This window comes from Brevibacillus massiliensis, from assembly GCF_000311785.1.
GTDB classification, from domain to species: Bacteria; Bacillota; Bacilli; order Brevibacillales; family Brevibacillaceae; genus Brevibacillus_C; species Brevibacillus_C massiliensis.
This window is the reverse complement of sequence record NZ_HE978535.1, coordinates 228,776-286,446: the sequence shown is the minus strand read 5'-3', so window position 1 is coordinate 286,446 and position 57,671 is coordinate 228,776. Positions and strand designations below refer to the sequence as shown.

Sequence of the window (57,671 nt, the reverse complement as noted above, 5' to 3'; positions counted from 1 at the left end):
GGCGGTGACCTTCCCGCGCCGCTCCAGCACGTCCAATATAACGGTCATGCCCTCCGCATCTGCCTGGTCCATCAAAGAGACCAGCTTCTGTTCCTGACCGGCCGGCAGTATCTCGTCGATCGCGATTGCCAGGCCGAAGGGCTGAGGAATCGGGCGGGGTTCTTTGATCCAGGCCAAGAGATCATCCAGCAGGCGGTCATCGCGGAGGACATGCGAGATTTTCAGCCAAAAGCCCCATTCGTTCCAATGATTCCAATAGTCCGGCGAATTCCCGTCCGGCACGCTCAGATTTGTAAGCGACAGCCCCTCCCGCGCGAGCGGCAGAACGCGATCCTGCTGTTTCTTGAGCAGTGTCAGGGTCGCTTGTGAAAAAGTTTGTTCGTCCTGATATTCGAGCCGTGCCCTGCTGATCACAGAGACAGCTTCTGCCTCATCCTGGGAAGAGACGCTCTGTGCCTTTGCGGCATTGTCCCGGATCAGTCCCGAATCAGCGCAAATGCCAAGGGGGATGACGGCGGCAGCAAGCCAGACAGCCAGCTTGCGGTACTGATGTCTCAAAACGCTTCACCTTCCAACTGGTTATTTCCTCCATTATGACGACCCGGGAGCGGTTGGCGTTTCGGACAGCTCCGACATTTTTGGCGGCAAGCACTGCTTTGACAAAAACCGGAACCCTTCCACAAAAAAGGGAAAGGTTCCTCCGAAAGTTCGTTTCGCTTTTTTAGCGCGCAACCTTGCCTTCCCGGGACAGCTGGGCGATGCCTTCCTCGATGCACGCCAGGACGTAATCGATCTGCTCGTAGGAGATCACGGCCGGCGGTTCGATCCGAATCACTGTCGCGTTGTTCAGGGTGCCGCCAACGAGAATCTTCTTGCCGAAGAGCTGTTTCGCCAGCGTGTAGCCAAGGCTGTTGTCGGCAAACTCCATGCCGATTAAAAGCCCTTTGCCGCGGACGTCGACGAGGACGTCGGGGTGGCGTGACTGAATGTCCTCCAGGTGTTTCAGGATGTAATCCCCCTTCTCCTTCGCCATCTGCGGGATGTTCTCCTCCAAAATCGCATGGATCCCGGCAATCGCACCGGCACAGCAGAGGGGGTTGCCGCCAAAGGTAGAGGAGCCCAGCAGGAAGGGATTTTCCTCCATCTTGCTCCACCATTTGCGCTTCGCCACCATCGCGGCGATCGGCATCACACCGCCGCCAAAAGCCTTGCCGAGCGTCATGATGTCCGGCACGACATCCCAATGGTCGACCCCGAACAGCGTTCCGGTCCGTCCCATTCCGGTCTGAATCTCATCGACGATCAATAGACATTCGTACTTGTCACAGATTTGGCGCAGTCGCGGCAGGTAATCATCCGGCGGGATATTCACTCCGCCTTCTCCCTGGATAGGTTCCACGATGACGCCGGCGACCGTCTCGCCCGTGTTGATCAGCATGCGAATCGCCTGTTCGACCGCGTCGGCATCGCCGAACGGCACGTGCTGGAACCCCGGGACGAGCGGCAGGTACGGCTGGCGGAAGGCCGGTTTGCTGGAAGCGGACAGCGATCCCATCGTCTTGCCGTGGAAGCCCTTTTCCATCGATATAAAGTACTTTTTGCCGGTTGCCAGCCGGGCCAGCTTCAACGCCATTTCGTTGGCCTCCGTACCGCAGTTGACCAGGTAGGAGTGCTGCAAATCGCCCGGAGTGATGTACGCTACCAGCTTGGACAGATAGCCGCGCAGGGGGTCGACCATCTCCTGGCTGTGCAAGGCGTACCGCTTCAGCTGGGCGGAGACAGCCTGCACCACCTTGGGGTGGCGGTGGCCGAGCAGGTAGACGCCGTAACCACCCAGGCAATCGATGTACTCGTCACCCATCGTGTCGCGAAAGACTGCCGCTTCGTCTTCCCATTCCACCACGGAAAAGTCGTGTGAAACCGACTTGCGATGGGCGAGGATCGCCTTCGTGACGTAATTGCTGAAATTCTCAATCGAGTCTGAGACGATCTGCTTCTTCTGCTCTACCGTCAGCGTCTCGCTCTGGATAAATCCCAACACCTCATACGCCAATTGTAACGCTTCTGCTGTCGTCTTCCGTTCCAATCTCATCACCCTTTTCATTTTGTACTTTTCATCAAGTAAGCTAGCAAGTATGATGCCAATGAAAAAGGGGGTGAGAATCGCCCGGAAAACCGGTTTATTCTACATTATGAGAAAGAAACAGTCCAAATTAGAGGTTTTTGCAAACCAAAGCTTATTTGCAATGAGAAAAGTTTATCAAAAATGAGAAGATCCCTTGAAATCGGTCTTGTTCTGTCGTCCCGCTTCAATCGTTTTCTTTCGCAGCAGCAGTACCAAAACCGCTGCAGCCAGGACGCAGCAGGCAAGGAAGAACAGACCCGCCTCTGTCTTCCCGGTCGCCTCTTTCAGGGAGCCGACGACGTAGGGACCGACAAACCCGCCGAGATTCCCGATCGAGTTGATCAGGGCAATTCCGATCGCCGCCGCTCCTTCACTTAAAAACAGCGCCGGCAAAGCCCAAAACGGTCCGAAAAAGCTGTAAATGCCCGCCGTTGCCACAGCCATGAGGGCAACGGACAGAATCGGGTGGGAAGACATGCCGCAGACGATCAGCGCAAGCCCGCCGAGTATGGGAGGCAGAGCGGCGTGAAATTTCCTTTCCCCCGTCCGGTCTGAACGCCGGGCCCAGCCCACCATGGCTAGTCCTGCGACGACGTAGGGAATCATGCTGAGCAAGCCCACCTGCAGGTTGGTGTAGTTTGCCGGAAAGGATTTGATGATCGATGGCATCCAGAAGCCGATGCCGTACAGCCCGATGACCAATGCGAAGTAAATAAAGGCCAGATGCCAGACCGGCCCGTTGGTCAGCACCTCTCTGGTCGTGTACTGCCTCCGTCTGATTTTTTCTTCGTGTTCCCGCTTTAATTCCGCCACCAGCCACGCTTTCTCTTCCGCCGTCAACCACTTTGCCTGTTCGGGGCGATCCGTCATGTAGGTAAATGCAACCACGCCGAAGATGATCGCCGGCAGGCCTTCGATGACAAACATCCACCGCCAGCCAGCCATCCCCGCCCAATCGATATAGGTCATGATCCAGGTGGACAGCGGTGCCCCGATGATGTTGGAAGCCGCGAGGGCCGTCATCAGCAAGGCGACGGCGCGGGCCTGTTCTTTGGCCCGGAACCAATACGTGATGTACAAGATGACTCCCGGAAAGAATCCCGCCTCGGCCAGACCCAGCAAAAACCGCAGGATGTACAGGTGAGCGGCATTCTGCACCCAGCCCGTCAGAATGACGACAATCCCCCAGGTAATCATGATCCGGGCAATCCAGATTCTCGCTCCGATCCGGTGGAGGATCATGTTGCTGGGGATTTCAAACAGGAAATAGCCGATGAAGAAGATCCCCGAGACCAGCCCAAACGTCTGGCTGGAAATGGCCAGCGCCTTGTTCATGTCAAGAGCCGCGTATCCGAGGTTGACCCGATCCAGATAGGCAATGATGTAGAGCAGAAAGAGAAACGGAAGAATCCGCCACTTCACTTTGCGAATGGTTTGTTCGCCTAATGCAGCTCCGGTTTGATTCATCGCTCTGCCTCCTATTTTAGAGATGGAAAGATTTTACCCGGGTTCAAGATCCCGTGAGGATCGATCGCCCGTTTTACCTGGGCCATCACATCTACTGCCTCGCCGTGCTCCTGCCGCAGGTATTTGGCTTTGCCGACCCCGACCCCGTGTTCTCCGGTGCATGTCCCGCCGCGGTCAAGCGCATGCCGAACAATCGCGGCATTGACCGCTTCAGCCCGCTGCAGGTCTTCACGCCGGTCCGGATCGATCATCAACAGGGCATGGAAATTGCCGTCGCCGATATGGCCCAGCACGCCGCCCGCCAAACCGGAACGATCGATCTGCAGCCGGGCGTGCTCGACGGCATCTGCCAATTGGCTGATCGGAACACACACATCGGTCGTCATCATCCGTTTTCCCGGATGCCCGTGCCCAAAAGCGTATGCGAGGTTGTGCCGGGCCTCCCACAGGCGGGTACGTTCCTTCGAATCGATCTCGTGAACAAACCCCAGACATCCCTGATCTGCTGCCAGTTCCTCGGCGAACCGGATATCATGGAGCAGACCGGCCTCGTTGCCGTGGAACTCCATAAACAGCGTCGGCTGCTCCGGGTACGAAGTGCCGCTGTGGCGGTTCAACTGCATCATCGAACCTCCGTCTACCAGTTCCATTCTCGCTACGGGAATACTGGCCGAAAGGATTGCGACAGCCGAATCGACAGCTTGTTTCACAGTGGGAAAAGCGACTCGGGCAGCGATGACGGACTCCGGTATGCCGTGCACCCGCAGAGTCAGTTCGGTAAAGACTCCGAGCGTCCCTTCCGAACCGACAAACAGCCCGGTCAGGTGATACCCTGCGGAGGATTTTGCCGCCAGTCCCCCTGTGCGGATGATCCGCCCGTCCGCCAAGACGACTGTCAAAGCGCGGACCTGATCTCTCATCACGCCGTAGCGAACGGCCGTGGTGCCGCTGGCGTTCGTCGCCGCCATCCCGCCCAGGGTCGCATCCGCACCGGGGTCGACCGAGAAGAACAGTCCGTATTTTTTCAACTCCTTGTTCAATTGTGAACGGGTTACGCCCGGCTGCACCTTGACCAAAAAATCTGCCGGACGCACCTCCAGGATCTGATTCATCCGCTGCATGTCAATTGAAATGCCGCCCTGATACGGGATCACATGGCCTTCCAGGCTGGTGCCAAGCCCAAACGGCACGACCGGCAGCCGATGTGCATGGGCAAAGGCCAGCACGCGGCTTACCTCTTCTGCATTTTGCGGAAAGACAACGACATCCGGCCGATGCGGAGAATGGTACGATTCATCCCGGCTGTGCTGTTCGAGCACAGTCGGGTTAGCCGTCACCTGATCTGCTGACAGTATCGAAGCGAGCTGTGTGTAGAGTTCCATCTTTTTCAATCCCCCTGGTTTGTCTCCTCACTCGGAAAGAAATGCTAGCGCCGACCGAGCGTACAGCTGGGTCGTCTCGACCAATTGGTCGATGTCGACGTATTCATCGGCGTGATGCGGGATGTGGCGGTCACCGGCGCCTGTGGTGATAATCGGCACTCCGGCCAGGTGCAGGTACGTGCCATCCGTCGAACCGGGCACCCCGTTGTAGACCGGCTCCTTGCCGGTAATCGCGCGGTAAGAATCGGCAACAGCCCGGACGACGGTGTCTTCTTTCGATGTCTGGGTCCACGGCCGCTCCACGATAATCTCCAGTTCTGCCTTGAAGTTCTCATCCTCCCGCGACAAGACGGCCAAAATCTCCTCGATTTGCCCTTTCAACACATCGTGATCCTGACCTGGCACGGTGCGGATATCAAGCGTGGTCATGCACTGGTCCGGAACGACGTTGATCTGCGCCTCCCCTTTTACCGGGGCTTGCAGGATCGTCGGCGTGATGCTCGGCCAGCCCAACATCGGGTGTTCACCCAGCCGCTCTTTCTCCCTGCGCTCCAATTCGTCCAAGGCGACGATGGCACGTGCCATCCGGGTATTGGGGTTGATCCCGGTCAGCGGCATGGCGCCGTGGGCCATTTTGCCGAACGTGCGCAGACAAGCCCGAATCGCCCCTTTTTGCGTAATGCAAATCTGGTTCTCCTCCGGTTCGCAGATAATCGCTCCGTCTACGCCATTGGCCCAACCGCGCTGGATAAAATGCCGGATGCCCAGCATCTCTCCCTCTTCGTCACAGGGAATGCAGAGCAATAGTTTTCCATAAAATGGTTCTCCAGAGCGTTGAATCGCCTTTACCGCGCAGACCGCCGCAGCCAGATTTCCCTTGGTGTCACAGGAACCGCGACCGTAAATCCGCCCCCCCGAAATCGCGGCGCCAAACGGGTCGTAACTCCACTTCTGCGCATCGCCTTCGGTGACTACATCGGTATGCCCTTCGAACAAGAGCGTCTTGCCCGGCCTGCCCGAATCGTAAAAAGCGATGACATTGGGTCTGCCCGGCACTACCTCTTCGTAGAAAACGGTCAGCCCCATCTGCCTGAGCTCATCCTCGACAAACCGGGCCACCCGCTGTTCGTTGCCGTCCGCTTCTCCCGGGCGGTAAACACTGGGTATCTGCACCAGTTTTTGAGTGAATTCCACTACTTCCCGCTCATCTACAAACGAGATAACACGATCGATCGACATTCCTCTCCCGCCTTTCTGTTACTGTGAAAAACGTCTTGACGTTTTCATCAAACATGGATGTGACCGCTTGCGGCTGGCACTTTTGTCCTCCGATGAGAGGGGAAAACGGTCATGACCGTATTGTGTCAGTGCTTATGCCCAAGGCAGCAATGCCTCGGGCGTAAGCTCCGCTGCGATACTCTCTACCCGGAGATTCTTGATTTTTTCTTTCCGGCTGAACCGAGCTTCATCCACGCTGCTACGACCGCCAGGGTGATGATAACCGACACGATCGCCTCGGGAATCCCGTTGGCGATGGCGACGGTCACGGCCACTCCCGGCGCAAAATAGCCGCGAACGACGGCCATGAACAGGACGAGAACCGTGTTGGTGATCGAGCCGATAAACCCGGCGGCTCCGATGGCCAGGTACTGGTTGACGTTCTTCAGCCCGACATAGGTCAGGTAGGCCGTGATGCCGATAAACAGCCGCGGCAAAATCGCGACCAAGGGGTCTTTGAACAGCGGGATCGTCGCGTTGAGAAATGAAGATACCCCAAAAATGAGACCGATAACCAGACCGACTCCCCAGCCTCCCATAATCCCCCCGATGACGGTGGGGATATGCATGATCGTCGCGTTCCCTGCCGCCGTCGGCACCGGAATCGAGCCGAGCCTGGTCACGCCAAGCAGAATGGCGATCGCCCCCAGCACGCCGGCGATCACGATCTTGCGTACGGTCAAGCCTTTTTCCATCGTTATTCCTCCTTTTGCCTGATATGTGGAATCCCCCTGCCGGGGGCAACTCCCTGTTACGGGGCTTACAACGGATCAGGCACGATGAGCAGGATCAGTGCAGCCAGGATGCCAACGGCCAGAGCCGCGTAATCACGCGCGGCCGCCCGGTAGTGGTTGTATGCGCTTCGCGCCGCACCGGGGGTATAGCAGCGGGCTTCCATGGCGAGAATCAAATCCTCGGCGCGCGTCATCGCTACGTTGAACAACGGGATGATGATGGGAAACATGTCCTTCGTCCGCTTGACGATCCGCCACCATTCGCCTGTTCCAAATTCCGCCCCTCGCGATGCCTGCGCTTTCATCATTTTTTCCATCTCCATCGCAAATGTCGGGACAAAGCGGACGGCAATGGTGATCACCACCGCGAAAGTGTGAACGGGGAACTTTACTTTTTCCAGCGGGGAGAGCAGACGCTCCATGCCGTGGGTCAGCTGTGTCGTGGACGTGCTCAGCGTCAGCACGCTGGAGATGAAGATAATCTCCACGAAACGGACCGCAGAGACGATCACCAGTTTGATGCTCGCGCTGGTGATTTTGACGAAAGCGTATTCAAAATAAACGGTTCCGCCTGTCGCTATCCCCCCGTAAAACAAAAGCTGCAGCACTCCTAAAATGATGATAAAAGGCACGGCTGGCTTGATCCCGGAGATTCCGTAGTGAATCGGGATCCTGGATTGCCAAAACAGCCACAGACAGAACGCCAGCGCAACCAGGTTGCCGAGATAGGAACTGCACATCGCGATGGCGATGACGATGATCACATAAGCCGCCAGTTTATACCGCGGATCCAGCCGATGGATGACGGAGCCGGTCGGCAAGTACTGCCCGATGGTGATGTTTCTCGTCAATTCGAATTCGCCCGCCACTTTCCTTCACCTCCTGATGCCGGGCAGGACTGAGAGGATCTCCTGCGCGGCTTCCTCGACCAAAAAGGCGTCTGGTTTTACGTCAAAACCGCGATCGTACAGGCGGTACAGGATCTCGACTGTCTCCGGCGCTCCCGCCTGATGCTCCTCGAGGACTGACCGGTTGCCAAAGATCTCGCGCGGAGTACCGGAGCAGACTACACATCCCCCTGCCATCACGTAGACGCGGTCGGCGAGGTAGGCGACTTCCTCCATGTTGTGGGAGACAAAGATGACGGTCAGCTGCTCCTGCCGGTTCAGATACCTGATCCGCTCCAACAATTCCTTGCGTGACTTCGGGTCAAGGCCTGCCGTCGGCTCATCGAGCACGAGGATTTTCGGCCGGAGCGCCAGCACGCCCGCCAGCGCCACCTTGCGCTTCTGGCCGCCGCTGAGGGCATAGGTGGCCCGGTCTTTCATCTCCTCGAAGGACAGGCCGACCAGCTCCATCGCCCATTTGACCTGTTCGACTACCTGCTCGAGCGGCAGTCCCTGCTTGAATGGTCCGTAGGCGACATCGTCGCCCACCAGTTTTTCAAACAACTGGTCTTCCGGGTTTTGAAAGACCAGCCCTACCTTTTTCCGCAGTTCTTTCACGTTCAGCTTTGGCTGCGACAGGTCGACGCCATCGATCACGACCTGGCCGGACTCCGGCAGCTGCAGTCCGTTAAAATGCTGGATTAACGTCGATTTGCCTGACCCGGTGTGGCCGATGATGGCGACGCACTCGCCTTTGTTTGCGTACATGTCGACGCCGTGCAGGGCCGTGTGCTCAAGCGGCGTTCCTCTCATATAGGTGTGTCGCAGGCCTTTGACCTGCAGCAGCGGCTGGCTCACGAACCGCTCACCTCCGCTATTGGCGGCTGCAGCCGTTCTACTTCATCGACGATCTCGTCCTTGTGAATCAGATCGGGCCGAAACCTCTGGTACTGCCGGTTGACCGCCGCCGCAAGCTGGCTTGCCTGCGGGACGTCAAGGTGCAGGGCATGCAGCCGCTCCGCTTGCCGAAACACTTCGCGGGGCGTGCCCTCCAGCACGATTTGCCCCTCCTCCATCACCAGCACCCGGTCGGCATCGGCCGCTTCCGACATGTGGTGAGTGACCGACACAATCGTCATCCCGGCCTTGTTCAGTTTTCCGATCACGCCGAGGATTTCCCTGCGGCCGTGGGAATCCAGCATGCTGGTCGCCTCGTCGAGCACGATACAGTCCGGCTTCATCGCCAGGATGCCGGCGATGGCGATCCGCTGCTTCTGCCCTCCGGACAGATGATGCGGCGGACGCTGGCGAAATGCGCTCATCCCGACCGCTTCCAGCGCCTCATCGACCCGCTGCTTCATCTCATCGGCAGGAACCCCGATATTCTCCAAACCAAAGGCCACATCGTCCTCGACAATGGTCGCGACGAGCTGGTTGTCCGGGTGCTGAAAAACCATCCCCACGCGCCGGCGAATCTCCCGGTGCAGCGACTTTTCTTTTGTATTCAGGCCCTCCACCCAGACATCGCCTGCATCGGGAGTGAGAATGCCGTTTAACATTTTGGCGAGGGTCGACTTACCCGAACCGTTGTGGCCGATCATGGCAAGGTACTCCCCCGGATAAACCTGAAAAGACACGTCGCGCAGGACGGGTATGATGTTTGTTTGGTTGATGGTGTAGGCGAATGAGACGCCTTCCACCCGGATGAGCGCTTCCTTCTTCATGACCTCTCCCCTTTCTTGGCCAATTGTTTCAGCCGTTCTACAATGGCAAGTCAGATCTTGGCGATAGCGGGACATGCCAACAGGCCGATTGATCCAATCAGTACCAGAATATTTGCACAAATCCTGCTATATGCCTCGTCCTCCGTCCACATGAAGGATTTCCCCTGTCACCAGCTTCGCCATGTCGCTGCAAAGGTACAGGGCCGCCTGTGCGACGTCTTCCGGCTGAATCAGCGAGCCGAGCGGGACGCTGCTTAAGAATATCTCTTTTGTCTCCCGTTCGATCTGTTCCTGATCGCCGTTCATAAACCTCGGCAGCATAGGCGTATCCGCCGGGCCGGGATTGATGCCGTTGACCCGGATTTTGTAGGGAGCCAGCTCGATCGCAAGCGCCTTTGTCAGCATGATAACGGCCCCTTTCGAGGCGCAGTAGGCGTTTAGTCCGGGACGGGCCCGCACCCCGGCGATCGAAGCGGTATTGACGATGACGCCGAAGCCCTGCCGCTTCATATGCGGCACGACATACTTGGCAGTCAGGTAGACCGATTTCACATTCACATCCATGATCCTGTTCCACTGTTCGCCGGATACCTCTTCAATCGGCGTAAACGACATCGGCATGCCAGCGTTGTTCACCAGGATATCCACCTTGCCGTACCGCCCGATCACCTGCTCTGTCAGTTCTTTCACCTGCGCTTCCGCCGTTACATCCGTGACCGCCGCGACGGAATCGCCGGTCAGCGCTTCCGCCGTCTGCCGGGCGGCAGCTCCATTCACGTCCGCAACGACGACTTTTGCCCCCTGTGAGTCGAAAAGCCGGGCCATCGCCCGCCCCATCCCGGAGCCACCGCCTGTGATGATCGCCACTTTCTCCTGCAGCAGCATCTTTCTCGCCTCCTTTTTACTCCAACTGCATCAATTTGTCGACAATCGCTGCTCCGAGCTCAGCCGTCGTCGCCGTTCCGCCGATGTCCGGGGTGCGGATGAGCCCCTCTTGCAGCACCGCTTCTATGCTGTCCAGAACGAGCTTGCCCAGTTCCGGATAACCCAGATGATCCAGCATCATGCTGATGCTCCAGATCTGGGCGATCGGATTGGCAATCCCCTGCCCGGCGATATCGGGTGCCGACCCGTGGATCGGTTCAAACATGGACGGAAAGGTTTTTTCCGGATTGATGTTGCCGGAAGGAGACAATCCGAGACCGCCGACAATCGCCGCCCCCAGGTCGGTCAGGATATCGCCGAATAAATTGCTGGCCACTACGACCCCCATGCTCTCCGGCCTGCTGATGAAGTACGAGACCAGTGCATCGATGTGGGTCAGCTGTACCTGCAGCCCGGGGTACCCACGGCCCACTTCCCTGACGACCTCATCCCAGAACGGCATGGAATGGTTGATGCCATTGGATTTCGTCGCGGCCGTCACGCATCCCGCTCCCCGCTGTTCGGCGAGGGAAAAGGCGTAACGGATGACGCGTTCGCAGCCGAACCGGGTAAAGACGTTATTTTGCACCGCCAACTCATAGGGCGTGTTCACATGCAGCCGTCCGCCCATATTGGAGTACTCCCCCTCGGTGTTCTCCCGCACGACCACGAAGTCCAGTTCGGCGTGCTGCTTGTAGCGGAGCGGACTCTCCAATCCCCGGAGCAGCTTGATCGGACGGAGGTTCACATACTGCTGGAACTGCCGACGGATCGGCAGGATCAGCTCCCAGACTGAGATGTGATCGGGGACCATCGGGGAGCCGATCGCCCCGAGCAAAATGGCGTCAAACTCGCGCAGAATCTCCAGCCCGTTCTCCGGCATCATCCTGCCGCACTGCAGATAGCGGCGGCAGTTCCAGTCAAACGCCCGCCGCTCAAACAGCAGCCCGCCGTGAATGCGCTCTACCGCCTGCAACACTTTCAATCCTTCCGCCATCACTTCGGGACCAATCCCGTCCCCAGCAATCACTGCTACAGAATAACGGTTCATCTCTGCTGCCCCTTTGACAAAAAGTGTGATCAACCATGAGGATAGCAATAACCGTGCCACGTCTGACTATTGCGAATACACTGGGTGCAGATCCTCTTTTTCCGGACAAAAGCGTTGCAAAACAGACAGGATAATGTTGCATCTGCAACATTAACGCAACCGGTATTTTTTCATTTTGCGCCAAAGTGTCGTCCGATCCATCCCCAACCGCTTGGCCGTCTCTTGCTTGTTGCCCCGTGTCAGCTGCAAGGTGGAGCTGATGAGCAGCCGCTCCTCCTCTTCCCCCCTCTGCCCGGGCCGCTGCTTGCCTCCCCGCGCTTCCAGCCGCTTGGCGAAAAAGGCGATATCCTCCTCCCCGAGCCTCGTCCCTTTGCCGAGCAGCACCATCCGCTCCACTACGTTGCGCAGTTCCCTGACGTTGCCGGGCCATGCGTACTGCCGGAACAGCTGGTAAACGGAAGCATCCACCCCTTGGATCGGCTTGCCGATTTTTTCGCTCAGTTCGCCAATTATCGATTCCACCAGGTCGGGAATGTCCGCCAGCCGCTCGCGCAAGGGCGGCAATTCCAGCGTCAAGACGTTCAAGCGGTAATACAGATCGGAGCGAAACTGCTTGGTGTGCAAAAGTTCTTCCAGATCGCGGTTGGTCGCGGCCACGATCCGCACGTCGACCGGGACGAATTTCTCGCCCCCGATGCGGCGTACCGTTCTCTCTTGCAGAACCCGCAGCAGCATCGCCTGAATCGGCAGGGACATTTCGCCAATCTCGTCGAGAAACAGCGTCCCGCCGTGAGCCAGTTCAAACAGGCCCGGCTTCCCTCCTTTTCTGGCCCCCGTAAAAGCCCCCTCGTCATACCCGAACAGCTCGCTCTCCAGCAGATTGCCCGGCAGTGCCGCACAGTTGATGGCGACGAACGGGCCTGTCGCGCGCAAACTCGCCAGGTGGATCCCCTGGGCAAACAGTTCCTTGCCCGTCCCTGATTCACCCAGAATCAGGACGGTGGCATCAGTCCTGGCAAACTCTTCGGCTAGCAGCTTTGCTTCCGCGATGGCCGGCGACCTGCCAGCGATGGCCTGCAGCCGGTACTTGGCTTCCAGTCCGTGCTCTGTAAACTGTTTGCGAATCCGCATCTCCATTTTTTGGATATCCGTGATTTCCTTGAAGGTCGAAACGGCGCCGACAGTCTCGCCGTCGATGATGATGGGCAGGCGATTGATCAGGATCTGCCGGTTCAGCACCGTGGCAATGTCGCCCCACTCTCGTTTGCCCGTCGTCAGAATGCGCAGCATATCCGAATTGGGAATGTAATCGGTGATGCGTTCTCCGACAATCCCCTCCGGCAGGCCGAGAATCTCCGTCGCGTTCTTGTTGACCAGAATGATGTTTCCTTCGCGGTCGACGGCGATGATCCCGTCATGGGAAGCGTCAACGATTGCTTGCACAAAGGATTGGTTCAAATTTACAGCCATTTTCTCTCACCAATAGTTAGATTAGGTAGGGAAACCGTGATCTCCTGCCCGTATTCGGAATATTACGCAAATTCAGCGCAAAAAAACTGACGCGAACCATTAGCGAGTCCCGTCAGCTTTTATTTCCATCAACCGATTGGCGAAGTGTTTCTCTCCTTGATCGCGATGTAAATGTCGACTTGCGACCATGACGGATCGGCAGCCCGTTCGTCGTATACTTCAAAATCTGCCGTAAAGGCCCGCCCGCCGCCTTTTGACCACTCCCAGATGGCCTGCCAGGTCTCCACTACTACCTCAGCCAGCGGCCCCTTTCTGGACGTAAACACCGCATATGTCGCGGGCGGAATGACGATCCCCGCCAATTGGCCCCCTTGGCCTTCCGACGAGTCCACAAATGACCCGATCGAGTAGGTGTAAAGTCCTGTCTCATCTGACTCGTACTGCGAATAAAGGGCGATCGTAAGGTTTTCCTCCGTCCGGTTGCAGATCTGCTGCTGAACGCGGCCCTGCCTATATCGTTCCCACAGCGCAGCGATCTTTCCTCGCCCCGACAACTCATGCTCATTGTCTGTCACAACCGATATTCCGGCAAATCTCCGCTCCCCCAGTGTGACGATTCTTGGCTTGTCCATGCAGCTCCCCCTTGGATTACTGCCACCTCTTCAGCTTTGGCAAAAATTCTTGCAGAAGGTGCCTGGCCTGTTTTGCTTCCATCCCGCTCTGTTGCATAAATGGAATACATATCTCTATCATCTGCTCCATGGTAAGCTCGGGCTGTTTAAACGCCCCCTGTTCATAACAATACAGGCAGTACTCTTCGCTTTTGGCTCCGTTCTGCTCCGTCCCTGACAGTTCTTCCGTCAGCGGCATCGCGCAGCTTTGGCACAGTTTTTCACTCATACGTCAATCCCTCCTTTGCCATCTATGGTAAAGGAAGCAACTTGACAACAGTTTGTCAGGTTAAAAAAAGTTTACGAGCCGGGTTCATAAAGTTGGTACACTTTTCTCGCCTGCTCTTTTACCCTTTCCCGCACGTGGGCGGGCTCCAATACCTCGATAAAGGGACCAAAACTGAGCAGAAAACCGCACAGCCAATCATCCAGCGGAAGCGTGATCTCCGCCAGACAGCTATCTGGACCGTCCGATTGGATCTTCTCCGGGCCAAACCACTCTTCTGCCAAGCTCTTTACTTTGGGGTCAATCTTCAACACCAGGTCGACCAGGTTTTCGGGTCGATGCCATTCCTGAACCCAGGGACGTTGTTCCAAAGCGATTTCTCGCCGCTGAAAGGCAGACGGACGGCACTCGAGCTGCTTCATTCGGGAGATTTTGAAGAAGCGAAACTGGTTCTTCTCCGTGCAAAAAGCGTACAGGTACCACTTTTGCTGTTTTTGCACCAACGCGTGCGGTTCTACCGTGCGCCGGGAATGCTCACCGGCTGCGTTTACATAGGCAAATGAAACGTGCTGGCTGCAATCAATCGCCGCCATGATCCGATCAAACTTTTCCTTCAGCGCCGGATCATTTCCCCAGGGAGAAAAGTCGATAAAGATCTTCTCTGCTCTGGCGCGGAACTTCTCTTCTTCATGCTTCGGCACCAAGCGGACTATTTTTTGCAGCGCCGCACTGATATGCTCGTCCTGGATCGATGTGGATAGGCTCTTCAGGGCCGTCGCCACCGTTGCCAGTTCATCGTCCGACAGCCAGTTTTTTTCGAGGCGGTACCCGTCCATGACAGCGATACCGCCATTGGTTCCCTGAGTCGTGATCACCGGTATGCCGGCCAGGCTGATCGTCTCTATATCGCGGTAGATCGTTCTGACGGATACACCGAAAATCTCGGCAAGCTCTTTCGCCTGCATTTTCTTTTCGAGAGAAGCAGCAGGACGATGGCCAACAGCCGGTCTAATTTCATGCGAATGACTCTCCTCTCGCTTCCGCTCGTACGGCCCACTGTATCGGGGCTTTGGCGGAAACAACGGCATGGAAAAAGAGCCCGAACTTTGGCTGTGTTCATGGCTCAGGGCCACGACAGCCAACATGGCTCTTTTAGGAAAATGGTACAGGAATGCCCCGCGGAATACAACTCAAAATGCGGGCACATTCATTATTTAGGGGAAGCTGCCGCCTGTGGCAGTGGCAGAACATCCTGCAATGCATCCTGGAGAAGCAGATGGAAATGGTGCACACATCTCTCGGTTAGCGAAAACCTGCCCTGGGTGTATGCCCCGGTTTCGATCCCTTTTTGCACCAATTCGCAAATATCCCGGTCTTCCTTGCGCAGGACATCGTCGTAGGCAAACAGTTCCTCCGCTTCTTTCCCAATCACCTCATCCCGCAGAAAGGTGGTATACACGTATTTGGTCGTCTTATGGTCAAGCGGGATCGATTGGTGGATCGAAAGGTTGGCGGGTCCCGGGTCGGAGGAAAACCACATATTGGGGAACAGCCAGTAATAACGTCCTCCCTGACCCAAATCAAACGAGTCTCCCTTCAGATGTTTAAGCGGCGCCCCTTGATAGCAGTAATGGTCGAAAATGCTGATCTCGTAATCTTCCATTTCCAGCTTCTGCACGAATGCCTTATGAATGATCGGACAATGATCACACTCCAGGTAGTTGTCGATCCCGATCTTCCAGTTTGAATGGCAGATCGTCTCAACCACCCTGGCTTTTTTGAACTGTTCAAGCTTGAACTTCTTCAACCCCTCAAACAGGCCGCCAAACACTTCCGACATCGGACGGGCATTCGGATCCAAATTGACAAAAATAAATGATTCCTGCACTTCCAGGCGAACCGATTTCAGGCAAAAATCCTTCTCGTCAAAATTCTCGACCCCTTTCATGTTGGACGCCTTGTGGAGGGAACCGTCCAAGCGGAATGTCCAAGCGTGATACGGGCAGGAGAACAGACTCTTGTTGCCTTCCCCCTCTACCAGCTTGGAAGCCCGATGCGTGCAGACATTGTAGAAAGCCCTGATTTCGCCGTCATTCGCACGCGTAATAAGGATGGGCTTATTCGCCACTTCAATCGTAAAGTAATCCCCCGGTCGTTGGACTTGGCTGATGTGCCCGGCGTACTGCCAGGTTTTACTGAATAACTCCCGTTTCTCTATTTCCAAGACCTCTGGATCCGTATACAGCCATGCAGGCAATGTGTGCGCCTCACTTAACTTCTGACTGACTCTCACATCCGAGTGTGCCAAACGGTTTCCTCCTCTTCTGCCATGAGTTATTATTTGAATTTATTGTATAATGGAAACAATCAAAGCACACATGGGTAGATTGAATAAAAATAAGGGAAAACGATACAGAAAATTTGGTCACTTTCACTTATGCATCTGTCCAAGCCGCCGGATTCAAGATCATGAAAAGGAAAAAAACACCCTCAAATGAGAATGTTTAAAGTATAATATAGCTTGTACAATAGAATGGCTCCTCAAGGGTGGTCGGCTCATCCCCGATAGAAAGGGGGTGAGCCAATGACAGTATTCGAGGCATTAACTTTGATGCTCACGTTCGGTCTGTTGATCGTAGCTATACTGTCGTTCCATAAAAAGAAGTAGATCACCCTTGAGCCCCAAACTCAGTGATCTACTTCATCGATGAACTATGAGCCGCCCCTAGTGGGAACGTCTATTGTATAAACCGCAGGTGCTGGAACACCTGCGGCTTTTTTTACGCTCTCATCTAATATTACCACAAAAGAATGAAATTAAAAATAAAAAGCTCCAAGAAACGCCCGAATATCTCGGACCCCACTGCCTACCAGCCGAACAGCCCTTCAATCAAGCCAGCCTTGTCCGTATGCGGGTAGATGACGTACAGCAGGGAGTAGACCGCAGCCCCGGTTATCGCGGTGAAAAACCAGATAACGGCGGTCCAGGGACCCATTTTTTTATGGCGTTGATACCGTCCTTTAAAGCCGAGGTAGAGGGTGTACAGACCCATAACGGCCGCAACGGTGGCAAGTGTAGTATGAAACAGCAAAAAGACAGTATAGGCCGGCTTCAAACTGGGCGGCCCGCCGAACAGAGCCGTCCCGACAAAAATCGTCTTGGAGACGTAAATGATGAAAAACAATACGGCAAAAATGGAAGCCCAAATCATGACGGTTTTATGTTGATCTCGTTTCCCTCGGCGGATCAAATACCATCCGATCGCGACAAGGCAAGCGCTGATGACGATACAAGACGTACTCATTAACGGCATTAGTTCTGCTAGATTCATCTTGGCCCTCCTCCGTTTTCATCTGCAAGGAAGCTGCTTCTATGTATGGACAGATCAAGGCTTGTCCGCATCCTTATGGGCTCGCCTTGATCATCGTTTTCTTACATTATGGGCGATGCTGCGGCATCGAGGCTGCCGCTTTGGACGCAGCAGGATCGACAGCGTCCGTGGCTTTCAAGCTGTCCTCTTTCCGGTACCAGCTAGTGAATACCGAAAAAAACACAGCTGCGTAGGTTGCAATTTGACATACTTTCAAAATGATCGCACCCAGTTGCTGGTCATCAAGTGCTGTGTATCCGGGATAGAGTTCTGGAATGGTCTGGTACGCCGTAAACAGCGGTGCATCAGCAAATAAGAGAAACATACTGATCGGGAACAGCAGCAGGCCGCTGACAACCAGATAGCCAATTTTCTGTATGTCGGTAAGCCGCCATTCTTTCACGGGTGTGAAAATAGGCCACCACATGCAACATGCGGCAAGTAACAAAAATATACGGGAAATTTCGTAAAGATGCCCATTTTCCGCCAAACTGTCAAATACTGACGGTAAGTGGAAAAGCGAAAAGAGCGAGTCAAACAGTACCATTGCAATAGGCGGAAAGGTAACCACTCTCAGTAGCAGACGGGACGATTTCGTACGAAACACCGAACGAACCAGCCAGGTCGGAAGTCCCAGCAAAAAGAAGATCGGCGTGACGATGTTCACGATCGCCTGCTGGGTTACGTACACGCTGAAAAACGTCTGTGCGTAGTGGTTTCCAGGCCCATATCCCAGGTATAAAAGCAGCAAGCCGATGACGAAAAGTGTCTGTTTCTTGAGGCTTGTCGGTTCAGCTCCGGCAGTTCGTCTGCCAAACGGCCCCACTGCTGCAAAGTACAAGACGGCCAATAGCACAGTCAACAGCAGCACCGCTGGACTGAGAAGACTGTTCATCACGATGAGTACCTCCCATCAATGGAGAAAAGACAGGCGGCTTTGTTACAAGCCGCCTGCGAAACCTTACCACCAAATCCAGAACACAAACGTTACGATAGTGAGAAGCGCAACAAAAGCACCAGCAGCCATAAAGATTCTTTGGAACTGATGTCCTTTTTGATCCAAGTGCATCCAAACAAAGAGTTGGAAGCCTGCTTGAATCAATGCCAGGAGAAAGATGAATGGTACCACTGATTTAACATCCACTTGCTCCATTGCAACGGCAGCAAAGGCGATCGCCGTCAAAATGATTGAAAGTCCAAAAGTAATCAGGTGGTTACGAGAACTGTGTTGCGAAGGCACGTGTTTTTCTTCCTTCCGATTTGCGCCGGAATGCGTGTCGGTCATTTATACTCCCACCTTCCCCATCAGATAAACAACGGTGAAAATGAACACCCACACCAAGTCAACGAAGTGCCAGTACAAGCTAAAGACAAAATACTTGGGTGCTGTAACGACGGTCAGGCCTTTTTTCCCGGTCATTGCCAACAGCGCAAACAGCCATAACAATCCAAAGGCCACGTGTGCGCCGTGGAAGCCTACCAGCGTGTAGAAAGCAGAACCAAATGCGCTGCTCCTTAAGGTATGCCCTTCATGAACATACTCGTAGAACTCATACATTTCCAAGCCCAAGAACCCGAGACCCAACAAGGCAGTAATAACAAGCCAAAAGACCATTTGCGATACGTTCTTCTTGTGCATGGCCAAAATGGACATAACGCTGGTCAAGCTGCTTGTTAACAAGAGCATGGTTGCCGCTGCAACAAGCGGCAAGGAAAATAATTCCACTCCGGTAGGACCGCCGTTTGCCTTATCGCGCAAAGCAATAAACGTAGCAAACAAGGAACCGAACAGTACAGATTCTCCGCCGAGAAAGAACCAGAACGCAAGAATCTTGTTTCTGCCTTCAAGGGTCGCTTTTTCCGGTTCGGCTGGAAGTTCAGTATGCAAGGCATGGTTTGCACTCATTATGCCTCAACCCCCTTTTCTTCAGTCGGGTCGATATGGTATCCGGGATCGTCGATCAAGGAGCGTAACAGCATACAGAACAACGTTATTAAAGCCCCAATGATCGCAACCGGAACTTTTTCATACATCAGGCCGAACGAAGCGATAAACAGACCGACACTCATGATGAACGGCAGGATCGAACCGGAAGGCATGTGGATATGGCCAAGCGGTTCTGCCGGTATCATTCCCTTGTTACCCGCCATCTTTTCTACCCATAATGCATCGTAGCCACGAACTTGCGGCGTCTGCTTAAAGTTGTATTCAGGCGGCGGAGATGGTACAGCCCATTCCAGTGTACGTCCGTCCCATGGATCCGCAGGAGCATTTTTCGGCTTCGAATTGGTAACGGCAATGTTAATCAAGAAGATAATCGTTCCGATGGTCATTCCGAAAGCACCGATCGTACTGATCAGGTTGCCGAAATCCAATCCTTGGTTTGGAAAGAAGGTAAAGATCCGGCGCTGCATCCCCATCAGGCCCAAGAAGTGCTGCGGGAAGAACGTCAGGTGGAACCCGATAAAGAAGAACCAGAAATTCCATTTACCCAAGGTCTCGTTCAGCATGCGGCCAAACATTTTCGGCCACCAGTAGTACAGACCCGAAAAAATTCCAAACACCATCCCACCGACGATTACGTAGTGGAAGTGAGCAACGACGAAGTAAGTATCATGGTACTGATAGTCAGCTGCCGGCGCTGCAAGCATGACACCGGTCATCCCGCCGATCACGAAGGTGGGGATAAAGCCGACAGCCCACAGGTTCGCCGTAGTAAAGCGAATTTGTCCGCCCCACATGGTAAACAGCCAGTTAAAGATCTTGATACCGGTTGGAATGGCGATCAACATGGTGGAAATCCCGAACAGGGCATTAGCCACAGGCCCCATCCCTACGGTGAACATGTGGTGAGCCCACACCATAAAACCGAGGAAACCGATCAAGACGGTTGCAAAGACCATCGAGCTGTATCCGAATAAACGCTTTTTGGAGAAGGTGCTGATTACGTCGGAGATAACCCCGAAAGCAGGCAGAATCAAGATGTATACTTCAGGATGACCAAAGATCCAGAATAAGTGCTGCCATATGATTTCGTTACCGCCGTTTGCAACGTTAAAGAAGTTGGCAGAGAACAAACGGTCGAATGACAACAGAACCAACCCGACGGTAACTGCCGGGAAAGCAAACAGAATCAACGCCGACGTAACGAACGATGTCCAGGTGAACAGCGGCATGCGCATAAACGTCATTCCCGGTGCGCGCATGTTAACAATCGTCGCCAGGAAGTTGATACCCCCGATCAGTGTACCTATACCGGCAATCTGTAAACCAAGAGCGTAAAAGTCAAGGCTAAATCCACTGAAAGAGACGGATAGCGGAGGATAAGCAGTCCAACCTGCGTCAGGCGAGCCGCCTAAAAACCAACTACAGTTTACCAGCACTCCCCCGAAGAAGAACATCCAGAAACCAAGCGAGTTTAAGAACGGGAAGGCAACGTCACGCGCGCCGATTTGGAGCGGAAGTACCGCATTCATCAACCCAAATAAGAGTGGCATTGCGGCCAGAAAGATCATCGTAGTTCCGTGCATTGTCATGATTTCGTTAAAAGTTGCCCCGTTGAGAAAAGTATTATTGGGAACGATTAACTGAATCCGTAATAAAAGCGCTTCGAGACCGCCGAGCAGGAAGAAAATACCACCGGCAACAAAGTACAAAATCCCGATTTTCTTGTGGTCGACGGTTGTCAGGTAATCCATCAATAAGCCTTTTTTCTTAGGCGCATGAGAATGTCCCACGGTCTTACCTCCTTATAAAATGAATGCTATAGAAACGCCAGCTGCGTTTATTGGGCTACCTTTAAGCCCATCAAGTAATCGACTAGTGCGTCCATTTCTTCCGGCTTCAGCTTGTCGCCAAATGCAGGCATTTTTACCTTCGCTCCTGCCTTGATCTCATCCGGATTGGAAATCCAGCGTTTCAGTTCATCTGCATTATGGTCTAAGTAACCAGCGATTGTTTGACGATTGCCAAAATCAGTCAGGTTTGGACCAACTTTTCCTCCTTGGTTGCCGATAGCGTGGCACGCCAAGCAGTTTTGAGCGTACACTTGCTGCCCCAACTGATTTGAAGTTGGCGCTTGAGCGCTTTCAGCAGCCTTCATCCCTGCGATCCACTTGTCAAAAGCAGCTTGATCTTCAGCAATGACTTTAAAGTCCATCAAAGCGTGAGAATAACCGCAGAGCTCTGCGCACTTCCCTTTAAACACGCCCGGTTTGTCGGCTTGCAGCCAAAATTGGTTTATGTTGCCCGGGTTGGCATCCATCTTGCCGGCAAGCGCTGGAACCCAGAACGAGTGAATAACGTCTTTAGACGAAATTTGAAGAGCGATTTTCTTCCCAACCGGAATGTGCAGATCTTGGGCGGTAGCGACTCCCAAATCCGGATACTCAAACTCCCACCAGAACTGATGTGCTGTTACCTTCACTTTTATCGCATCCGGATCGTCCCAGTAATTCTTTGCCAGAGCGAAGGTGGTGGAAACAGTAGGTATTGCAATGACAATCAGCAAGATAATCGGAATTGTAGTCCAAATGATTTCCAGCGTGTGACTTCCTTCCACCTGTTTCGGAATCCCTTCTTGGCCCGGGCGTTTGCGGTAGCGAACCAAGACGTAAGTAAAGATAATCATGACAACAACAAAGACAAAAACCATGACTCCAATACTGATTTTCATCAGTGATAATTGTTGATCTGCCACTGGTCCTGAAGGAGTTAACGCGGACAGATAGGGATCACCACACCCCGTGAGTAAGAGCGTCAATACCACAAGAAGAGGTAGTAGACGCCATACATGTTGCCATCGACGATTGGACATAAAACTTACCCCACTTTCTCTGCTTTTCTTCTCAACATGGATGGCTACAACTTCTTTATCTCTCCCTCTGAAAGAGGTTAGTAGATAATAAAGTTACCAAGTCTTTCCGTTTTTTCACACGTTAACCATTATAAAGCAGAAATAGTTTTGCGCAAAAACAATTTCTTCCACAACTTTACACGACAAAGCGTGAGCCAGCCGCTTTATTTATTATTGTGATTCAGTATAAGTTTGTCAATGTTTACAGCCTGACATCTTGCTTTTCCTGTAAATTTCACATTTTGTTCAAAAATTATACTTCATCACTAAGATTCGCCCTCACCCCCAGATCTTGCTTATGTAGTTGTAGTATTGCCTGATACGCGCCTGATCATTTGAGATGCGCAGTCGCCTGCTTGTGCGTATTTCCCGTCAATCCTTACAACCCGTTCCGCTGCCCTCTACGGTTACTATTGTAATAGAACCTGGGCATACTTTCCTCATCATATGTGGAGAAAGTATGACAAAAATAACGAAAAAAGCCCTTCCCCCGTTGGGAAGAGCCTTGGATGACGTTAGTTGCCCATGACGTTGTTGTAGTTGGCAAGGGCAATGTTGTAGTTATGGATACCCGCCTGGTACTGATTTTCACTGTTTCTCAGCGTTTCCTCGGCTTGGATCACGTCCACGATGGTCGACAAGCCATTTTGAAAGCGCAGCTTCACGAGACGGTAATTTTCCGTAGAGGCGTCCAGCGCTTTTTTGTAGGCCTCAACAGCTGATTTGGCCGCATTGAGATTGTTGTAAGCCACTGAAACGTCTACTGTTATCTGCTTCTTGGTCTGTTCCAGGTTCAGCTTGGCTTTCTCCAGATCGTTTTGGCTCATCTCGCCTTGATAGGTAGCGATCGACGAGTATTTGCGAATCAGGTCGATGTTCAATTCCGCCACTTTGATTTCCTCTTGGCTCTGCATGATCTCCGCCCGCTGCTGCAGGGCAAGCTCTATAGCCTTGTTCAGAGGTGTAATGTCCGCCTGATTGAGGGCGTCTTCTTTCAGGTTCCACTGTTTATCCAGATCGGCGCCGATGAACTGATTGAACTTCAGTCGGTTTTGTTCCAACGTGCTCTTCGCGCCAGCCAAAGCCGCTTCAGCAGTGGCTTGTGCCGCTTCCGCCTGCAGCACGTCTGTTTTGGCTTTCGTTCCCACCTGGAATGCCGCCTGGGCCATTCTGACCTGTTCTTTGGCACGGTCCAGACTTTTCTGCTTCAATTCGACGTCAGCCTGGGCGCTCAGCAGGTCGTAGTACGCTTTTTGCGCGCCCAGCTTCGTCTTGCTTTCGGCTGCCTTGAGCGCGTATTTGTTTACTTCCTTCGCGCTTTGGGCCTTGGCATTGTTCACGTATTTCTGCTGTGCCGCGTCCAGCGTAGTGACAAAATCGGCAGGAATATCGCGTACCTTGGCATTGACCAACCGGGCGTTGGTGTCTGCCGTATCGACGTCAATCCGCATCGCTTTCAAGTCGCTGTTGTTTTCCAGCGCCTGTTTGATCGCATCGTCTACCGTTATGGTGCCGGAGGGCGCAGCCGACTGGTTGGAAGAGGCTCCGTTGGAAGCTGTCTGCGATCCTTGGCCAGTCGAACCGGTCGTTTCTGTCTTCTGGTTCTGATTCCCGGTTCCGGCTGCATCCGCCGCTTCAGCGCTCTGCTTGGCTGGATCGGCCGTGTCCGCCGCTTCAGCGCCCTGCTTGGCTGAATCGGCCGTGTTCGCCGCCTGGGCCTGCCCGGAAGACTGAGCCGCCTCTGCTGCCAGTGCCCTCTCGGATGGATCCGTGCGGTCATCCGAAGCAGCCCAGGCGAACCCGGCCGTCAACGTGATGCTGGCGGAGAGCAGTAAAAACACCCATTTTTGTTTCGTATGCAAAATATTCATCGAGTCTTCTCCCTCCCTAGCTACTATTCAAAAAGAGTCGGATATCAATTTCAATGAATGTTTCTTGGATATTTTGTCAAGAAACAGGAGATTCCTGCAGGCAAAAAGAAAAACGGTCCGTTCATCATGGACCGTTCATCCTATTTCGTCACGATTTTCTTCAGTTCTTGCTCAAAACTTCCCGCATCGACCATCCCGATGATCGACCTGCGGATGACTCCCTGTTTGTCGACGAGAAAGGTGGTGGGAATCGCTTTGACCTGGTACGTATCAGACACCTTTGCATCGGTATCCAACAGGATCGGCATCGTCAGCTTAAACTGGCTGACGAACTGCTTGGCAGAATCAAGCTTGTCGCTCTTCGTAATATTGATCGCGTAAAAATCCACCTGATCCTTGTACGTCCCGTAAAGCTTCTCGAGGTCAGGGGCCTCCATCTTGCAGGGACCGCACCACGATGCCCAAAAATTGATCACCAAAGGCTTGTCTCGCGGCCCGGTTACCTGGTATGTCTGGTCATCCAAGCCCTTGAGCGTAAAGTGGGGCGCGTTGTAGCCGACTTGCGGTTTTTGCATCGCTGCGCTGCTCTGTGCCTGAATGTTGTTGTAGATGGCGAAACCCGCCAGACCAAAAATCACCAGGATCAACAAAAATCGTTTCATGACACTCCTCCACTTCTACAGTGCGGGCACCCACAATTTTTGCAAATAGATCGTGATCACCGTCAACTGGTCCGTGTAGAGCAGGATACCAAACAGCACCATCAAAGCGCCGCCCACTTTCATCAACCGCTCCGAGTACTTGGCGATCCAGCGGACGCGGCTGATGAAGAACGTCATCAGAAAAAACGGAATCGCAAAACCCAGCGTATAAGCGAGCGTGTAGTTTAGCGCCCGGGCAGGGTCACTCATTCCAAGCGCAATGATCCCGGTCAAAATCGGTCCGACACAGGGGGACCAACCGGCTGCATAGGTAATCCCGACCAGTACAGACCCAGTATACCCCAGCGGCCGATTCTTTATGTCCACCTTCCACGTGCGCATCATCCAGCTCAGCTTAAACACGTCCAGCATGACCAACCCCATGACGACCAGCAGAATGCCGCCAAGCATGCGAATCAGGTCCCTCTGGTTGGAAAAAAAGCTGCCCAGCCAGGAAGTAGAAAGTCCCAGCGCCAAGAATACAATCGAAAATCCAAGGATAAAGAACAGCGTATGCAGCAGTGCCTCCCGGCGGAATATCGTTCTCCCCTGCTTGATTTCATCCATTGTAACCCCGGTAATATACGATAGAAAGGACGGATACAAAGGCAGGCAACAGGGAGAAATAAAAGATAAGAACCCGGCACTGAATGAGAGGAAAAGAGTTAGATTCGCAGCCATAGCCCCTCCTGTTACTTGTAACAGTCTTGTCTTTTTCCATTGTAGAGCAACAACGAAGCGAACGGAATCCCGTTTGCGGGAAACCTGTTACAATTTCAAGGCGTACCTCTTTGTACAAAAGGTACGCCCGAGTTGCCGCCAGTATTCTCATTCAACCTCTACGAGCGCCAGACCGCCCTGGATCAGCGGGTTTAATTCCGGCTGCCGATTCCCGATTTCTGTCAAACGCTGCCGAAGCTGACGCCGCTGATCAGGCAGCAGCCCATGGGCAGTGAGCAGCTCCAACAGCTCGAGCCGCAGCAGCCAGTCATCCGGATCGTTCTGATCCAGGACTTCCAGGATTCGCTGCAGTTCAAGCGCCAGTACTTCCGACTCCGGCGGCTGCTCGCGCAGATCACGCACGCCCTGGTACAGTTTGTGCAGCCGTTTTGCCCCGGCTGTGTAGACCGGCCGCCGTGTTTTCACCTGGGACGGCTGTTGCACTCCTGTCTCATACTGCTCCCGATCGGCAGCCCCGGCAAATACGGAGACGATCATCTCCCCTACTGCCATGTCATACGTTCCCCACTCCGACCGGAACAGCACGTCGCCGCCATAGGTAACGGTACAGTTGTCGAAACCGATCAAAACCAGCAGGCTGTCTTCCCGCAGAAGGTAGGTTACCTCTCCGCTGACCTTTACGCCCGAAGCGAAGCTCAGCGTCACCTGTTCCCCGGTGACGATGCCGTGACCTGCCAGCTGTGCATCAGTCATCTGCTCCAGCGGCGTCGACTCGCCGGCAAGCCGTCCGATCGGCGAACCGAACCCCTCACTGTGGTACTCCTTGCCGTGGCCGGGCAGCTGACGCCCTTTGACAGCCAGGGCGGTGGCTCCGTCCGTCTTGAGATAAACCGCCTCTCCGTCATGATCGTACACAAGCTCCGAGATGATCCCGCTCACCTGCAGGCCCGAACTGAAGACTGCGGTTGCGGGCTGCTTCATCTTCATTGCCTTGACCAGGCTCTCCGTCCCGCCGACGGAGACAGCCATCGTCCGGGCAAACTCCTTCACCGCTTCAATCAATTCATCAAAGCTCCTGCAGACAAACAGCTGCGGCTGCGGCTTGGTGATATCGAAGTCGGTCTCAATGCATGCCTGCAAGGAAAACGGCAGCTTTTTGACATCATCCCGCATGCAGCTGATGCTCTCCCCTACCGACGAGAGCAGGCCGGCACCGTAAATCTGCGGCTGCTTGAGATCTCCAATCAAGCCGTATTCAACCGTCCACCAATAGAGGCGAGCCAGCTTAGCCGCTTCGGATACCTCTGTGACTGCGGCCGTTTTTTCTTGCAGATTCTGCTCGGCGCGGGCGATTTGTTCCTCTGTCGCCAGCGGATCTTCCTTCACGATGGAAAGCAGGCGCGTCGCTTCGTACACTTCGTAATCCTCATGGGAAAAGATGGCCTTGGAGCCGATTTCGCCAAAGATCTTCAGGTATGTCCGGTACTTCTCATCTTTTATGATCGGCGCGTGTCCTGCCGCTTCGTGAATGATGTCCGGAGCCGGCGTGTAGGCGATATGATCGTATTGTCTGATGTCGCAGGCAATCGGCAAAATATTGTGTGCCTGAAAATCAAAAAAGGCAACAGCGGGGATAAATCCGTCAATCGTCACCGCTCCCCAACCTATTTCCGACAGACATGCGTTCATCTCATCGATTTTGGGAATTCGCTCGACGTCAATTCCCGATTGCCGCAGGCCGTCCAGGTACACCTGATGGGCCCGGCTGCCGAGGTAATGGCTGTTTTGGCGCATGACATAGCGCCAGACCGCTTGATCGATCGGGGTGTAGCGGTCGTAATCCTGTTCGACCACAAATTGTTTGAGATGGAGCGGAACACGTACGGCGCAAACCTCAGAATCAACGTGGTTCATACTGCTATTTGCCCCCTTGCAGCAAACGTTTGTAAGCGCTTTCCAACCGCTTTCATCATACCACAAATCGCTGTTGGAATGTTTAAAAAAATAATGCAGCGGGGTGTTTTCAGCGGCTGTGCCAAGCCCTTTTTTTACGACAAAGGGGGCATTATCCATAAAGTGGAGGACTGCCTCAAAAAAGAAGCAGCGGCGTGCCGGAACTTGAATACAAAGTCCTGCACTGCCGCTGCTTTTCTTGTACGTTCATCGCTTAGCATCGTCAGACGAACCGTTTCGCGCTGCTTGACATTTTGCAGTCCAAATGCTGCCGCCAATGCGATCAATACATGGCGGTCGCCGCCAGAAATGCATCCGAATACGAAATGGCATCCATCATGTATTCCCGCTTGTCCGGGGGAACCGTTCACCGGCGGAAACAGGCGCCTGCGCCCGGGCATCCAGCCCGGGCCCGGCAGTCAGTCTCTTTTCCTGTTTACCTGCTGTTCCAGCATTACGTCCAAGAGCAGCAGGTCCTGCAGCGGGTCGCGCGGATCTGTCGTCAGCAGTGCGGCGACGGCCGCAATGGCGGAACGGACGGCGTGATACGAGTAAAACGCGTCGCGCTCGGCTTCAGTCGTCAGCGACAAGTCGGACAGGCCTTGGGACGGCTGGGGAAATTCCAGCTGCAGGCCGGCGCGGTCCAGCACGAGCAGCGCCTGTTTGATGGCGATCAGGGCGGCGCTCACGCTGATGCCGTACTCCTTGCGCAGGCTGTCCCATACTTCAAACGCGGACCTCTCCAGGCGCTCTCCGCTCATGCCGGTGATAAAACCGCTCTTGCGCCCTTCGTCCAAGAGCCACCCGACGAGTACGTCCTGCCGGGGCGGGAACGCATACACCTGCAGCTTCAGTTCCAGCTCGGTGGGAAAATCCTTGGCAAAGCGGGCGTGCGCGAGCGACATTTCATACCGGCGGGAGGGGTGTCCGGGAACGGTGACAAACACTGTCTCCGCCCTGATCGCGGCTACCTGCAGTTTGGTCCGTGCCGGTATCCGTGCTTGCGGAGCCTTCTCCCGGCGGATATTGGCCGGCAGCAGCTCCGTTCCGTACAAGTGGTATTCCAGTGGCGAATTGATCCAGGGAATCGGCTCCCGATCGACGATCTCATACAAACCGGTAAAGGTAATCCACTCCCCTGGCCGGTGTTGAAACCGGACGAGAATGGCGTGCCTCTCCTCTTCCGGCGGTATCTCTTCCGGCAGGACGGACGAATCGGGGGACAGCGGGCGATGTTCCACCAGAACGCATTCGCTTAGCCCCAGCCGTGCCAAAAGTTCGCGTTTCCCGACGAGTTCGTAGCCAATCCGATAGGTCTGTTTCATTCAGTCCGCCTCCTCTGCTGTATGTATTCATTAGGAACGGATCGGTTTACTGCGATAGGACGGACAAGGATTCTTTCAGCCAGGCATCCATCTTCGCCTGCCGCGGGTCACTTGGATCCAGCTTCCGCACAGCCTCCTCGATGAGTTTTCGCAGGTAAAACCTTTGCTGGAAATCCAGCTCTACGTTCACCTCCGAGGGAGGGCTGGGCTGCTCATGCAAAAAAGCGACGCCAGTGAGCAGCGAACCTGCGATGGATTCCACCAGCTCAACCGGCTGTGCTTGTTGTCTCCATTCATCATAACAACTGTCGAAGAGCTGGCAGAGAACGAGAAACGGCTGTGTAGGAATGGCAATACGTCTTGGTTGATTGATCCTGGGAACCTCCATCTGTTCGTTCCCCCTATTATAGCATAATGAAAATGACGCCGTTATCCGCGAAAAAACCGCTGACCATCAAGTTCAGCGGCTAGTCATCGGCCTCGGACAGGCTAACTGCCATTATCCCGGATGTTGCGGTTTTTGTCGTTCTTATCCAAGGTTTTGCCCCTGTTTTTGCCGAGATTTTTGCTTTTATTGTTTTTGCTGGACACGCTGCCACCTCCCTGTGGTTGGTAGCGTCTCCATGGGTGCGGCAAACTATACGATTATCCCGGGCCCAAGCGAGGTCTCACATCTTCCCGCGCCTGATAAACCAGCTGTACGCCATTCTCCAGGCCGCCAGAAGAATCGTATTGGCGATCAAGGTGACGATCGCGAAGCTCAGGATGAACGGTTTTCCAAAAAACAAGGCGCGGATGACCATGCTGACGATCTCCACTGCAACCCAGACAAGGAAGGCCCGCCATGCCGCTGTTTTTACGCTGCTGACAGCCGCCGGTCGATACGCCCCCAAGAGCGGTGCTGTAATCACCCAGCCGATCAGAAAAGGGGCTGCCGTATAGAACAAGCCGGTTATGCCAATCATCCGGTCGTGCTCTTTCATGCCGATCAAGGTAAACAACAAAATCATCACGAGGTCCCCAAGCAGCAGGATAACCGTCGATGTCGTCGAACGATTCATTGTGGACTGTTTCATGTCTTCCCTCCATACCCCATTAGGCATAAGCAGGCTGGTGAAGCGCTGCACTTCGTCTATTCTAACTCAAGAGACGGACAGATGAACAGGTGTTCACGGAATCGCTACATTTCTATTTTGCTTGATTCATCAATAAGGAGAAACGATACCATGCTGCAAATTGCCCCGGTTACCTTGAGCGGCGACACAGTTCGCCTCAAACCACTGACACATTCGTATGCTGCCGACCTGCATGAGGCAGGTCAGGATGAGCGCATCTGGACGTACATGTCCACAGTCATCCACACGCGTGAAGATGCCGTTCGGTTTATCGATACAGCCCTCAAGGCCCAGGCAGCGGGAGTCGAGCTGCCCTTTGTGATCATCGAGCAGGCGACGGGACGAGTCATCGGCAGCACCCGGTTTCTCAACATATCCAAAAAAGACCGCGGCCTGGAGATCGGCTGGACCTGGCTTGCCCCCGACGTCTGGAAAACCCGAGTCAACACGGAATGCAAGTGGCTGCTGCTGAGGCACTGTTTTGAGCAGCTCGGCTGCATCCGGGTGCAGCTGAAAACCGACCTGCGCAACCTCAACTCCCAGCGGGCGATTGCACGCATCGGCGGGGTGCGCGAGGGTGTGCTGCGCAGCCACATGGTGGTTCGAGACGGCTATATCCGCGACACCGTCATGTTCAGCATCCTCGATCGGGAATGGCCCGAAGTGGACCAAAAGCTGCGGAAAATCCTCGGCCGACCGGAGCGCTGCGTCTAATATGGGGCTGGTCCTGGGGCTGTTATTCGTGTAGAGTTAGAGGGGAACGTTTTATCGCTTTCAATGAGGTGACTCTTACATGCATCGCAACCTACGCTCTTTTCTCGATCAACTGAGACGAGAAGGTCAGCTTGCGGAGATTGACGCCCCTGTTGATCCGTATTTGGAACTGGCTGAGATACACCGCCGCGTCATTGCCGAACAAGGACCGGCGCTTTTGTTTACCAACGTGAAGGGAAAGTCGTTCCCTGTCGTCACCAACCTGTTCGGGACATCGGGCCGGGTCGATATGGCCTTTGGGCCGAAACCGGAAAACACCGTCAAGCAATTGGTCGACGGCCTGGACAAGCTGATGCCGCCAAAGCTGGGTTCGCTCTGGAAAATGCGGCAGCCGCTGCTTAGCGTGCTGGCGACGGGAACACGGCGGGTCTCAGCCGCAAAGGCCCCCGTACTGGAAGTAAGCGGCGAGCCGGACATGACATCGCTGCCCGCCATCACCAGCTGGCATCTGGACGGCGGCCCCTTCGTCACCCTGCCGCTCGTCTACACGGAGCATCCGCAAACCAAGGAGCACAATCTTGGGATGTACCGCATCCAGATCTTCGACCGGCAGACGACCGGCATGCATTGGCAGATCCACAAAGGAGGCGGCTTCCACTACCATGAGGCAGAGCGGCTGGGCCAACCGCTGCCGGTCACTTTGACCATCGGCGGTCCGCCGGCCTTGATCATTTCGGCGATCGCGCCGCTGCCCGAGATGGTGCCTGAGTTGATCTTCGCCTCGCTTCTCACCGGCGAAAAGCTGAATCTGGTCGATGTGCCCGATCATCCGCACGCGATAGCAGCCGAGGCCGAATTTGTCTTTGGCGGCATTGTGCCTCCGCATTTGCGCCGCATGGAAGGACCGTTTGGCGACCATTTTGGCTATTATTCGCTGGAGCATGAATTTCCCGTATTTCAAGTCAAGCACATGTGGCGGCGAAAAGACGCGATCTACCCGGCTACTGTCGTCGGGAAGCCGCGGCAGGAGGACTTTTTTATCGGGGAATACTTACAGCGGCTGCTCTCACCGCTGTTTCCCGTGGTCATGCCCGGCGTAAAAGCACTATGGACTTACGGCGAGACGGGCTTCCACGCACTGGCCGGGGCCGTCGTCAGAGAGAGCTATTATAAAGAAGCGATGGCTCATGCGTTTCGCATCCTCGGAGAAGGCCAGCTTACACTGACCAAGTTTTTGCTGGTGACAGATGTCGCCTGTGACCTGGCCGACTTCCGCCGCTTCCTGACGATTGTCTTGGAACGGTTCCAGCCTGAACGCGATCTGTTGATCGTCAATGACACGTCAAGCGACACCCTGGATTACACGGGGCGCAAGTTCAATCACGGCAGCAAGGGCGTGCTGCTTGGCATTGGCGATCCCGTCCGGGACCTGCCGCGCGAATATCGGGGGGAGGGCATCCCGGAGATCGACCGGATCGTATCGTTTTGTCCCGGTTGTCTCGTCCTGTCCGGCCCCAGCTTTGAGCAAAATCCCGACTTTGCCGCACAGTTGGTCTCTTTTGCCAACCGGCATCTGCAGAATTGGCCGCTCATCTGCCTGGTGGACGACGCCAGGATCGCAGAGCGCGAGAGCAGCTTCCTCTGGACAGTGTTCACCCGCTTCGATCCGGCCCATGACTTGTATGCCGAATCCAAAATCGTCCGCAACAAAATCCGATATGAAGGCCCGCTGATCATCGACTCGCGCATGAAGCCATTCTACCCTGATGAGGTGGAGACCCGGCCCGACATCGCCGAATTGGTGACGAAACGCTGGTCGGAGTATTTCCCCAGATAAGGAAAAAACAGCCCGGGAGACAGATGAGCTCCTGGGCTGTTCCGCTATTACTCCGAGGCGGTTTGTTCCGCCGGAATCATTCTTTTTGCAAACAAATAGTGTTCGTACCAGTATTCTCCATCTCTTGGATCGTTGTGGATCTTGCTGATCGTAACGCCAATGCCGGGTTCGTACGTGTGCAGGATCTTGCCGTCACCAATGTAAATTCCCACGTGACGCACCTTGTTTAGACCTGTCTCATTCGGAAAATCCTCATCCGAGAAAAACATGACATCCCCTTTGCGGAGTTGATCAAAAGGAACCCATTCCCCCTGAACGGCTTGTTCTCTGGCGTTCCACCCCAGTTTGATGCCGTATTTGTCAAACAGAAACTGCACAAAGGATGAGCAGTCAAAGGTTTTATCTTGAAAGCGCTCAGCGCCGTATACGTAAGGGGTACCCATATAACTTTCGCCCAATTGGATAATGCTGTCAGCCGTCTGCTGCCATGCCGGAACAGCCGCGGCAGCTGACGCTTTTTCCACTGTCAGCGGAGAAGCCAGCAGCGACAGAGCCAGCAAAGCGCCGCCAATCATCGACATCTTCTTTCGCACAGGTATCCCTCCTTCCGTTTTTTTGATGAAAAAAACACATCGCGCCAACCCGGGATGTGTCCACTTCTGTATTCTACCAGGATCAGCCCCGAAGTTCATTGCAAAAATGTTGCCAATCCCAAGCCGCACGAAAAAACGGCACCTTACCAGTGCCGTCCACCACAGCGTAAAAAGTGATTTAGTCGTTCAGATGGATCAACCAGAACCTGGTCGACTTGTCCCAGCCCAGATCCCAGGGGACGTGATAGCGGTCACCCGTATGGGAATTGACCAGGACGTAGCCCTTGACATCCCGGGCAGTGACCACAGAAAAATGATCGATGTCTCCGCCCAATTCATAGGCGATCAGATCTCCTGGCTGAAGCTTGGCCAGGGCCCCTTCCGGGAAGCGGGATGTCGGTTTGGCTACCTCATCATACGACCCGCGGGCGATCAGACGAGCGTACCCGCTGTACAACAGGAAATTTTTAAACGCATCAGTTCGGACCCATGAGGTGCTGCCCCCCTGTTTATAACGGTAGTACCAGCCTCCCCTCATCGGCAGTCCTCCCCCTTCCGCCTTATCGCCGATGACCTGTGAAGCGTAATTGGTGCAATCCCCGCCCAAGTAAGTGTAGTCGAGGTACTTCTTGTTGTACCGGTTGTTGTTTCCCGCTCCCCATGCCGCTCCAGCGTACTTGTCTGCATACTCGACGGCAGCCTTCCGGTTGTACCTCGGGCGCTTCGCTTTCTTTTGATTCGCGACCCATGCTTCAGGCAGAGCTCCCTCTATGGCCGACTCATCTGTCTGGGCAGACGCTGCCGGGATAAAACTGGAATCTTCATCTATCGGATCCGTATACCATTCTCTCAGCACATGCCACTTCCCATTCTCCTGTCTCAAGGTCACGGCGTGCCTGGTCCCAATCCCGAAAGCCTGCGGAGACAGCTCTTTTTCCTTGTAAGCATAGGTAATCTTCAGCGTCTGAATCAGCCCCGCCTTGGCGTAATTCCCCTCCGTCCGCAAGCGGACAACGCGAATTTTGCTTTCGGCACCGATGATTTCAATGCCCCGTTTGGCCGCCCAGGCCTTCAGGTACTGACCCCTGCGCAGTTCATGTTCCAAAGCGTACCTGCTGACTCTCTCCCGCGGCAAATACAGCTTCGTCAGTACGTCTGTCGACTCTTTGACAAGGTTCTCTGTCCGCAGACGGAACAACCGCTCCAAAAATTGAGCGGGATCTTCTGCATTCGCGGAATTGGCAGCGGCACTGCCGGCAAATGCAAGCACCATACAAATGAAGGACAAGACAATGCGTCTACAGGTCGTCACGTCGTGATCACCCCGGAAGATATCATTCACCTTCGGAGTTTCCCCTATTGCCTGCGGAAACATTCACCGGCCCTGTCCCTTTAAAATGCAGGTATGAGATGTCCCTGGTCCCAATATACTGTAGCATTTAGGCGAGACAGGTCAACCCGCCTGTCTTGCCCAAAAAAGGGGGGAGTGTATATGAAAGTACAAAGGGAAGAGGGCGGCATCGTCACGCTGACAGAGGAAGGGATAACCCAGATCAAAGACAGCCCGCTGTTCAACGAAGGCCTGCGCCCGACTTCCAAGGAAGAACACCACTGGAGTGCCTACAACTTCGCCAGTTTGTGGATCGGGATGTGTATCTGTTTGCCGGCTTACTCGCTTGCCGCCGGTCTGATCTCCTTGGGGATGAACTGGGTGCAGGCTATCATCACGATTATTTTAGGAAATCTTATCGTGCTCATTCCCATTCTTCTCAATTCCCACGCCGGGACAAAATTTGGCATCCCCTATCCCGTCTTCGCCCGCATCTGGTTCGGTTCCAAGGGCACCCATATCCCGTCCCTTGCCCGCGGCCTGATCGGCGCAGGCTGGTTTGGGATCAACTGTTGGTTTGGAGGAGCGGCAATTGACACCCTGCTCTCCTCGATGTCCGGCTGGAGCAGCATCCCAGGCCACCTGGGCATTTCCTTTATTCTCTTTTGGGGACTCAACGTCTGGGTAGCCTACCGCGGTCCTGAAGCGATTCGCCGGATGGAGTTTTGGGCCGCACCCACACTGATCGTACTGTCAATCGCGCTGTTGATCTGGGCCGTCACATCCGCAGGCGGATGGGGACCCATGCTGTCGGCGCCGTCCAAACTTACCTCGACCGGAGAATTTCTAAAAATATTTTTCCCTTCCCTGACCGGCGCGATTGCCTTCTGGGCGACAATGGCCCTCAATATCCCCGATTTTTGCCGGTACGCCAAAAGCCAAAAGGCACAGATCGTCGGCCAGTCCATTGCGCTTCCCACCACGATGGGGTTCTTCTCGTTTATCGGCATAGCGGTTACCTCAGCTACGGTGCTCATCTTCGGTGAAGCGATTTGGGATCCCGCTGCCGTGCTGGCCAAATTTTCACCGCTCGCCATTTTCTTCGGCACAATCGGAATCGTCCTCGCTACGCTGACGACAAACGTAGCGGCCAACATCGTCGCACCCGCCCGGGCCATCGAAAACCTGTGGCCGCGCAAAATGACATTTGCCAAAGGTGCGATTATCGCCGGAGTCGTCTCGCTTTTGTTTCAGCCTTGGTATATACTGGAGAATTTCGGGAATTACATTTTCGGTTGGCTGGGAACGTACGCTGCCCTGCTGGGTCCGATCGACGGGATCGCCATTGCCGATTACTGGCTGGTACGCAAGCGGCGCATACACCTGATCGAGCTGTACCAGACAAACGGACGCTATCATTACAACTCCGGCTTTAATCAGAAGGCCATCTGGGCGTTGATCGCGGGCATTCTCGTCCCCTTTATCTGCAGGCTGATCCCGGGACTGCAATTCGTCTGGGACAATGCCTGGACGGTCGGGCTGTTCGTCTCGGCATTCCTCTACACCTGGCTGATGCGGGATGACAGCAGCCGCCTCGGCATCGAGGAGTACAGGAAAATTACGGCAACGGGTTTTGTCCGCAACGCATAGTTCTTCCCGAAACGAAAAGATCTGGGGCCTCTTGCCTCGGATCTTTTCTTCTGCTGAGGGGGCACGTCAAGATTTCGGCATCGCTTGCGCCGCACAGCCAAGGGTGAAGACAAGGGACAGGGAGATGTCGGTGATTTGCCGGTCAGGATCGTAGCAAACGTAATAGGTCAACTCATCACTCAATCGGTAGAGTATCCCGTCATAACCGCGCTCCACGAGAAATTTGCGAATTTGTTCACCTGTCCAGACCAGCCAATCCGTCTCGCTCATGGACCCGGAAAAGCTTTCAACCTGTTTTGGAGAAAACGTTGAAACCAGCGCTTCCCTGCGCAATTCATTTTCGCCGTACGCTTCATTCAGGTACATCGGCCGGGTGAACCTGATCGACTGGCACAGCACTGCCGCTTGATCAGCCGACACCTCCGCGTGGCAGTATGCGTACTGGGCAGCTACCTCGGGGCTGCTGACCAGATAGACGCCTGAACCAAATACTGCTTTTGCGGCAACGCCGGAACAAAAATCCCTCCGCTCCCCCCGCAGATACGATTGCCGTTCGACAACGACGGCTGCCTCTGTGTACTCCACCCCGCGGTAGGCAGTCAACATCATTCGCATCCCCCCGTTTTCCTCCCCTGCCGCCCCGGCGGCAAGCAGCAAGGCAGCCTCCTGATCCGAGGAAGCTGCCTGATGCAATCGGCTAATGGCTACGGCAGCAGACGGGCCATGTCTTCGTACGTCTCAGGACGGCGATCCCGGAAAAACTGCCACTGATCGCGCACTTCCTGGATCAGGCTTTTGTCCATTTCCGCCACGAGCACCTCATCCCGGTCGCGACTGGCGATGGCTACAAACCGCCCGCGCGGATCCACCAAGTAGGACTGCCCGTAAAACTCGCCCATGTTCCAGGGCGCTTCCACTCCAACCCGGTTGATTGCGGCGACGTAATAACCGTTCGCTACCGCATGTGCAGGCTGCTCCAGTTTCCACAAATATTCCGACAGGCCGGCCACTGTAGCGGATGGATTGAAGATGATCTCTGCGCCGTTCAACCCGAGCAGTCGGGCCCCCTCGGGAAAATGGCGATCGTAGCAAATGTAGACACCCACCTTGGCATACGCGGTATCAAATACCTTGTAGCCTAGATTGCCCGGCTTGAAGTAGTATTTCTCCCAAAAGCCGCAGCCCCGGCCTCCGACGGCCACGTGCGGGATGTGGTGCTTGCGGTACTTGCCCAGGTAGGAACCGTCGGCATCGATCACGGCGGCCGTGTTGTAGTAGATGCCGACAGCGGCTTTCTCGTACACCGGCAAGATGAGCACCGTCCCCGTGTCTTTGGCAATCTGCTGAAACAACTGGGTAGTCGGTCCCTCCGGCACCTCTTCTGCCGACTCGTACCACTTGGTCGACTGTTCGGCGCAGAAGTAGGGTCCGTAAAAAATCTCCTGCAGGCAAATGATCAGGGCCCCTTTTTCCGCTGCCTCATGCACCAATCTGATGTGCTTTTCAATCGCCTTCTCTTTGTGAACGTGAACCGGCTCATCCCCATGTACATCATGCTTTGCCTGAATCAAGCCGATTTTTACCTTGCTTGGCATTGCTGCCCCTCCCTCCTGCGAATTTATGGACGAGCAAAAGACGAGCGCTTGAGGAATCGGCCAGCTCCCGCCCGGCCGACAAACGCTTTGTCGCGGATGACGAAATCCCCCCTCGACAGCACCGTCACTACCTCCCCTTGCACTTCCATGCCTTCAAAGGGGTTGTAATCGACATTCATGTGATGGGTCTCGGCAGAGATGGTCCGCTTGGAGCGCGGGTCGAAGATGACGATGTCGGCATCGGAGCCTACTGCGACGGTCCCTTTCTGGGGGAAAAGTCCGAACAATTTGGCCGATTTGGTCGCGATGACGTCGACAAACTGGTTGAGGCTGATCCGGCCCTTGTGCACCCCTTCCGAGTAGATCAGGCTGAAGCGGTCCTCGACAACCGGCCCGCCGTTGGGGATTTTGGAGAAATCGCCTACTCCCAGCTCCTTTTGCCCCTTGTAGTTGAAGGAACACATGTCAGAGCCGACGGTTTGCAGGATGCCGCTCTTCAGCGCGTTCCAGAGCACCTCTTGATTCCACTTCTCCCGAAGCGGCGGCGACCAGACGTACTTGGCCCCTTCGAAGCCGGGCTGATCCATCACGCTGATGTCAAGCACAAGGTATTGCGGACAGGTCTCGCCGTACACATTCCAGCCCCGCTCCCGGGCCTCCGCGATACGCTGCACGGCGGCCGCGCAGGTGACGTGTACCACGTAAAGCTGCGAATCAGCCAAAGCGGCAAGCGCAATCGCCCGGCCGGTCGCTTCTCCCTCCGCTTCGGCGGGACGAGTCAGGGCGTGATAATACGGACCGGTATTGCCCTTGGCCAAGGCTTCCTTGGTCAGAAAGTCAATGACGTCGCCGTTCTCTGCGTGAACCTGAACCAGTGCCCCCAGCTCCCTGGCGCGGATCAGCGTTTTGAACAGGGTCTCGTCATCAGCCTGGAAGACGTTCTTGTAGGCCATAAACACTTTGAGCGATGAAATCCCCTCTTCCTCGACTACGTCGCGCAGCTCTTCCAGTACGCGGTCGTTTGTCTCTGCCACCATCAGGTGAAATCCGTAATCAATCACCGCCTTGCCGGCCGCTTTTTCATGCCAGGTGGCGATCGCTTCTTTCAGCGGCCGCCCTTTTTCCGTCAGGCAAAAATCGATCACCGTCGTCGTGCCGCCAAACGCCGCTGCCCGCGTGCCCGTCTCGAAGTTGTCCGCGGTAACGGTGCCGCCAAAGGGCATGTCGAAGTGTGTATGCGGGTCAACTCCGCCGGGGAAGACATAGCAGCCAGCAGCATCGATCACCTCCGCCCCGGACGTGTCCAGCCGCTCTCCGATGGCGGCTACCTTCTCCCCCTGGATCAGCACATCGGCCTGGAAAGTATCGGCGGCGGTGACGACAGTGCCGCCCTGTATCACTTTTTTCATGGGTCTATCCCCCTCTGTTTGTCCCAAGATATCGAGGCCGGGCTAGTTTGGCTGCCAAACGCTCGCAAAGAGCCCTTCCTCGTACAACGTATGCGCCGGTTTCTTTGATCATGCCTCGCAGCTTCCGCCTGCCGCCAAAGCTGCCTGCCGCTGATTCCATGTGAGCGGCGGCTGGCCGGTGTCGATCTCCACCATCTCAATCGTCCCTTCGACGGGGCAGACGATCGCGCAGAGATTGCAGCCGACACAGTCATCTTCGCGGACGACCAGACGTTCCTTCCCGGTTGGATCGTCCCAGACGATATCAATGCACTGGTGGGAAGTATCTTCACAGGCGATATGGCACTTGTTGCAATGGATGCACGTCTCCTCGTGGATTCTTGCGACAATTTTGTAGTTGAGGTTGAGGTTGCCCCAATCCTGGTACGTAGAGACTGACCTGCCCACGATGCCCATCACGGAGGCAATCCCTTTTTCATCGAGGTAGTTGTTCAATCCGTCAATCATGTCTTCGACGATCCGGAATCCGTGGTGCATCGCCGCTGTGCACACCTGAACGCAGGATGAGCCCATCAACAGAAATTCGACGGCGTCGCGCCATGTACTGATCCCGCCGATCCCGGAGATGGGGATTCCCACGAGCGGGTCGCGGGCACACTCGGCCACCATGTTGAGGGCGATCGGCTTCACGGCCGGGCCGCAGTAGCCGCCGTGCGCTCCCTTTCCATCTACGTGCGGAATGGGCAGCCAGGTATCCAGATCGACACCCATCAGGCTGTTGATCGTATTGATCATGCTGACCGCATCCGCACCTCCTTGGCTGGCTGCCCGGGCGGTGTGGCGAATGTCGGTGATGTTGGGAGTCAATTTTACGATCACCGGGGTTTGCGCCACCTCCTTCACCCATTCCGTCTGCTGTCTGACCAGGTCGGGATGCTGTCCCACCGCCGAGCCCATGCCCCGCTCCGCCATGCCGTGCGGACAGCCGAAATTGAGCTCCAATCCATCCACACCCACCGCTTCCACCGCCTTGACCAACTCGTGCCACCTGTCCCGGTTGGGCTCCATCATCAAGGAGGCGATCAGGGTGTGTTTGGGGTATTTCTTTTTGGTCTCAGCGATTTCTTTCAGGTTGTCTTCCAGCGGACGGTCCGTGATCAACTCGATATTGTTGAAACCGAGGACCCGCTGCCCGCCGTAGTGAAGGGCGGCAAAGCGCGAGGTGACGTTGACGATCGGATCGCCCAATGTCTTCCAGACAGCTCCGCCCCAGCCCGCTTCAAACGCCCGCTGTACCTGATAGCCGGAATTCGTCGGCGGGGCGGACGCCAGCCAAAACGGATTTGGCGATTCGATGCCGGCGATATTGATCCGCAAATCTGCCATGGGAACTCCTCCTTCTTGTTTTTTGTTCCATGAGGGTCATGCCGTTGAAACAAGTCCCTGCAGCGATTCGTGTATGGACTGAGCCGCCCGCTTTCCTTGCTGGGCAGCATCGACAACCATCGCATCGGTTTTTCCTCCGCCGAAGATGATGTCGCCGGCGGCGAAGATGTTGGCCCGCGAGGTTTGGTAGGTGCTGGGATCGACTTTGACCACACCGCCCTGATGCTCCAGGCCAAAAGACTCGATTAGCGGCAGGTGCCGCTCTTGCCCGATGGCCTTAATGACGAAGTCGGTCTCCAGCGCAAACTCACTGCCGTCGATCGGCAGCGGTTTGCGCCTTCCCCGCTTGTCCGGTTCTCCCAGCCTCATCCGCTGCAGTACGAGACCGGTCACTCTCCCGCCCTGGCCGAGAATCCGTTTGGGGGCCACCAGCCAGCGGAACTCCACACCGTCCTGTTTGGCGAATTCGTACTCAAAATCGTACGCGGTCATCTCTTTTTCGGTCCGGCGGTAGAGCATCTGCACCTGCTCGGCACCCAGCCGCTTGGCGCAGGTGGCAGCGTCGATGGCCGTGTTGCCGGCGCCGATCACCGCCACCTTTTTGCCGATGAATTCCCCGGTCAGCGGCTTGGTCTTCGTCGCTTCGATCAGCGGCAGGGCGTCGTATACCCCGGCCAGTTCTTCGCCTTCGATGCCGAGACGGGGAACGGAAGCCATCCCGACTGCCAGCAGCACGGCATCGTGACTGTCGGAAAGCTCCTCCGGAGAGATGTCCTCACCAACGCGCACGCCGTACTTGAACCGGACGCCAAGCGCCTCCACCTGCTCCGTCTCCCAGAGCGCGATCTCCTGCGGCAGTCGAAAGGAGACGATCCCGTAGGTATTGAGCCCGCCTGCCTTCTCCCTCGCTTCGTAGACAGTCACGTAGTACCCCAACCGGGCCAATTCCCGCGCTGCAGAAAGCCCGGCCGGTCCGCCCCCGACAATCGCAACGCTCTTGCCGTTGCTCTCCCCCGGGGAGAACAAGACCCGCTTGTTTCGGATCGCCCAATCTGTCGCGTGCCGCTGCAAGAGACCGATCATGATCGGCCGGGAGGCGCCATTCAAGACACAAGCCCCCTCACACAGCTCTGATGTGGGGCAAACCCGGGCACAGCTCGCCCCCACCGGATTGGCTTCCATGATCGTCTTGGCCGAACCCAGCAGATTGCCGGTTGCGATTCGCTTGATAAACATGGGAATATCGATTCCGGTGGGACATGCTTTCACACACGGTGCATCGTAGCAGAAGAGACATCTGCTCGCTTCGTCGATCGCCTCCTTCGGTTTAAGCGCCGCGGTGACTTCCGAAAAATTCTTCTCCAAATCCGACACCGAAACGGACATTTCGTGGTCAGGGTTCATAGCGATCCTCCTTTGTGCGTATTGGCAAAGCCATTTACTATTAAAAGATGTCAAGATCCGCGCTTTTATGAATTTTTCGTACCGCATTCCCGTAGCCGCAAACGGTATCAATCCTTTTTTCTGCTCATGAATGATGCCGGGTGTTCATATCTTGTAAGAAAAGCTTCTAAAGAAGCCCTTTCAAAGAAGCTGATTCTTCTTTAGCGGAAGCTTTTCATGCAGGATAAGGAAGCCGTCTCAGGAAGTTGTACTTTCTTATCCTGTAACAAAAACCATGTGATGAAGAGGGACCCATACATGTGTGAGCTGGATAAATTCGCGGAAAGCATTCAGCGGTTAAGAGAAAAAATCGCCGCCGATACGAGGCGGTTGGAAGCGATGGAACAATCCCTTGCCGCCTTCCTGGATGAGAGGGAGAGGCGCTCCCAGTACCTTTCGTCACGGGAGCTCTCTGAGCTGATCGCCCGGTACAGCGGCAGACGGCTGAGCATGACGACGATCAAACGCTGGGCGGACCTGGGGCATTTGGGGAAAGTGCTGGACGAACGCGAACAGTTTCCCCTCCTGACGCGCAAACAGGGGCGGAAGCGAAGCCTCTATCACAAGTCGTCCGTATATCCCTTTCTCTGGGAAAAAAACCTGCTGCGGCCAAAGTACGACGTATTGGATGTCGTCCGTATCCGAATGAGCGGCACTGACGGCGTCCGGCAAGCCGGCCGTGCCGTCGTGCTCTCTTCGCGGCTTTGCGGGCAGCGCATCCTCTACCAACTGCAGACCGAGGAGTCTATGGAACTTTGGCAGGACGTACCTGAAGAACATCTATCCGCGCTGGAGGAAGAGGTATGTCACACGTCTCGCTGACGCTGCCCAACACGACAGAACTTCAGGCCTTTTGCCGGGCCATTCGCGACTGCCACAGGGAGCGGGAACAGCCGCTTGCGATCCGCTTTAGCGAGCAGGCCACCCATATTGTGTTGGAAGGGCCGGTCATCCTGCTCCCGATGCACCCGCCCCTGCCAAAAGAGGCCAAGATCGTCGGGACTGTCAAGCAGGTAGACAACCGTCATGAAATTCATCCGCAGGAAAAAGGCAAGACGATTAACCTGCACCTCGACTCGGAGCTGGTGGCCGAATTGGAACAAATCCGCAGGCACGTCGCCCGCAAAACCCAACACGAGGTCATCCTGGAGATGTTCGTCCGCGGCCTGCGCTCCTTTCAGCAGGAGCACCCGGAAGAGGGGAAGAAGCCCTGAAAACAGCAAAAAACGGGTTGAGAGCGTCGTGCCCTCAACCCGTTTTGTCTGCGATTTTTGCTGTCACTCCGTCAGCGTATCCAAAGCTTCTTTCAGCATGTTGACGATAAAATCGACCTCTTCCGCAGTCGTGGAAAACGGCGGGCTCAGGGTCAAGATATTGTTGAAGCCCGGTACGGTCTCCCCGTTCCGGCCGATGATCAGCCCGCGTTTTTTGCACTCGCCGATTACCTTGGTCAGTTTGTCCGGAGCCGCCGGTTCTTTTGTATCGCGATTTTCCACCATTTCGATTCCGGCCATAAAGCCAAAGCTGCGGATGTCCCCGACGTTGGGGTGATCTTCGATAATCGAGAGTTTCTGACGAAGCAGGACGCCAAGTTCCGCTGACCGCTCGATCAGTCCTTCTTTTTCCATAATCTCCATATTCTTCAGAGCGAGCGCACAAGCCGCCGGGCTGCCGCCAAACGTATTGACGTGGCGGAAGTGCTGATTGCCGCCCGGTTCGTTGAACAGATCGGCAATCTCTGCGCGGACGGCAGTCGCCGACAGCGGGAGATAGGCGCTGGTAATCCCTTTTGCCATCGTGACAATATCCGGCTTGACGCCGAAGTTCTGATGTCCAAACTTGCGGCCGGAACGGCCAAATCCGCAGATGACTTCGTCTACGATCAGCAGGACGCCGTACTTGTCGCAGATTTCCCGCACTTTGGGCAGGTACTCGGGTGGCGGAACGATCACGCCCCCGCCCGTGATCGTCGGTTCCATGATCACTGCTGCGACGGATTCCGCTCCTTCCCAATTGATCACTTCGTCAAACACCTGCGCGCACTCCAGGTTGCAGCTGCCGTACGTCTTGCCGAATGGACAGCGGTAGCAGTACGGCGGGGATACGTGCAGGAAGCCGGGAGCGAGCGGCTCGTACTGCTGTTTGCGGATGGACTGTCCCGTCGCCGCCAGCGAGCCCATCGTATTGCCGTGGTAAGCGCGATGGCGGGAGATGAACTTGTAGCGTCGCGGCTGTCCCTTGTGCTGATGGTACTGGCGGGCGATTTTAAAAGCCGTCTCATTCGCCTCCGAGCCGCTGTTGGAGAAGAATACGCGGTATTCGCCACCGAGCCATTCACTTACCTTTTCGGACAGTTCAATCGCCGGAACGTGGCTGTTCGACAGCGGGAAATAGGCCAGCGCCTTCAGCTGTTCATACGCCGCATCCGCCAACTCCTGGCGGCCGTACCCGATGTTTACGCACCACAGTCCGGCCATCCCGTCCAGGTAGCGGTTTCCGTCGATATCCGTCACCCACGACCCCTTTGCCTCGGTCGCGATCATCGGGTTGGGATTGTAGGGGGACATGTGATGCCACATGTGCGTCCGGTCTTTTTCCAACAGCTCCTCTTTGTCCTTCGCAACGGTTTGCTCTTTTTGCATAGTGCCCGTCCTCCTCACCTATGATAAAATTGTGGGAATCCTGTTACTTCACAAACACTTTTTGCGAACCGATATTCGTCTCGCCGTCTTCGAACCAGCGGGATGTGACCGTCTTTTTCTTGGTGTAAAACTCGACGCCGTCCTTGCCGTTGGCGTGCAGATCGCCGTAGAAGGACTGTTTCCAGCCGGAGAACGGGAAGAAGGACATCGGTGCGGGCACGCCTACGTTTACGCCGACCATTCCCGCCTCTACGCGCTGGACGAATTCGCGCCCCAGGCGGCCGCTGTTCGTGTAGATGCAGGCACCGTTGCCGTAGCGGGACTTGCTGATCGTCTCAAGTCCGTCTTCAAAGTCCTTTACCCGGACGATGCTAAGTACCGGAGCGAAGATCTCGTCGCGGACGATCACCATTTCGGCCGTGGCTTTATCCAGCAGGGTAGGTCCGAGGAAGTAGCCCTTATCATGGGCGGCCGCGTCTTTGCGTCCGTCGCGGACGAGCTGTGCCCCCTCCTCTTTGCCGCGCTCAATGTAGCTGTGCACGCGTTCCAGGTGGTTCGCCCGGATAACCGGCCCCAGGTCGACGCCGTTCTCCAATCCGTTGCCCATGATCAGCGCGTCGGATTCTTCGATCAGGTACTGCACCAGCTCGTCGGCGATGCTCTCTACCGCGACCACCACGCTGGCAGCCATGCAGCGCTCGCCGGCACAGCCGAATGCCGCGCTGGCAATCGTTTTGGCTGCCCGCCGCAGGTCCGTGTCCGGCATGACCAGATGGTGGTTTTTGGCGCCTGCCAGCGCCTGGACGCGCTTGCCGTGGGCCGCCGAGGTTTTGTACACGTACTCGGCGACAGGCTGGGAACCGACGAATGAAATCGCCTTTACGTCAGGGTGCTCCATCAAGCCATTGACGACGTCGTGCCCGCCGTTGACGATGTTGAACACGCCGTCGGGAAGCCCTGCTTCCTTCAACAGCTCGGCGACGCGGGCGGAGGAGTTGGGAGTCCGTTCGGAAGGCTTCAAGACAAAGGTATTTCCGGCCGTGATCGCAATCGGGAACATCCACATTGGAACCATCAGCGGGAAGTTGAACGGCGTAATCCCGCCCACTACGCCAAGCGGGAAGCGAATCGTCTGGCTGTCGATGCTGCGGGCGATGTTGGGCAGCGTATCCCCCATCAGGAGCGTAGGCATCCCGGCGGCAAACTCTACCATTTCGATGCCGCGGAGCAATTCCCCGTGGGCTTCCGGCAGGTTTTTGCCGTTTTCCATGGTGATCATCCGGGCAAGCTCGTCAGCGTGCTGCCACAGCAGCTGCTGAAACTTGAACATGATGCGGGCGCGGTCGACCACGGGCGTGTCGCTCCAGGCAGGGAATGCCTTTTTGGCTGCCTCGACCGCAGCGTCTACATCCGCTCTCGTGGAGAGCGGTACCTGTGACAAAATCTCTCCGGTTGCCGGGTTGGGCACATCCTCGTACCGTTCCGTCTGAGGTGTCGCCCATTCGCCGTTGATGTAGTTGGCCAGTTTCTTTGTCGTCATCAAATTGTCAACTCCTTTTGCTAACATCTGTCTTCGCCTTATTTTATCAGAAAATTTTTTCACAAATCATGAGACATCTTGTCACCTTTTTACAACCATTTTATTAACAAGATGTCAATTCGGATGAGGAGGAACCCATGCAAACCGAGTGGAGATTAACCGTTGCCGATGTACTCAGGCGCCCTTTGTTCGAACACGCTGACGTCATTGCCGGGAGCCGCGGGTTAGCCCGTTCGATCAGATGGGTGCATATCCTGGAGGCGGCCTCAAACGCAGCTTTCCTCAATGGCGGAGAGTTGGTTCTCTCGACCGGAGTGGGCTTTGGTGAGGATGACGGGAAGCGGCTCGCTTTTTTGCAGGGACTGATTGAGCGGGGGGCAGCCGGTTTATGTGTGGAATTGGGTCCTTACATCCCGGAGATCCCGGAGTCGATGCGGGAATTGTCCGAGCACCACCAGTTTCCCCTGATCGCCTTTCGCAGGCCTGTCCGCTTCGTCGATATTACACTGGATCTGCACGAGAGCATCGTGACCCGGCAAACAGAGGCGCTGCGCCATTTGGAAGCCTACTCGCGCGAACTCCAGCAGCTGACCCTGCAAACGACGGGTCTGCCGCGGCTGTTGACTCACTTTCAAGCCGCTGTCCAAACCCAGGTATTCCTCATTCGGCAAGAGCGTTCCCCGCTGTTCGTCCCGGCGATGGCCCATTCCGTGCAAAATGAATTGGTGGCGCTCTTCCAGAAGTCGCAGCAAGCGGGGGAACTGTCCGGGCAGGCCAACGGAATCCTGTCCTTATCGGAGCAAAAGCGGATTCTCTACCAGCCCATCAATGCCATGGGCCACGTACTTGCCTACCTCGGGGTGATCCTCTACGAACAAGAGCCGAATGAAATCCTGCTGCTTACGCTGGATCGCACAGCTACAGCGGTCGCCCAACTCTTGCTGCGAAGCATGTTCGCCGAAGAGCAGGCCCGCGACAGCCAAAATCGCTTGCTGGACGACATCCTGCAAGGCCGCATGCGCCACGAACGGCAGCTTCAGACGCTGCTGGGAATTCAGCCGCAAGCGGCGCCGCCCGGCTATTTTGCCGTCGTGATGGAAATCCAGGCCGAGACGCCCCAGTTTAACGAGGAAGAAGGCTCGTACTACGATCTGCTCAGCGTCTTCCGCTCCATCGTTTCCTGCTGCGGATTCCGCCTGTATCAACGCGCCAAAGGAGAGCGGCTGTACATGCTGTTCGTCGAGACCGGGACGCTCACCGGACCGCGAATGCAGTTGCAAAAAGCAGTAAACGAACTGACCCGAACCTGCCGCAGCGCCCTGGGTCACGCTGCCCAAGTCCGATTCGGGATCAGCAGGCGATCCGTGCGTTACGTTGAAGCAGACAGCCACTTTCGCGAAGCGGAACAAGTGCTCACGCTGCAGCCAAAGACTGCCTCTTCCAGCCCGTTTTACGATGACCTCGGCGTCTACCGGCTGCTGCTGCAAATCACAGACGAACATGCCATCGACGCTTTTATCTCCGATTACCTCGGACCGCTGCTTCAGTACGACGAACATCACGGCAGCAGGCTCGTGCTCACCCTTCGCACGCTGCTCGACCATAACGGCTCCAAACAAGAGACTGCCGACCAGCTGTACATCAGGCGGCAGACCCTGTACAACCGCCTCGAAAAAATTGCCGAGCTGATTGGAGATACGTATCTTGAACCCGAGCATCGGCTCTGCCTGGAATTGGCTCTCCGGGCCCACGCGTGGCAGCAGCGAGTCCAAGCCTAGGCTCTGGCATAAAAAGGATCCGCCCATCCTCTTCCCGGATTGGGCGGATCCTTTTCTTACAGGTTTATTTTTTAATCTGGCGTTTAATCGAATCGAGATCGGTCTTGTTCATCCCCCGTCTGGATAATTTATCGAGAACGCTTTTGGTGTTCTCGGTTTTAGACATTTGCCGGAATTGCGCGGCGAGTTTCTTCACTTGATCTTCGGACAAATTTTTGCCGACCCGCTTGCCGATATCGCGAATGACATCCCGCAATCCGGTTTCCGATTTCAGCTTCTCTTTCGGAATCGATTTGGCGTAGTTGATCCACTTGCTGTAGTCCACATTGTCTCCTCCTGTCTGTATTGGCTTCTCCCTTCACGATATGCCGGACTTAACGGGATGGCTTGGTCGCATGTCACATGTCAGACAACCAAATTTACTTGCAAAAAAACAGGATGCCCGCTGCGGACATCCCGACAAGATCTCGCCCTTCTCAATCGTCAAATTCGGCCACAATTACAAGGAGAATGAACAGCACCAGGATGACCGGAAAAAAGAAAAAGCCCCCACCAGACATTGGATTACCCTCCCTTCATTGGTTCCGGTCATAGTGTATGGCGTTTTGCCGCAGCCCGCATGTACAGCTGCACATGCGAAAGCCGCCCTAATTCCCATTTTTACGTACAAAAAAATGCCTGGATCATCCAGGCATGCCATTATTCCAGCACTGGCGCGAAGTCTTCCCAGACCAACTGGCTGAGGGCATCCGATGTCAGTTCGTCCGCAGCGAGGAGGCCCAGACGGAGGGCCTGCTGCTGCAGCGCCGCTTCGCTAAGGTTGCGGACCAGTCGGCCATTGCCTTGCAGCCTGCCATGTCGCTCCATGTCAACCAGGCGATCCAACAGCCGGTCAGCCGCCTGCTGCTCCAACCGATAGCCCCGCGCCCGCAGCAGCCCGAGCATCATCTGCTGCAGTTCTGCGGGAGTATAGTCCGGGAAGCAAAAGAATTTGGCAAACCGGGAAGCCAAACCGGGGTTGCTGGCAAGCAGCTGCTCCATCTCCTGCTGGTACCCGGCCAATACGACAACCAGGTTGTCTTCGTGCTTTGTCATCTCTTCCACCAGCGTATTGATCGCTTCCTGCCCAAAGTCATTTTCGCTCCCTGTCTGCAGTGCGTAAGCTTCGTCGATAAACAGCACTCCGCCCAGCGCTTCCCGGACTTTGCGCCGTGTCTTTAGCGCGGTTTGCCCGACGAAGCCCGCCACCAAATCGGAACGGCCTACCGAAACGAGATGTCCCCGCTTCAGATACCCGGTCTCTTTTAACAACAAGGCGTACAACCTTGCAACGGTGGTTTTGCCGGTGCCAGGGTTGCCGGTAAAGACGGCATTCAGGTGCAGCGGGACAGCAGGCAGCCCTTTTTGTTGGCGCATCTGTTGAATGCGCAGATACGCGGCCAGCTTTTCCATTTCGGCCTTCACTTCCCCCAGCCCGATCAGCTCTTGCAGCTGCTCGCTGGCAGTGGCGTACCGTCTCGGTGTTTCGCTCGATCGCCGCCCTTCCTTTTCGCTCCGGGGATCGACGTCCTCCGGGTACAACATGGTAAAATCGTTCACATGCAGCTCCCCGCCTGTTTCCATTCTCTTTCCTTTGGAAAAGATGGCGTCGAGTACGATATTCCGGGCCGTACGGGCATTGCCGAACGTCTCGTCGACCCGTTCCCTCTCCAGCCTTTGAAGCATCGCCTGCTTGGCCGCTTCGGAAAAGAAAAAATCGTTGCGGGCTGCTACGTGTTCAGCGATCGCCAGCAGTTCTTCGTCGTTGTAGTCTGGCAAAACAAAGTGGCCCGTTTCCGGAAAACGGCTGCGGAGCCCGGGATTGGCCTCGAGAAAGTGGCGCATTTCCTCCGGGTAACCGGCGAGGATGACGACGAACTTGCCCGCGTATTCACCGCTCGTCATCGCCGCTACCAGGGTGTCGATCGCCACCTGTCCGTAATCGCCGCCGTGGCTGTCCGGGCGTTTGAGGCTGTATGCTTCATCGATGAACAGCACCCCGCCGACCGCTCGCTTAACGGCGTCCATCGTCCGCTGCTCCGTCTGGCCAAGGTACGAGCCGACCAGGTGGGAGCGATCCACCTCTACCACATCATCCCTGCTGAGCAGCCCCAATTCGTGGTAGAGGCGGGCAAGCAGCCGGGCCAGCGTCGTTTTGCCCGTTCCCGGATTGCCCATCAGCACGGCGTGCAGTTCTGGTTCATCCTGCATCATCCAGCCTTTTTCCCGGCGCAGGCGCTGGTAGCGGAGGTATCCGGCCCATTGCTTTACCCTTGCCTTTATTTCTGTCATCCCGATCAATTCATCCAACTCGGCCAGTGCGGAACGCACCTTTACCGGCGCCGCCGGCTCTTCCGCATCCAACTGGCTACGCAGCGCCACGTTCCACTCGCCCTGCAGCCCCGACAGTTTTTGGATGGCTGTCTGCACGTTTTTCAGCAATTCCGAGGAGTAAAACACCCCCTGCAAGGATTCGGCGTAGGCGATCGCATGGACGACGAGATCCTGCATCGCCTCCTTCAGCTTTGCCAGCAGCGGTGCAAGCCGGCGCAAAGTCTCTCCTGCAGCTTCGTCTTCGGCAACGAAGACAGCTGCCTGGCCGCGGTCCAGCAGCTCATTCCAGCGGGTGAAACCCTGCAAATGTTCACTGATTTTTTCCAACAAAGTGCGAATATGTTGTTTCCTCGTCGCGGCATTGTCCGTCTCGCGAATGGCAGGCAGTCCGCTGACGACATCCAACCGGGCCAGACTGGCTATCGCAAGCCGGGCCGCCAGCTGCGCGGCCGGCTTCGACCCGGGGTCAAGCTGCATCGCCTTGTCTACCCACTCCATCGCCTGCTGCAAACCGTCTGCTTTTTGCCAGCGGGATTGCGCCAGACAAGTGAGCAAAAACGCTTCCGCCCGATCCAATTTCGCTTTCTCTGTCTCCCCGTGCTGTCTCTCTACAGCCACCTGGCTCAGCAGCCCGATCGCGTCCCGCTCGGACACCTCTACCGGTGATATCTCGCCGTCCAACAAAGCGGCGAGCCTGTCTGTCCCCTCAGTCATGTGCATGTTTATCCGTTCCTCTCCAAGCGTGATTCCACCTTGTTGTACCATGTTTCGGCCGAGAAGAAAAGGGGGCCGGACATGCAATCTCTGGTAGATTCAGCTGAAATGGGCAAACTATGCAAGGAGGTGAACCGCATGGAAAGAAACATGAAGGTCAACGGACGGGAATTAACCTTTGCGACGACGTATGACGGAGATTCGCAGTACGATGTACAGGTTCGCAGCGGAGAAAAAGTCGTCACCCGTTTTAAAATTGCCGCCGATCGGGAAGAAGATGTCTTTGAAGCGGCATTGGCGCACGTAAAGTCGGACATCCAGATGGGGAACGTGGATATTTGAGCAAGGCAGTTCGCAAGGCGTGACGGGGGATTCCTCTTTTTGCAAACTACTCGCCCCTAAAAACAAATAAGGGGGCCCCCCTATCTTATCTCTACCTGATTCAAGAGAATGAGCCGATTGCTTTTTTAACAGCGGGACGATCTCTTTGTTCCAGCGGTCAATCCACACATTTCGCACTGTTGAAATACGTTCCCGGTCAACAAGTGGGAGCGCCTTTACTTTTTCTTCGCCATAGATGACCTTGTTGGCCAAATCGTCAGAGAGGCTTGCGTTTTTATTGGTTGGGCCGCAGTACCTATCTTTGGTAAATCCAACCTGAGCTTCCGGATTGAGTGCCATGTCTTGATTATTGGATTGAGCGCGGGTACATCCCACCAGGGAGCAATACACACTTCTCCGCGTGTAAACATGTCGGTTAACTGTGCTGTTGATGCCGAAATTGTCAGCAGATTTGGCGCTCATTTTTGAAACCACTCGAATGATGGCTCAATATTTTTTCATCCCCACCATCCAGCTTGCCTGCTGCTACAAATGCTTGAATCAATGTTTAGAGCATATATATGTAGAAACTCATTCATAACAATAGGGCTGCCCATAGTCATGCTCCATGACTATGGGCAGCCCCCCTCGCCACAAATGATTTTGCTTGTATACCGGTACAGCAAACAAATCAGTCTCTTGTCGATTTTGGACTGCTATTGTTCAAAGTTGCTTTCCGAAATTACCTACACCGCCGAAAAAGCGTCCAGCTGTGTCGGCTGGGACAGCATTTCCCCGGACGGCAAAAGGATCGTTACGACACCTTCGCCCTTTTCCGCATCGGTCCAGTCAAAATCAAAGGTAAACGGCTGCTTGGCGTGGGGTTCCGCTTCGTCCAGCTGGGCCAACATGTCCCGCAGCGAATCGGACAGGAGCGGAACGGCGATCCGTCCGCCCTCCTGATCGGGCAGGGACAAGTACTTTGGCGTCTCTTCAAAGTAGAGCACCGTATCCAGCAGCAGCGCCGCCTGCTGCCAGGACAGCTCCGCGGTAAAGCGTTCAAACGGTTTTTCCATGTGCGATCAATCCTTCGGCTCTGATGGGTTGTCAAATAGACTTACCTGTTCGGCGGGCGGCTCGTCATGGGGTGAGACAGGAGCCGATTTGCCGGATGGCGGTACGCTCCCCGGCTCCTTCATCTCTTCTGCCGGGACTGTCGCTTCATAGGCGATCTCTTTTGCTCCGCCTTCGACGACGACCCTGCCGATTCCCCCCTGCTCGTTGATTGGCACGTGTGACGAATCTACTTCCGTCCAACCCCCGCTTTCACTTAATGCGTACAGCTTGTCCATCGCCTCATCTTCGATTTGGGCGGTGACGACGACGTGCGGATGGGTCTTGCGTTTGCGGATGACGACAAGCCCTTTGCCCGCCCGCGCCTGAATCGGGAATCCGCTGATCCAGGTGCGCTTGACCACGCCTTCTGACGTCAACACGCGAACGCTCCGCGGGTCGTCTTCTTCTGCCGCAAGCACGGTAACCACCTCGTCCCCTTTGGCCAGGTTGATCGCCTTGACACCGCTGGATGCGCGGCCGGTAGGAGCCACCTCGCTCTGGAGAAAGCGAATCGCCATTCCCTCCCGCGTAAAGGCGAAGAAGGTCCCGGACTCACCAGCAAGCAGTACGTTGATGTACTCGTCATCCTCTTTTTTCAACTTGGCGGCTACAATCGCGCTGGAGCGATTCGTCTCGTAATCAGCGAGCGCGCTCTTCTTGATCAGCCCCTGGCGGCTGACGTGGCAGACGTACAGCGGCAGCGAGAAGCTGTCGACGATATGCATGGCTACGACGCGCTGATGTTTTTCCAGCGGGATGACGTTGACCAGTGCGGTCCCGATGTCCTTCCATTTGGCGTCGGGAATATCGTTGACCAACATCGCAAAGTACTTTCCGTCCTGGGTAAAGAAGAGTGCGGTATGCGATGTGTTCGCCTCGATGAATCTGCGGACGCGGTCGCCTTCTTTGACGCCGCAAGATTCGATCGTCCCGCCCATCGACTTGAAGGAACGGGGGCTCGTCCGCTTGATGTAACCGTCGTTGGTCAACGTGACGATGCAATCCTCGGCATTGATCTGCATGGCGATGTCGACCTTCACTTCTTCAATTTCTCCCTGAATCTCCGTCCGCCGCGGTTCGCTGTACTGTTTTTTGATCTCCAACAGCTCCTGCACGATTACGTTGATCAGTTTTTTCTCGCTGCCGAGAATCGCCTCCAGCAGGGCGATCTCTTTGGCCAATGCCGCCAGCTCTTTTTCCAGCTTGACAATGTCGATACGGGTCAAGGAGGCCAGTTGGATGCTTAAAATCGCGTCCGCCTGGACGTCGGTGAAACCGTACTGTTCCATGATGTTTTTCTTGGCGTCGGCACGATCCTCCGAAGCCATGATCGTATCGACGATTTCCCGCAAAATCGACTTGGCCCGGATCAATCCCTGCACGACGTGTTCGCGATTTCGCTTCCGCTCCAAGTCGTACTTGGAACGGCGGGTCACGACTTCTTTTTGATGGCTTATATAGGCGTCAAGAAGCTGTTTTAACCCCATTTGCCGAATCGTGCCTTCGTGAATCGCGTTCATGTTGTAGTTGTAGAAAATCTGCAGGTCGGTGTTTTTATACAGGTAGTTGAGGATCGCTTCCGGGTCGGCCTCTTTTTTGATGTCGATGACGATACGCACCTGGCGCAGTTCTGCTTCCTTGCGCCCGGTTTCGTCGCGGACAGCCAGCGCTCCCTCGATCTTGCGGTCCAGCACCAAGTCGTCGATCTGGGCAACCAGCTTTGATTTGACGACATCGTAGGGGAGTTCGCTGATGACGATCCGCTTGCCTTTGCTGCCCTTCGCCTCTTCCACATGGCAGCGGCCGCGGATGACGAACTGTCCGCGCCCAGTCTCAAACGCCTTGCGAATCCCGGAGAGCCCTTGAACGATCCCGCCTGTAGAGAAGTCCGGTCCCTTGATGTGCTCCATCAGCTCGTCCAAGGTGATGTCGGGCTTTTTCATCTGGGCGATCGTCGCATCGATCACTTCTCCCAGGTTATGGGTCGGAATGTCGGTGGCAAACCCGACGGCAATCCCGGCCGCTCCGTTGACCAGCAGGTTGGGAAAACGGGCGGGAAGCACCGCTGGCTGAACCGTCGTGTTGTCGTAGTTGGGAATAAACGGCACCGTGTCCTTTTCGATGTCGCGCAGCATCTGTTCGGCCAGGGCGGACAGCCGCGCCTCCGTATAACGCATGGCGGCCGGCGGATCGGCGTCCAGGCTCCCGAAGTTGCCCTGTCCGTCGATCATCGTCTGGCGCATCTTCCACCACTGGGCCATGCGGACCATCGTCTCGTAGATCGCCGCATCTCCGTGCGGATGGTAGGTTCCCATCACGGCCCCGACCGTCTTGGCCGATTTGCGGTACGTTTTGTCATGCGTGTTGCCATCCTGGTACATCGAGTATAAAATCCGCCGCTGCACCGGCTTCAGGCCGTCGCGGGCATCAGGGATCGCCCGCGACAGGATGACCAGATTGGCGTAGTCGCCAAACCGCTTTCCCATCAGCTCGGCAAAACTCCGCTCGATCACTCTCGTCGATAACATGCCTATTCATCCTCCCCCACTTCGAATGTGACGTGGCTCTCAATCCATTCACGGCGGGGAGGCACCTTGTCTCCCATCAGTACGGTAACCAGTTTTTCCGAATGGGCCAAGTCTTCCAGCCTGACCTGGATCAGCTTGCGGGTTTCCGGGTTCATCGTCGTCTCCCACAGTTGATCCGGGTTCATTTCGCCAAGACCCTTATAGCGTACGACTTCTGCTCCCCGGCCAAGCTTTTTGAGCGCTTGTTCCAACTCGCTGTCGTCCCAGCAGTAGACGGACTCCGGCTTTTTGCCGCCCTTTTTTACCTGATAGAGCGGCGGCTGGGCGATGTACAGCTTGCCTGCAGAGATCAACGGCTGGGTATAGCGAAAGAAAAAGGTCAGCAGCAGGGCCTGAATGTGAGACCCGTCCACATCGGCGTCGGACATGATGATGATCTTGTCAAACGCGCAGTTCTCGAATGAAGATTCGTCGCCGATATCCGTCTCCAGCACTTCCAGGATCGTCCGGAATTCCTCGTTGGCCAGGATGTCCGACAGCTTCGCTTTCTCGGTGTTGAGTGGTTTCCCCTTCAGCCCGAAGATGGCCTGAAACTCCGAGTTGCGCGCCTGCTTGGCGGAACCGCCAGCTGAATCCCCCTCGACGAGGAACAGTTCGTTTCGCTTCGGGTCTTTGTACTGGGGCGGAGCGAACTTTTCCGAGATCGACTTCCGCTTTTTGGCCCCTTTTCCCTTTTTATCGCCGCGCAGCGCTTCCCTTTGCTTGCGCAGCTCTTCGCGAATTTCTGCGGAGCGAATCGCTTTTTCGATAAGCAGCTTGCCGATCTCCGGATTTTCCTCCAGGAAGAAGCCGAGCTTTTCCGAGACGATCTGCTCGACGAGCGTGCGCGCCTCCTCATTTCCCAGCTTGTCCTTGGTTTGCGATTCAAACTGGACGTCGGCCATCTGCAGCGAGAGCACGCCGAGGAACCCTTCGCGCAGATCGTTGCCGGTCAGATTGGCGTCCTTGTCTTTCAGGAACCCTTTGCGCCGGGCAAATTCGTTGAAGACGCGGGTCGTCCCGTTGCGAAAGCCGGTCACATGGGTGCCGCCGTCGTTCGTCGGGACGGAGTTGACGTACGAGACGAGCGTCTCCGCATAGCCGTCGTTGTACTGGAAGGCCAGTTCGACGTAGATGTTCTCTTTTTCGCCGTCAAAGTAGACGATCGGATGAAGCGTCTGCTTCCCCTCGTTCAGGTAGGCCACGTATGACTTCAGACCGTCCTCGTAATAAAATTCCTCCCGCCTCTCTTCCGCGCCGCGCTGGTCGATCAGCACCAGCCGAAGGCCCTTCAGCAGGAAGGCGGTTTCCCGAAAGCGGTCGCGGATCAGCTCGTAATCGAACCGGGTGGTGGTAAAGACGCGTTCATCCGGCAGGAACGTTACGGTCGTCCCGGTTCGCTTGGTCTTGCCGACGACTGTGAGCTCGGTCACCGGCATGCCGACGTGTTCGCTGCCGTCCTCGTCTACCACATATTCAAACCGCTGCTTATGTATGAGGCCTTCGCGATGGATTTCCACTTCCAGCCACTTGGACAGGGCCACGACAACACTGGAGCCGACTCCGTGCAAGCCGCCGCTCTTCTTGTATCCGCCGCCGCCGAATTTGCCGCCGGCGTGCAGGGTGGTAAAGATCACTTCCGGCACCGGCCGCCCCGACTTGTGCATGCCGGTAGGGATACCCCGTCCGTGGTCTTCCACACTGACACTGCCATCCTTGTATAATGTCACAATGATTTTATCGTTAAAACCGGCCAGCGTCTCGTCTTTGGCATTATCGACAATCTCCCACAACAAATGGTGCAAGCCGCGGCTGCCGGTTGATCCGATGTACATGCCAGGCCGTCTGCGAACGGCGATCAGCCCTTCGAGTACCTGAATATCGTCTTCTGTATAGGTTAAATGCTGCACTTCCGTCATCATTTCTCCCCTCTGTACACGTGGTGTGGAATAATGGCGAACACTTAATCGCTATTTTATACCATTTTTTCAAAAGAAAAAACAGCCCTGCGAAAAAAGCAGCCATCCTGCCTGGGCAAGATGGCTACATGGTCTACTCGTCTTCAATCTCAAAGTTGGCGTAAACGTTTTGGACGTCATCGTTTTCCTCGAAGGCTTCCATCATTTTCAGCATTTTTTCCGCATTTTCGCCTGAGATCTTCACCGTGTTTTGCGGCACCCACTGTACCTGGGCATTGACAAATGAATACCCTTCCGCTTCCAGTCCGGATTTGACCTGGTCCAGTTCGTGCGGGTGGGTAATCACCTCAAATGTATCCGGAGAAATTTCGACGTCCTCCGCCCCGGCTTCCAACGCCTGCATGAGCATCGTATCCTCGTCGACGTCAAACTCTTCCCGATCGATCACGATCACGCCCTTGTGATCGAACATAAAGCTGACCGAACCCGTCTCGCCGAGGTTGCCTCCGCGCTTGTTGAAGATCGCACGGACATCGGCTGCTGTCCGGTTCCGGTTGTCCGTCAAACACTCGACGATCACGGCGACGCCACCCGGACCGTACCCTTCATAGCGGATTTCATCGTAGTTGTCCGCTTGCCCGGTATCAGTCGCCCGCTTGATCGCCCGCTCGATATTCTCCAACGGCATATTGATCGCCCGCGCATTGGCAATAATTGCCTTTAATTTCAAGTTTGCATTGGGATCAGGGCCGCCTTTTTTCGCTTCCACGTAAATTTGCCTGGCAAATTTGACGTACTGGTTGTTCCGCTTCTGATCGGCGACGCCTTTTCTGTTGGCAAACAGCTTGAACTTTGGCATGGTAAAAACTCTCCTCACATGACAGGAATACACGTTATAGTGTAGCATTTCGTTTCATGAATGGTCAAAAAAA

At 55.4% G+C, this 57,671-nt stretch carries 52 protein-coding genes (1 of these 52 cut by a window edge); 8 read left to right on the top strand and 44 right to left on the bottom strand.

The annotated features are described in order from the left end of the window. The 16 genes from HGBM_RS01470 to HGBM_RS01395 form a co-directional block, all read right to left on the bottom strand. Window positions 1–558 carry the start of a hypothetical protein gene (locus tag HGBM_RS01470; RefSeq protein WP_019119331.1) on the bottom strand. It extends 1,899 nt beyond the left edge of the window, so only the first 558 of its 2,457 coding nucleotides appear in the window; it begins with the start codon at window positions 556–558; its stop codon lies beyond the left edge, outside the window. Between the two features lie 163 nt (window positions 559–721). Next, the gene (locus HGBM_RS01465; protein ID WP_245552847.1) at window positions 722–2,092 is read right to left on the bottom strand and encodes a putrescine aminotransferase; all 1,371 of its coding nucleotides are present in this window, start codon (window positions 2,090–2,092) and stop codon (window positions 722–724) included. 168 nt (window positions 2,093–2,260) lie between these two features. After that, window positions 2,261–3,592 (bottom strand): MFS transporter, encoded by a 1,332-nt coding sequence (locus HGBM_RS01460; RefSeq protein WP_019119329.1) that lies wholly within the window; start codon window positions 3,590–3,592, stop codon window positions 2,261–2,263. Between the two features lie 11 nt (window positions 3,593–3,603). Further along, window positions 3,604–4,974, bottom strand: a complete 1,371-nt coding sequence (locus tag HGBM_RS01455; RefSeq protein ID WP_019119328.1) for an FAD-binding oxidoreductase — start codon at window positions 4,972–4,974, stop codon at window positions 3,604–3,606. A 27-nt stretch (window positions 4,975–5,001) separates the two neighbouring features. Continuing rightward, a complete protein-coding gene (locus tag HGBM_RS01450; RefSeq protein WP_019119327.1) occupies window positions 5,002–6,213 on the bottom strand; it encodes a M20 family metallopeptidase in 1,212 nt (403 codons plus the stop codon). A gap of 182 nt (window positions 6,214–6,395) precedes the next feature. Continuing rightward, the gene (locus HGBM_RS01445) at window positions 6,396–6,947 is read right to left on the bottom strand and encodes an ECF transporter S component (protein WP_019119326.1); all 552 of its coding nucleotides are present in this window, start codon (window positions 6,945–6,947) and stop codon (window positions 6,396–6,398) included. A 65-nt stretch (window positions 6,948–7,012) separates the two neighbouring features. Continuing rightward, window positions 7,013–7,855: an energy-coupling factor transporter transmembrane component T family protein gene (locus tag HGBM_RS01440; RefSeq protein ID WP_019119325.1), complete on the bottom strand. Its 843-nt coding sequence runs from the start codon at window positions 7,853–7,855 to the stop codon at window positions 7,013–7,015. A gap of 6 nt (window positions 7,856–7,861) precedes the next feature. After that, entirely contained in the window at window positions 7,862–8,731 is an 870-nt protein-coding gene (locus HGBM_RS01435; RefSeq protein ID WP_019119324.1) for an energy-coupling factor transporter ATPase, read from the bottom strand. Further along, window positions 8,728–9,597, bottom strand: coding sequence for an energy-coupling factor transporter ATPase (locus HGBM_RS01430; RefSeq protein ID WP_019119323.1), 870 nt, complete (start codon window positions 9,595–9,597; stop codon window positions 8,728–8,730). Before HGBM_RS01430 ends, HGBM_RS01435 begins: the two co-directional genes overlap by 4 nt. A gap of 126 nt (window positions 9,598–9,723) precedes the next feature. Then, a complete protein-coding gene (locus tag HGBM_RS01425; RefSeq protein ID WP_019119322.1) occupies window positions 9,724–10,482 on the bottom strand; it encodes an SDR family oxidoreductase in 759 nt (252 codons plus the stop codon). Window positions 10,483–10,498: 16 nt separating this feature from the next. Beyond that, window positions 10,499–11,572 (bottom strand): tartrate dehydrogenase, encoded by a 1,074-nt coding sequence (locus tag HGBM_RS01420; RefSeq protein WP_019119321.1) that lies wholly within the window; start codon window positions 11,570–11,572, stop codon window positions 10,499–10,501. A gap of 150 nt (window positions 11,573–11,722) precedes the next feature. Further along, window positions 11,723–13,042: a sigma-54 interaction domain-containing protein gene (locus HGBM_RS01415; RefSeq protein WP_019119320.1), complete on the bottom strand. Its 1,320-nt coding sequence runs from the start codon at window positions 13,040–13,042 to the stop codon at window positions 11,723–11,725. A 128-nt stretch (window positions 13,043–13,170) separates the two neighbouring features. Beyond that, complete coding sequence (locus tag HGBM_RS01410; RefSeq protein WP_019119319.1) at window positions 13,171–13,674, bottom strand: GyrI-like domain-containing protein; 504 nt, start codon at window positions 13,672–13,674, stop codon at window positions 13,171–13,173. Window positions 13,675–13,690: 16 nt separating this feature from the next. Next, window positions 13,691–13,942: a zinc ribbon domain-containing protein gene (locus tag HGBM_RS01405; protein WP_019119318.1), complete on the bottom strand. Its 252-nt coding sequence runs from the start codon at window positions 13,940–13,942 to the stop codon at window positions 13,691–13,693. Between the two features lie 71 nt (window positions 13,943–14,013). Beyond that, window positions 14,014–15,084 (bottom strand): helix-turn-helix transcriptional regulator, encoded by a 1,071-nt coding sequence (locus HGBM_RS26190; protein WP_051029556.1) that lies wholly within the window; start codon window positions 15,082–15,084, stop codon window positions 14,014–14,016. Between the two features lie 65 nt (window positions 15,085–15,149). Continuing rightward, window positions 15,150–16,247 carry an aromatic ring-hydroxylating oxygenase subunit alpha gene (locus tag HGBM_RS01395; protein ID WP_019119317.1) on the bottom strand — a complete coding sequence of 366 codons (1,098 nt, stop codon included), beginning with the start codon at window positions 16,245–16,247 and terminating at the stop codon, window positions 15,150–15,152. 276 nt (window positions 16,248–16,523) lie between these two features. Here HGBM_RS01395 and HGBM_RS32355 point away from each other — a divergent pair, with 276 nt between their 5' ends. Further along, the gene (locus HGBM_RS32355) at window positions 16,524–16,607 is read left to right on the top strand and encodes a putative holin-like toxin (protein ID WP_222705641.1); all 84 of its coding nucleotides are present in this window, start codon (window positions 16,524–16,526) and stop codon (window positions 16,605–16,607) included. A gap of 199 nt (window positions 16,608–16,806) precedes the next feature. Here the strand turns inward: HGBM_RS32355 and HGBM_RS01385 are convergent, their stop codons facing one another. From HGBM_RS01385 to HGBM_RS28700, 13 genes are all read right to left on the bottom strand, one after another. After that, window positions 16,807–17,271, bottom strand: a complete 465-nt coding sequence (locus HGBM_RS01385; protein ID WP_026074121.1) for a DUF420 domain-containing protein — start codon at window positions 17,269–17,271, stop codon at window positions 16,807–16,809. A gap of 106 nt (window positions 17,272–17,377) precedes the next feature. Beyond that, the gene (locus HGBM_RS01380) at window positions 17,378–18,205 is read right to left on the bottom strand and encodes a cytochrome c oxidase assembly protein (RefSeq protein ID WP_019119315.1); all 828 of its coding nucleotides are present in this window, start codon (window positions 18,203–18,205) and stop codon (window positions 17,378–17,380) included. A 66-nt stretch (window positions 18,206–18,271) separates the two neighbouring features. Further along, on the bottom strand, window positions 18,272–18,595 hold the full coding sequence (locus tag HGBM_RS01375; RefSeq protein ID WP_019119314.1) for a cytochrome C oxidase subunit IV family protein: 324 nt from the start codon (window positions 18,593–18,595) through the stop codon (window positions 18,272–18,274). Then, on the bottom strand, window positions 18,596–19,216 hold the full coding sequence (locus tag HGBM_RS01370; protein ID WP_019119313.1) for a cytochrome c oxidase subunit 3: 621 nt from the start codon (window positions 19,214–19,216) through the stop codon (window positions 18,596–18,598). After that, window positions 19,216–21,009: a cytochrome c oxidase subunit I gene (ctaD, locus tag HGBM_RS01365; protein ID WP_051029581.1), complete on the bottom strand. Its 1,794-nt coding sequence runs from the start codon at window positions 21,007–21,009 to the stop codon at window positions 19,216–19,218. The genes HGBM_RS01370 and ctaD overlap by 1 nt, the downstream gene beginning before the upstream one ends. Window positions 21,010–21,095: 86 nt before the next feature. Further along, window positions 21,096–22,127 (bottom strand): cytochrome c oxidase subunit II, encoded by a 1,032-nt coding sequence (gene coxB / locus HGBM_RS01360; RefSeq protein WP_026074120.1) that lies wholly within the window; start codon window positions 22,125–22,127, stop codon window positions 21,096–21,098. A 554-nt stretch (window positions 22,128–22,681) separates the two neighbouring features. Then, on the bottom strand, window positions 22,682–24,037 hold the full coding sequence (locus HGBM_RS01355; protein WP_019119310.1) for a TolC family protein: 1,356 nt from the start codon (window positions 24,035–24,037) through the stop codon (window positions 22,682–22,684). 140 nt (window positions 24,038–24,177) lie between these two features. Further along, window positions 24,178–24,699: a TlpA family protein disulfide reductase gene (locus tag HGBM_RS01350; RefSeq protein WP_019119309.1), complete on the bottom strand. Its 522-nt coding sequence runs from the start codon at window positions 24,697–24,699 to the stop codon at window positions 24,178–24,180. Window positions 24,700–24,714: 15 nt separating this feature from the next. Beyond that, complete coding sequence (locus HGBM_RS01345) at window positions 24,715–25,419, bottom strand: cytochrome c biogenesis CcdA family protein (protein ID WP_026074119.1); 705 nt, start codon at window positions 25,417–25,419, stop codon at window positions 24,715–24,717. A 147-nt stretch (window positions 25,420–25,566) separates the two neighbouring features. Then, window positions 25,567–27,333 carry an aromatic amino acid hydroxylase gene (locus HGBM_RS01340; protein WP_026074118.1) on the bottom strand — a complete coding sequence of 589 codons (1,767 nt, stop codon included), beginning with the start codon at window positions 27,331–27,333 and terminating at the stop codon, window positions 25,567–25,569. Between the two features lie 458 nt (window positions 27,334–27,791). Continuing rightward, window positions 27,792–28,697, bottom strand: a complete 906-nt coding sequence (locus HGBM_RS01330; protein WP_019119305.1) for a hypothetical protein — start codon at window positions 28,695–28,697, stop codon at window positions 27,792–27,794. 46 nt (window positions 28,698–28,743) lie between these two features. Beyond that, on the bottom strand, window positions 28,744–29,085 hold the full coding sequence (locus HGBM_RS01325) for a hypothetical protein (protein WP_019119304.1): 342 nt from the start codon (window positions 29,083–29,085) through the stop codon (window positions 28,744–28,746). A gap of 280 nt (window positions 29,086–29,365) precedes the next feature. After that, window positions 29,366–29,773, bottom strand: coding sequence for a DUF3054 domain-containing protein (locus tag HGBM_RS28700; protein ID WP_019119302.1), 408 nt, complete (start codon window positions 29,771–29,773; stop codon window positions 29,366–29,368). Between the two features lie 150 nt (window positions 29,774–29,923). Between HGBM_RS28700 and HGBM_RS01310 the strand changes: the two genes are divergently transcribed. Together HGBM_RS01310 and HGBM_RS01305 are read left to right on the top strand one after the other, a co-directional pair. Further along, window positions 29,924–30,526 carry a GNAT family N-acetyltransferase gene (locus HGBM_RS01310; protein WP_019119301.1) on the top strand — a complete coding sequence of 201 codons (603 nt, stop codon included), beginning with the start codon at window positions 29,924–29,926 and terminating at the stop codon, window positions 30,524–30,526. A gap of 79 nt (window positions 30,527–30,605) precedes the next feature. Further along, a complete protein-coding gene (locus tag HGBM_RS01305; RefSeq protein ID WP_019119300.1) occupies window positions 30,606–32,363 on the top strand; it encodes a UbiD family decarboxylase in 1,758 nt (585 codons plus the stop codon). Between the two features lie 47 nt (window positions 32,364–32,410). Here HGBM_RS01305 and HGBM_RS01300 read toward each other — a convergent pair whose 3' ends face one another. Further along, the gene (locus tag HGBM_RS01300) at window positions 32,411–32,956 is read right to left on the bottom strand and encodes a C40 family peptidase (protein ID WP_019119299.1); all 546 of its coding nucleotides are present in this window, start codon (window positions 32,954–32,956) and stop codon (window positions 32,411–32,413) included. 178 nt (window positions 32,957–33,134) lie between these two features. Continuing rightward, on the bottom strand, window positions 33,135–34,298 hold the full coding sequence (locus HGBM_RS01295; protein WP_019119298.1) for an amidase domain-containing protein: 1,164 nt from the start codon (window positions 34,296–34,298) through the stop codon (window positions 33,135–33,137). 150 nt (window positions 34,299–34,448) lie between these two features. Here HGBM_RS01295 and HGBM_RS01290 point away from each other — a divergent pair, with 150 nt between their 5' ends. Continuing rightward, window positions 34,449–35,936, top strand: coding sequence for an NCS1 family nucleobase:cation symporter-1 (locus HGBM_RS01290; RefSeq protein WP_019119297.1), 1,488 nt, complete (start codon window positions 34,449–34,451; stop codon window positions 35,934–35,936). 66 nt (window positions 35,937–36,002) lie between these two features. On the opposite strand, the gene HGBM_RS01285 is transcribed toward HGBM_RS01290, so the two are convergent. The 5 genes from HGBM_RS01285 to HGBM_RS01265 all read right to left on the bottom strand — a co-directional run bounded on the left by HGBM_RS01285 (window position 36,003) and on the right by HGBM_RS01265 (window position 41,730). Then, complete coding sequence (locus HGBM_RS01285; RefSeq protein ID WP_019119296.1) at window positions 36,003–36,593, bottom strand: hypothetical protein; 591 nt, start codon at window positions 36,591–36,593, stop codon at window positions 36,003–36,005. 47 nt (window positions 36,594–36,640) lie between these two features. Continuing rightward, complete coding sequence (locus HGBM_RS01280) at window positions 36,641–37,531, bottom strand: nitrilase-related carbon-nitrogen hydrolase (protein WP_019119295.1); 891 nt, start codon at window positions 37,529–37,531, stop codon at window positions 36,641–36,643. Window positions 37,532–37,554: 23 nt separating this feature from the next. Further along, entirely contained in the window at window positions 37,555–38,940 is a 1,386-nt protein-coding gene (gene hydA / locus HGBM_RS01275) for a dihydropyrimidinase (RefSeq protein ID WP_019119294.1), read from the bottom strand. 108 nt (window positions 38,941–39,048) lie between these two features. Further along, entirely contained in the window at window positions 39,049–40,326 is a 1,278-nt protein-coding gene (preA, locus tag HGBM_RS01270) for an NAD-dependent dihydropyrimidine dehydrogenase subunit PreA (RefSeq protein ID WP_019119293.1), read from the bottom strand. Window positions 40,327–40,362: 36 nt separating this feature from the next. Next, a complete protein-coding gene (locus HGBM_RS01265; protein WP_019119292.1) occupies window positions 40,363–41,730 on the bottom strand; it encodes an NAD(P)-dependent oxidoreductase in 1,368 nt (455 codons plus the stop codon). Window positions 41,731–42,027: 297 nt separating this feature from the next. Between HGBM_RS01265 and HGBM_RS26180 the strand changes: the two genes are divergently transcribed. Both HGBM_RS26180 and HGBM_RS01255 read left to right on the top strand, forming a co-directional pair. Further along, a complete protein-coding gene (locus HGBM_RS26180) occupies window positions 42,028–42,591 on the top strand; it encodes a hypothetical protein (RefSeq protein ID WP_019119291.1) in 564 nt (187 codons plus the stop codon). Further along, complete coding sequence (locus HGBM_RS01255) at window positions 42,573–42,983, top strand: hypothetical protein (protein ID WP_019119290.1); 411 nt, start codon at window positions 42,573–42,575, stop codon at window positions 42,981–42,983. The genes HGBM_RS26180 and HGBM_RS01255 overlap by 19 nt, the downstream gene beginning before the upstream one ends. A 63-nt stretch (window positions 42,984–43,046) precedes the next feature. On the opposite strand, the gene HGBM_RS01250 is transcribed toward HGBM_RS01255, so the two are convergent. Next, the gene (locus HGBM_RS01250; RefSeq protein ID WP_019119289.1) at window positions 43,047–44,411 is read right to left on the bottom strand and encodes an aspartate aminotransferase family protein; all 1,365 of its coding nucleotides are present in this window, start codon (window positions 44,409–44,411) and stop codon (window positions 43,047–43,049) included. A 43-nt stretch (window positions 44,412–44,454) separates the two neighbouring features. Continuing rightward, the gene (locus HGBM_RS01245; protein WP_019119288.1) at window positions 44,455–45,951 is read right to left on the bottom strand and encodes a CoA-acylating methylmalonate-semialdehyde dehydrogenase; all 1,497 of its coding nucleotides are present in this window, start codon (window positions 45,949–45,951) and stop codon (window positions 44,455–44,457) included. 137 nt (window positions 45,952–46,088) lie between these two features. Between HGBM_RS01245 and HGBM_RS01240 the strand changes: the two genes are divergently transcribed. Next, on the top strand, window positions 46,089–47,729 hold the full coding sequence (locus tag HGBM_RS01240) for a PucR family transcriptional regulator (protein WP_019119287.1): 1,641 nt from the start codon (window positions 46,089–46,091) through the stop codon (window positions 47,727–47,729). 64 nt (window positions 47,730–47,793) lie between these two features. On the opposite strand, the gene HGBM_RS01235 is transcribed toward HGBM_RS01240, so the two are convergent. Together HGBM_RS01235 and HGBM_RS26175 are read right to left on the bottom strand one after the other, a co-directional pair. Continuing rightward, window positions 47,794–48,054 carry a hypothetical protein gene (locus tag HGBM_RS01235; protein ID WP_019119286.1) on the bottom strand — a complete coding sequence of 87 codons (261 nt, stop codon included), beginning with the start codon at window positions 48,052–48,054 and terminating at the stop codon, window positions 47,794–47,796. Between the two features lie 374 nt (window positions 48,055–48,428). Next, a complete protein-coding gene (locus HGBM_RS26175; protein WP_019119285.1) occupies window positions 48,429–50,822 on the bottom strand; it encodes an AAA family ATPase in 2,394 nt (797 codons plus the stop codon). A gap of 132 nt (window positions 50,823–50,954) precedes the next feature. Between HGBM_RS26175 and HGBM_RS01220 the strand changes: the two genes are divergently transcribed. Next, complete coding sequence (locus HGBM_RS01220) at window positions 50,955–51,158, top strand: hypothetical protein (RefSeq protein WP_019119284.1); 204 nt, start codon at window positions 50,955–50,957, stop codon at window positions 51,156–51,158. A gap of 725 nt (window positions 51,159–51,883) precedes the next feature. On the opposite strand, the gene HGBM_RS01215 is transcribed toward HGBM_RS01220, so the two are convergent. The 4 genes from HGBM_RS01215 to HGBM_RS01200 all read right to left on the bottom strand — a co-directional run bounded on the left by HGBM_RS01215 (window position 51,884) and on the right by HGBM_RS01200 (window position 57,598). Next, complete coding sequence (locus HGBM_RS01215) at window positions 51,884–52,213, bottom strand: hypothetical protein (protein WP_019119283.1); 330 nt, start codon at window positions 52,211–52,213, stop codon at window positions 51,884–51,886. Between the two features lie 6 nt (window positions 52,214–52,219). Next, window positions 52,220–54,781: a DNA topoisomerase IV subunit A gene (gene parC, locus HGBM_RS01210; RefSeq protein ID WP_019119282.1), complete on the bottom strand. Its 2,562-nt coding sequence runs from the start codon at window positions 54,779–54,781 to the stop codon at window positions 52,220–52,222. Between the two features lie 2 nt (window positions 54,782–54,783). Beyond that, the gene (locus tag HGBM_RS01205) at window positions 54,784–56,739 is read right to left on the bottom strand and encodes a DNA gyrase/topoisomerase IV subunit B (protein ID WP_019119281.1); all 1,956 of its coding nucleotides are present in this window, start codon (window positions 56,737–56,739) and stop codon (window positions 54,784–54,786) included. 133 nt (window positions 56,740–56,872) lie between these two features. Next, the gene (locus HGBM_RS01200) at window positions 56,873–57,598 is read right to left on the bottom strand and encodes a YebC/PmpR family DNA-binding transcriptional regulator (protein ID WP_019119280.1); all 726 of its coding nucleotides are present in this window, start codon (window positions 57,596–57,598) and stop codon (window positions 56,873–56,875) included. Window positions 57,599–57,671: the final 73 nt, after the last annotated feature.

Coding starts and splice junctions, on each gene's coding strand:
- HGBM_RS01425 (WP_019119322.1), bottom strand. CDS start 10,482: ATGCTGCTGCAGGAGAAAGTGGCGATCATCACAGGCGGTGGCTCCGGG.
- hydA (WP_019119294.1), bottom strand. CDS start 38,940: ATGAAAAAAGTGATACAGGGCGGCACTGTCGTCACCGCCGCCGATACT.
- HGBM_RS01340 (WP_026074118.1), bottom strand. CDS start 27,333: ATGAACCACGTTGATTCTGAGGTTTGCGCCGTACGTGTTCCGCTCCAT.
- HGBM_RS32355 (WP_222705641.1), top strand. CDS start 16,524: ATGACAGTATTCGAGGCATTAACTTTGATGCTCACGTTCGGTCTGTTG.
- HGBM_RS01255 (WP_019119290.1), top strand. CDS start 42,573: ATGTCACACGTCTCGCTGACGCTGCCCAACACGACAGAACTTCAGGCC.
- HGBM_RS01420 (WP_019119321.1), bottom strand. CDS start 11,572: ATGAACCGTTATTCTGTAGCAGTGATTGCTGGGGACGGGATTGGTCCC.
- HGBM_RS01445 (WP_019119326.1), bottom strand. CDS start 6,947: ATGGAAAAAGGCTTGACCGTACGCAAGATCGTGATCGCCGGCGTGCTG.
- HGBM_RS01345 (WP_026074119.1), bottom strand. CDS start 25,419: ATGGCTGCGAATCTAACTCTTTTCCTCTCATTCAGTGCCGGGTTCTTA.
- HGBM_RS01265 (WP_019119292.1), bottom strand. CDS start 41,730: ATGAACCCTGACCACGAAATGTCCGTTTCGGTGTCGGATTTGGAGAAG.
- HGBM_RS01305 (WP_019119300.1), top strand. CDS start 30,606: ATGCATCGCAACCTACGCTCTTTTCTCGATCAACTGAGACGAGAAGGT.
- preA (WP_019119293.1), bottom strand. CDS start 40,326: ATGGCAGATTTGCGGATCAATATCGCCGGCATCGAATCGCCAAATCCG.
- HGBM_RS01220 (WP_019119284.1), top strand. CDS start 50,955: ATGGAAAGAAACATGAAGGTCAACGGACGGGAATTAACCTTTGCGACG.
- HGBM_RS01405 (WP_019119318.1), bottom strand. CDS start 13,942: ATGAGTGAAAAACTGTGCCAAAGCTGCGCGATGCCGCTGACGGAAGAA.
- HGBM_RS01355 (WP_019119310.1), bottom strand. CDS start 24,037: ATGAATATTTTGCATACGAAACAAAAATGGGTGTTTTTACTGCTCTCC.
- HGBM_RS01430 (WP_019119323.1), bottom strand. CDS start 9,597: ATGAAGAAGGAAGCGCTCATCCGGGTGGAAGGCGTCTCATTCGCCTAC.
- HGBM_RS01455 (WP_019119328.1), bottom strand. CDS start 4,974: ATGGAACTCTACACACAGCTCGCTTCGATACTGTCAGCAGATCAGGTG.
- HGBM_RS01450 (WP_019119327.1), bottom strand. CDS start 6,213: ATGTCGATCGATCGTGTTATCTCGTTTGTAGATGAGCGGGAAGTAGTG.
- HGBM_RS01460 (WP_019119329.1), bottom strand. CDS start 3,592: ATGAATCAAACCGGAGCTGCATTAGGCGAACAAACCATTCGCAAAGTG.
- HGBM_RS01250 (WP_019119289.1), bottom strand. CDS start 44,411: ATGCAAAAAGAGCAAACCGTTGCGAAGGACAAAGAGGAGCTGTTGGAA.
- HGBM_RS01240 (WP_019119287.1), top strand. CDS start 46,089: ATGCAAACCGAGTGGAGATTAACCGTTGCCGATGTACTCAGGCGCCCT.
- HGBM_RS26175 (WP_019119285.1), bottom strand. CDS start 50,822: ATGCACATGACTGAGGGGACAGACAGGCTCGCCGCTTTGTTGGACGGC.
- HGBM_RS26190 (WP_051029556.1), bottom strand. CDS start 15,084: ATGTTGGCTGTCGTGGCCCTGAGCCATGAACACAGCCAAAGTTCGGGC.
- HGBM_RS01245 (WP_019119288.1), bottom strand. CDS start 45,951: ATGACGACAAAGAAACTGGCCAACTACATCAACGGCGAATGGGCGACA.
- HGBM_RS01385 (WP_026074121.1), bottom strand. CDS start 17,271: ATGAATCTAGCAGAACTAATGCCGTTAATGAGTACGTCTTGTATCGTC.
- coxB (WP_026074120.1), bottom strand. CDS start 22,127: ATGTCCAATCGTCGATGGCAACATGTATGGCGTCTACTACCTCTTCTT.
- parC (WP_019119282.1), bottom strand. CDS start 54,781: ATGTTATCGACGAGAGTGATCGAGCGGAGTTTTGCCGAGCTGATGGGA.
- HGBM_RS28700 (WP_019119302.1), bottom strand. CDS start 29,773: ATGAAACAGTCCACAATGAATCGTTCGACGACATCGACGGTTATCCTG.
- HGBM_RS01205 (WP_019119281.1), bottom strand. CDS start 56,739: ATGACGGAAGTGCAGCATTTAACCTATACAGAAGACGATATTCAGGTA.
- HGBM_RS01370 (WP_019119313.1), bottom strand. CDS start 19,216: ATGAGTGCAAACCATGCCTTGCATACTGAACTTCCAGCCGAACCGGAA.
- ctaD (WP_051029581.1), bottom strand. CDS start 21,009: ATGGATTACCTGACAACCGTCGACCACAAGAAAATCGGGATTTTGTAC.
- HGBM_RS01325 (WP_019119304.1), bottom strand. CDS start 29,085: ATGGAGGTTCCCAGGATCAATCAACCAAGACGTATTGCCATTCCTACA.
- HGBM_RS01350 (WP_019119309.1), bottom strand. CDS start 24,699: ATGAAACGATTTTTGTTGATCCTGGTGATTTTTGGTCTGGCGGGTTTC.
- HGBM_RS01290 (WP_019119297.1), top strand. CDS start 34,449: ATGAAAGTACAAAGGGAAGAGGGCGGCATCGTCACGCTGACAGAGGAA.
- HGBM_RS01415 (WP_019119320.1), bottom strand. CDS start 13,042: ATGGCTGTAAATTTGAACCAATCCTTTGTGCAAGCAATCGTTGACGCT.
- HGBM_RS01200 (WP_019119280.1), bottom strand. CDS start 57,598: ATGCCAAAGTTCAAGCTGTTTGCCAACAGAAAAGGCGTCGCCGATCAG.
- HGBM_RS01375 (WP_019119314.1), bottom strand. CDS start 18,595: ATGACCGACACGCATTCCGGCGCAAATCGGAAGGAAGAAAAACACGTG.
- HGBM_RS01280 (WP_019119295.1), bottom strand. CDS start 37,531: ATGCCAAGCAAGGTAAAAATCGGCTTGATTCAGGCAAAGCATGATGTA.
- HGBM_RS01310 (WP_019119301.1), top strand. CDS start 29,924: ATGCTGCAAATTGCCCCGGTTACCTTGAGCGGCGACACAGTTCGCCTC.
- HGBM_RS01380 (WP_019119315.1), bottom strand. CDS start 18,205: ATGAACAGTCTTCTCAGTCCAGCGGTGCTGCTGTTGACTGTGCTATTG.
- HGBM_RS01215 (WP_019119283.1), bottom strand. CDS start 52,213: ATGGAAAAACCGTTTGAACGCTTTACCGCGGAGCTGTCCTGGCAGCAG.
- HGBM_RS01410 (WP_019119319.1), bottom strand. CDS start 13,674: ATGGACAAGCCAAGAATCGTCACACTGGGGGAGCGGAGATTTGCCGGA.
- HGBM_RS26180 (WP_019119291.1), top strand. CDS start 42,028: ATGTGTGAGCTGGATAAATTCGCGGAAAGCATTCAGCGGTTAAGAGAA.
- HGBM_RS01330 (WP_019119305.1), bottom strand. CDS start 28,697: ATGAAACAGACCTATCGGATTGGCTACGAACTCGTCGGGAAACGCGAA.
- HGBM_RS01465 (WP_245552847.1), bottom strand. CDS start 2,092: ATGAGATTGGAACGGAAGACGACAGCAGAAGCGTTACAATTGGCGTAT.